Source organism: Mesorhizobium caraganae (assembly GCF_016836705.1).
Taxonomy (GTDB): domain Bacteria; phylum Pseudomonadota; class Alphaproteobacteria; order Rhizobiales; family Rhizobiaceae; genus Mesorhizobium; species Mesorhizobium caraganae.
Window position 1 is genome coordinate 56,197 of the sequence record NZ_JAFCGY010000004.1, and the last position, 57,348, is coordinate 113,544.

Annotated in this window: 51 protein-coding genes, 2 tRNA genes and 2 pseudogenes (2 of these 55 cut by a window edge); 35 read left to right on the top strand and 20 right to left on the bottom strand. The window is 62.9% G+C overall.

Going from position 1 to position 57,348, the window contains the following annotated elements; genetic code table 11:
* From JQK88_RS12245 to JQK88_RS12290, 10 genes are all read left to right on the top strand, one after another.
* On the top strand, positions 1–2,423 hold the 3' portion of the coding sequence (locus tag JQK88_RS12245) for a caspase family protein (protein WP_203278432.1). It extends 592 nt beyond the left edge of the window; 2,423 of the gene's 3,015 nt are visible here — the last part of the coding sequence; its start codon lies off the left edge, out of view; the stop codon is at positions 2,421–2,423.
* A gap of 204 nt (positions 2,424–2,627) precedes the next feature.
* A complete protein-coding gene (locus JQK88_RS12250; RefSeq protein ID WP_192257444.1) occupies positions 2,628–3,173 on the top strand; it encodes a histidine phosphatase family protein in 546 nt (181 codons plus the stop codon).
* Positions 3,174–3,389: 216 nt separating this feature from the next.
* Positions 3,390–3,463: transfer RNA gene (locus JQK88_RS12255), tRNA-OTHER, on the top strand.
* Between the two features lie 2 nt (positions 3,464–3,465).
* Positions 3,466–3,535, top strand: a tRNA-Asn gene (locus JQK88_RS12260).
* Between the two features lie 360 nt (positions 3,536–3,895).
* Complete coding sequence (locus JQK88_RS12265) at positions 3,896–5,041, top strand: slipin family protein (protein WP_203278433.1); 1,146 nt, start codon at positions 3,896–3,898, stop codon at positions 5,039–5,041.
* A gap of 172 nt (positions 5,042–5,213) precedes the next feature.
* The gene (locus JQK88_RS12270) at positions 5,214–5,495 is read left to right on the top strand and encodes an acyl carrier protein (protein WP_006335407.1); all 282 of its coding nucleotides are present in this window, start codon (positions 5,214–5,216) and stop codon (positions 5,493–5,495) included.
* Positions 5,496–5,551: 56 nt separating this feature from the next.
* Positions 5,552–6,742, top strand: a complete 1,191-nt coding sequence (locus tag JQK88_RS12275; protein ID WP_192257447.1) for a beta-ketoacyl-ACP synthase — start codon at positions 5,552–5,554, stop codon at positions 6,740–6,742.
* Positions 6,743–6,784: 42 nt separating this feature from the next.
* A complete protein-coding gene (locus JQK88_RS12280; protein ID WP_192257449.1) occupies positions 6,785–8,056 on the top strand; it encodes a beta-ketoacyl-ACP synthase in 1,272 nt (423 codons plus the stop codon).
* A 37-nt stretch (positions 8,057–8,093) separates the two neighbouring features.
* Complete coding sequence (locus tag JQK88_RS12285; RefSeq protein ID WP_203278434.1) at positions 8,094–9,122, top strand: zinc-binding dehydrogenase; 1,029 nt, start codon at positions 8,094–8,096, stop codon at positions 9,120–9,122.
* A gap of 5 nt (positions 9,123–9,127) precedes the next feature.
* Entirely contained in the window at positions 9,128–10,126 is a 999-nt protein-coding gene (locus tag JQK88_RS12290; protein WP_203278515.1) for a lipid A biosynthesis lauroyl acyltransferase, read from the top strand.
* Positions 10,127–10,225: 99 nt separating this feature from the next.
* Here the strand turns inward: JQK88_RS12290 and JQK88_RS12295 are convergent, their stop codons facing one another.
* Positions 10,226–10,657, bottom strand: a complete 432-nt coding sequence (locus tag JQK88_RS12295; RefSeq protein WP_192257454.1) for a L,D-transpeptidase — start codon at positions 10,655–10,657, stop codon at positions 10,226–10,228.
* Between the two features lie 223 nt (positions 10,658–10,880).
* Between JQK88_RS12295 and JQK88_RS12300 the strand changes: the two genes are divergently transcribed.
* From JQK88_RS12300 to JQK88_RS12320, 5 genes are all read left to right on the top strand, one after another.
* Positions 10,881–12,161: an acetylornithine deacetylase/succinyl-diaminopimelate desuccinylase family protein gene (locus tag JQK88_RS12300; protein ID WP_192257456.1), complete on the top strand. Its 1,281-nt coding sequence runs from the start codon at positions 10,881–10,883 to the stop codon at positions 12,159–12,161.
* 121 nt (positions 12,162–12,282) lie between these two features.
* Positions 12,283–13,761, top strand: a complete 1,479-nt coding sequence (locus JQK88_RS12305; RefSeq protein WP_192257458.1) for an ABC transporter substrate-binding protein — start codon at positions 12,283–12,285, stop codon at positions 13,759–13,761.
* Entirely contained in the window at positions 13,758–14,705 is a 948-nt protein-coding gene (locus JQK88_RS12310; RefSeq protein ID WP_192257460.1) for an ABC transporter permease, read from the top strand. Before JQK88_RS12305 ends, JQK88_RS12310 begins: the two co-directional genes overlap by 4 nt.
* Positions 14,702–15,571 carry an ABC transporter permease gene (locus tag JQK88_RS12315; RefSeq protein WP_203278435.1) on the top strand — a complete coding sequence of 290 codons (870 nt, stop codon included), beginning with the start codon at positions 14,702–14,704 and terminating at the stop codon, positions 15,569–15,571. Before JQK88_RS12310 ends, JQK88_RS12315 begins: the two co-directional genes overlap by 4 nt.
* Positions 15,568–17,190, top strand: a complete 1,623-nt coding sequence (locus JQK88_RS12320) for an ABC transporter ATP-binding protein (protein ID WP_192257464.1) — start codon at positions 15,568–15,570, stop codon at positions 17,188–17,190. The genes JQK88_RS12315 and JQK88_RS12320 overlap by 4 nt, the downstream gene beginning before the upstream one ends.
* Before the next feature lie 118 nt (positions 17,191–17,308).
* Here the strand turns inward: JQK88_RS12320 and JQK88_RS12325 are convergent, their stop codons facing one another.
* A complete protein-coding gene (locus tag JQK88_RS12325; protein WP_192257465.1) occupies positions 17,309–17,740 on the bottom strand; it encodes a TerB family tellurite resistance protein in 432 nt (143 codons plus the stop codon).
* Positions 17,741–17,937: 197 nt separating this feature from the next.
* Here JQK88_RS12325 and JQK88_RS12330 point away from each other — a divergent pair, with 197 nt between their 5' ends.
* The 4 genes from JQK88_RS12330 to JQK88_RS12345 all read left to right on the top strand — a co-directional run bounded on the left by JQK88_RS12330 (position 17,938) and on the right by JQK88_RS12345 (position 20,376).
* Positions 17,938–18,723, top strand: a complete 786-nt coding sequence (locus tag JQK88_RS12330; RefSeq protein ID WP_192257467.1) for a TSUP family transporter — start codon at positions 17,938–17,940, stop codon at positions 18,721–18,723.
* Between the two features lie 52 nt (positions 18,724–18,775).
* Entirely contained in the window at positions 18,776–18,946 is a 171-nt protein-coding gene (locus tag JQK88_RS12335) for a hypothetical protein (RefSeq protein ID WP_192257469.1), read from the top strand.
* Between the two features lie 113 nt (positions 18,947–19,059).
* Positions 19,060–19,884 (top strand): helix-turn-helix domain-containing protein, encoded by an 825-nt coding sequence (locus JQK88_RS12340; RefSeq protein WP_192257471.1) that lies wholly within the window; start codon positions 19,060–19,062, stop codon positions 19,882–19,884.
* A 72-nt stretch (positions 19,885–19,956) separates the two neighbouring features.
* The gene (locus JQK88_RS12345; RefSeq protein WP_192257473.1) at positions 19,957–20,376 is read left to right on the top strand and encodes a VOC family protein; all 420 of its coding nucleotides are present in this window, start codon (positions 19,957–19,959) and stop codon (positions 20,374–20,376) included.
* 212 nt (positions 20,377–20,588) lie between these two features.
* On the opposite strand, the gene JQK88_RS12355 is transcribed toward JQK88_RS12345, so the two are convergent.
* From JQK88_RS12355 to JQK88_RS12365, 3 genes are all read right to left on the bottom strand, one after another.
* Entirely contained in the window at positions 20,589–20,906 is a 318-nt protein-coding gene (locus tag JQK88_RS12355; RefSeq protein WP_203278437.1) for a lipocalin-like domain-containing protein, read from the bottom strand.
* Between the two features lie 138 nt (positions 20,907–21,044).
* Positions 21,045–22,520: a cobyric acid synthase gene (locus tag JQK88_RS12360; RefSeq protein WP_192257483.1), complete on the bottom strand. Its 1,476-nt coding sequence runs from the start codon at positions 22,518–22,520 to the stop codon at positions 21,045–21,047.
* A 3-nt stretch (positions 22,521–22,523) separates the two neighbouring features.
* Positions 22,524–23,156 carry a dimethylsulfonioproprionate lyase family protein gene (locus JQK88_RS12365; RefSeq protein ID WP_192257485.1) on the bottom strand — a complete coding sequence of 211 codons (633 nt, stop codon included), beginning with the start codon at positions 23,154–23,156 and terminating at the stop codon, positions 22,524–22,526.
* 127 nt (positions 23,157–23,283) lie between these two features.
* On the opposite strand from JQK88_RS12365, the gene JQK88_RS12370 reads away from it, so the two are divergent.
* Together JQK88_RS12370 and mmsB are read left to right on the top strand one after the other, a co-directional pair.
* Positions 23,284–24,450, top strand: a complete 1,167-nt coding sequence (locus tag JQK88_RS12370) for an isobutyryl-CoA dehydrogenase (RefSeq protein WP_203278438.1) — start codon at positions 23,284–23,286, stop codon at positions 24,448–24,450.
* Positions 24,447–25,358: a 3-hydroxyisobutyrate dehydrogenase gene (mmsB, locus tag JQK88_RS12375; protein WP_376740401.1), complete on the top strand. Its 912-nt coding sequence runs from the start codon at positions 24,447–24,449 to the stop codon at positions 25,356–25,358. The genes JQK88_RS12370 and mmsB overlap by 4 nt, the downstream gene beginning before the upstream one ends.
* Positions 25,359–25,729: 371 nt before the next feature.
* Here mmsB and JQK88_RS12380 read toward each other — a convergent pair whose 3' ends face one another.
* The 5 genes and pseudogenes from JQK88_RS12380 to JQK88_RS12400 all read right to left on the bottom strand — a co-directional run bounded on the left by JQK88_RS12380 (position 25,730) and on the right by JQK88_RS12400 (position 32,445).
* The gene (locus tag JQK88_RS12380; protein WP_192257489.1) at positions 25,730–26,095 is read right to left on the bottom strand and encodes a hypothetical protein; all 366 of its coding nucleotides are present in this window, start codon (positions 26,093–26,095) and stop codon (positions 25,730–25,732) included.
* Positions 26,096–26,220: 125 nt separating this feature from the next.
* Positions 26,221–27,600 (bottom strand): aspartate aminotransferase family protein, encoded by a 1,380-nt coding sequence (locus tag JQK88_RS12385; RefSeq protein ID WP_203278440.1) that lies wholly within the window; start codon positions 27,598–27,600, stop codon positions 26,221–26,223.
* 253 nt (positions 27,601–27,853) lie between these two features.
* Entirely contained in the window at positions 27,854–29,923 is a 2,070-nt protein-coding gene (locus JQK88_RS12390) for a prolyl oligopeptidase family serine peptidase (RefSeq protein WP_203278441.1), read from the bottom strand.
* A 96-nt stretch (positions 29,924–30,019) separates the two neighbouring features.
* Positions 30,020–31,176 (bottom strand): annotated as a pseudogene (locus JQK88_RS12395) (MFS transporter).
* A 95-nt stretch (positions 31,177–31,271) separates the two neighbouring features.
* Positions 31,272–32,445 (bottom strand): annotated as a pseudogene (locus JQK88_RS12400) (MFS transporter).
* Between the two features lie 244 nt (positions 32,446–32,689).
* Between JQK88_RS12400 and JQK88_RS12405 the strand changes: the two are divergent.
* From JQK88_RS12405 to JQK88_RS12420, 4 genes are all read left to right on the top strand, one after another.
* Positions 32,690–34,267 (top strand): trimethylamine methyltransferase family protein, encoded by a 1,578-nt coding sequence (locus JQK88_RS12405; protein ID WP_192257497.1) that lies wholly within the window; start codon positions 32,690–32,692, stop codon positions 34,265–34,267.
* A gap of 74 nt (positions 34,268–34,341) precedes the next feature.
* Positions 34,342–36,912 carry a GcvT family protein gene (locus tag JQK88_RS12410; protein ID WP_192257499.1) on the top strand — a complete coding sequence of 857 codons (2,571 nt, stop codon included), beginning with the start codon at positions 34,342–34,344 and terminating at the stop codon, positions 36,910–36,912.
* Positions 36,913–37,098: 186 nt separating this feature from the next.
* The gene (locus JQK88_RS12415) at positions 37,099–38,637 is read left to right on the top strand and encodes an ArnT family glycosyltransferase (RefSeq protein ID WP_210328338.1); all 1,539 of its coding nucleotides are present in this window, start codon (positions 37,099–37,101) and stop codon (positions 38,635–38,637) included.
* 56 nt (positions 38,638–38,693) lie between these two features.
* Entirely contained in the window at positions 38,694–40,001 is a 1,308-nt protein-coding gene (locus JQK88_RS12420) for a M24 family metallopeptidase (protein WP_203278516.1), read from the top strand.
* Here the strand turns inward: JQK88_RS12420 and JQK88_RS12425 are convergent.
* Together JQK88_RS12425 and JQK88_RS12430 are read right to left on the bottom strand one after the other, a co-directional pair.
* A complete protein-coding gene (locus tag JQK88_RS12425; protein WP_203278442.1) occupies positions 39,966–40,793 on the bottom strand; it encodes a phosphate/phosphite/phosphonate ABC transporter substrate-binding protein in 828 nt (275 codons plus the stop codon). The two genes, JQK88_RS12420 and JQK88_RS12425, sit on opposite strands and share 36 nt — an antisense overlap.
* A gap of 92 nt (positions 40,794–40,885) precedes the next feature.
* Positions 40,886–41,896: a fatty acid desaturase gene (locus JQK88_RS12430; protein WP_203278443.1), complete on the bottom strand. Its 1,011-nt coding sequence runs from the start codon at positions 41,894–41,896 to the stop codon at positions 40,886–40,888.
* A 229-nt stretch (positions 41,897–42,125) separates the two neighbouring features.
* Between JQK88_RS12430 and JQK88_RS12435 the strand changes: the two genes are divergently transcribed.
* Both JQK88_RS12435 and bmt read left to right on the top strand, forming a co-directional pair.
* Positions 42,126–42,983 (top strand): helix-turn-helix domain-containing protein, encoded by an 858-nt coding sequence (locus JQK88_RS12435; protein ID WP_203278444.1) that lies wholly within the window; start codon positions 42,126–42,128, stop codon positions 42,981–42,983.
* A gap of 116 nt (positions 42,984–43,099) precedes the next feature.
* Positions 43,100–44,122, top strand: a complete 1,023-nt coding sequence (bmt, locus tag JQK88_RS12440) for a betaine--homocysteine S-methyltransferase (protein WP_203278445.1) — start codon at positions 43,100–43,102, stop codon at positions 44,120–44,122.
* A gap of 13 nt (positions 44,123–44,135) precedes the next feature.
* Here the strand turns inward: bmt and JQK88_RS12445 are convergent, their stop codons facing one another.
* The 7 genes from JQK88_RS12445 to JQK88_RS12475 form a co-directional block, all read right to left on the bottom strand.
* On the bottom strand, positions 44,136–44,324 hold the full coding sequence (locus JQK88_RS12445) for a hypothetical protein (RefSeq protein WP_246749816.1): 189 nt from the start codon (positions 44,322–44,324) through the stop codon (positions 44,136–44,138).
* Positions 44,325–44,658: 334 nt separating this feature from the next.
* Positions 44,659–46,812: a vWA domain-containing protein gene (locus tag JQK88_RS12450; protein ID WP_203278446.1), complete on the bottom strand. Its 2,154-nt coding sequence runs from the start codon at positions 46,810–46,812 to the stop codon at positions 44,659–44,661.
* A gap of 2 nt (positions 46,813–46,814) precedes the next feature.
* Positions 46,815–47,375 (bottom strand): RNA polymerase sigma factor, encoded by a 561-nt coding sequence (locus tag JQK88_RS12455; RefSeq protein WP_192257510.1) that lies wholly within the window; start codon positions 47,373–47,375, stop codon positions 46,815–46,817.
* A 79-nt stretch (positions 47,376–47,454) separates the two neighbouring features.
* Entirely contained in the window at positions 47,455–48,633 is a 1,179-nt protein-coding gene (locus JQK88_RS12460; RefSeq protein WP_203278447.1) for a BaiN/RdsA family NAD(P)/FAD-dependent oxidoreductase, read from the bottom strand.
* A 58-nt stretch (positions 48,634–48,691) separates the two neighbouring features.
* Positions 48,692–49,423, bottom strand: a complete 732-nt coding sequence (locus tag JQK88_RS12465; protein ID WP_192257512.1) for a dienelactone hydrolase family protein — start codon at positions 49,421–49,423, stop codon at positions 48,692–48,694.
* A 114-nt stretch (positions 49,424–49,537) separates the two neighbouring features.
* Positions 49,538–50,221 (bottom strand): hypothetical protein, encoded by a 684-nt coding sequence (locus tag JQK88_RS12470; RefSeq protein ID WP_210388287.1) that lies wholly within the window; start codon positions 50,219–50,221, stop codon positions 49,538–49,540.
* An 89-nt stretch (positions 50,222–50,310) separates the two neighbouring features.
* Positions 50,311–51,885, bottom strand: a complete 1,575-nt coding sequence (locus JQK88_RS12475) for a trimethylamine methyltransferase family protein (RefSeq protein ID WP_203278449.1) — start codon at positions 51,883–51,885, stop codon at positions 50,311–50,313.
* Between the two features lie 260 nt (positions 51,886–52,145).
* Between JQK88_RS12475 and JQK88_RS12480 the strand changes: the two genes are divergently transcribed.
* Complete coding sequence (locus JQK88_RS12480) at positions 52,146–52,844, top strand: cobalamin B12-binding domain-containing protein (protein ID WP_013531175.1); 699 nt, start codon at positions 52,146–52,148, stop codon at positions 52,842–52,844.
* 92 nt (positions 52,845–52,936) lie between these two features.
* Here JQK88_RS12480 and JQK88_RS12485 read toward each other — a convergent pair whose 3' ends face one another.
* Positions 52,937–53,077: an entericidin A/B family lipoprotein gene (locus JQK88_RS12485; protein WP_112565267.1), complete on the bottom strand. Its 141-nt coding sequence runs from the start codon at positions 53,075–53,077 to the stop codon at positions 52,937–52,939.
* Between the two features lie 65 nt (positions 53,078–53,142).
* On the opposite strand from JQK88_RS12485, the gene JQK88_RS12490 reads away from it, so the two are divergent.
* From JQK88_RS12490 to JQK88_RS12520, 7 genes are all read left to right on the top strand, one after another.
* Entirely contained in the window at positions 53,143–53,772 is a 630-nt protein-coding gene (locus tag JQK88_RS12490; RefSeq protein WP_203278450.1) for a DUF1638 domain-containing protein, read from the top strand.
* A 116-nt stretch (positions 53,773–53,888) separates the two neighbouring features.
* Positions 53,889–54,464, top strand: coding sequence for a DUF4893 domain-containing protein (locus JQK88_RS12495; protein WP_203278451.1), 576 nt, complete (start codon positions 53,889–53,891; stop codon positions 54,462–54,464).
* Positions 54,465–54,576: 112 nt separating this feature from the next.
* Positions 54,577–55,359 carry a formyl transferase gene (locus tag JQK88_RS12500; RefSeq protein ID WP_203278452.1) on the top strand — a complete coding sequence of 261 codons (783 nt, stop codon included), beginning with the start codon at positions 54,577–54,579 and terminating at the stop codon, positions 55,357–55,359.
* A 56-nt stretch (positions 55,360–55,415) separates the two neighbouring features.
* Positions 55,416–55,682: a type II toxin-antitoxin system TacA family antitoxin gene (locus JQK88_RS12505; protein WP_203278453.1), complete on the top strand. Its 267-nt coding sequence runs from the start codon at positions 55,416–55,418 to the stop codon at positions 55,680–55,682.
* A complete protein-coding gene (locus JQK88_RS12510; protein ID WP_203278454.1) occupies positions 55,670–56,185 on the top strand; it encodes a GNAT family N-acetyltransferase in 516 nt (171 codons plus the stop codon). Before JQK88_RS12505 ends, JQK88_RS12510 begins: the two co-directional genes overlap by 13 nt.
* A 279-nt stretch (positions 56,186–56,464) precedes the next feature.
* Positions 56,465–56,767: a virulence factor gene (locus JQK88_RS12515; RefSeq protein ID WP_192257521.1), complete on the top strand. Its 303-nt coding sequence runs from the start codon at positions 56,465–56,467 to the stop codon at positions 56,765–56,767.
* A protein-coding gene (locus JQK88_RS12520) for a methylenetetrahydrofolate reductase C-terminal domain-containing protein (RefSeq protein WP_192257522.1) crosses the window boundary here: on the top strand, positions 56,760–57,348 show its 5' portion. It continues 23 nt past the right edge of the window; 589 of the gene's 612 nt are visible here — the first part of the coding sequence; its start codon is at positions 56,760–56,762; its stop codon lies beyond the right edge, outside the window. The genes JQK88_RS12515 and JQK88_RS12520 overlap by 8 nt, the downstream gene beginning before the upstream one ends.

Here is a 57,348-nt window from a genome sequence, read left to right on the forward strand (position 1 = left end):
CGCTCGGCAATGCAACGGCGGAGGATGCCAGCCTCGGCACGGTGGTCGGCTTTGCCGCGGAGCCGGGCCGCCCGGCGCTCGATGGCGCCGTAGGCCAAAACAGCCCCTATGCGGCGGCGCTTCTGCGTCACCTCACGGCGATGAAGGGTACCGAATTCGGCTCGGTCATGCGCATGGTGACCGAAGAGGTCTATCTCGATACCAAGGCGAAGCAGCGCCCCTGGGTCAGCGAGAGCCTGCGCCGTCTGCTCTATTTCGGCGTCGCGCCGCCGGAACCGACCGGCGATGATGGGCTGATCACTGGTGAGCGGCGGCAATTGCTGTTGACCATCTCCGACCTGCCCGACCCCAAGCGGGCGCAGGTGGAACTGGCCTCGCTGCAGGACGGCGTGCCGCTCGATGCGCTCTACGGCGTGCTCAGGGCGCTCGGCACGGAAAAGATCCCGGAAGACCCGAACGATCTTCAGAAGGTCCTGGACGGCCAGGCCGAGCGCCTGAAGAAGATGATGGCCGAGCGCGCGGCGCTGCGCACCGACGATCCCGAGATCAGCCGCCTGGTCGCGTCAGCCGACAAAGCCATCAACCAGGGTGCCATGGTGACGGCGCGCAAATTCCTCGATGACGCTGTCGGCCGGGTTGAGCAAAACAGCGGTGCGGTCGACGAGGCCGAGGATCTGGTCAGGCAAAAGCGCATCGCCGACGCCGCCATCTATGCCAAACGCGCCGACGCCGCCGCACTGGTCTTCGACTACAAATCCGCCGCCAACGACTATGCCAAGGCGTTCTCGCTGGTCGAGAAGTGGGACGACAAGCTGCGCTGGAACTACAAGAACCAGGAGGCCGAGGCGCTGAACGCTTATGGCTACGCCACGGGCGACCTCAATGCCCTGCAACAATCCATCGAGGCCTATCATGTCATTCTGAACTTCATCCCCAACGGTGAACAGAATCGCGATTGGGCAATCACTCGCAACAACATGGCAGTCGTGCTGCAAACCATCGGCGAACGCGAAACCGAGACCGCGCATCTGGAAGAAGCGGCGCAGATCTTTCGCGATTCGCTTGTCGTCTTCGAGCGCGAGAAAGATGATCGCAACTGGGCCGCTGCGCAGAACAACCTGGCCAATGTGCTGCTGAAGATAGGGGAACGCGAAAGCGACCCCAAGCGCCTGAACGATGCGGTGGCAGCAATGCGCGCCACGCTGGAGAAGCGCCCGCGCGACAAGCTGCCCTTGGACTGGGCATCTTCGCAGAACAATCTTGGCCTCGCCCTCTATGCACTCTCCGAACGCGAACCCGTCGGCGAGCATCTGAAGCAGGCCGAAGCCGCTTACCGGCTGGCGCTCGAGGAGTACACACGGCCCAAAACGCCGGTGGAATGGGCGATGGTCGAGAACAATCTCGGCAACACGCTGGTCACACTTGGAATCCAGCTCAACGACAAGGCCAAGATCAATGAGGCGGCCGACGCTTTCCGCGCCGCGCTGGAAGTGCGAACCCGGGAAACCTTTCCGGTGTCCTGGGCCACCAGTCGCCTCAATCTCGGAAATGCGCTGAGCGGTGTTGCCCGCTTCGACATGGGCACGGCTACGCTTGAAGAAGCAGCTTCCGCCTACGACGACGCGCTGACTGTGTTCACCCGCCAGCGCTTCCCGATGGACTGGGCCTCGGCGCAGAACAATCTCGGCTCGATCTACCAGACACTCGGCCAGCGCACGCGTGATGCGGCCAAGCTGGAACAGTCGGCGGCAGCCTTCCAGGCGGCACGGCAGGTCTATGTCAGGCGGAAGTTCCCGCAGGACTGGGCCATGAGTTACTACAATCTCGGCAACACGCTGCAGCTGCTGGGCGGCGTGACCGACAAGCCCGAACACTATAGCGATGCGGTCGACGCCTACGGCAATGCGTTGCGCGAGTACAAGCGCGAAACCAACCCGCGGCAATGGGCACTGGCCCAAGCCGGCCTGGGCTCGACGCTGCACTGGTTGAGCATGAGCAATGCCGATCCCAAGACCCTGCAGGATTCGATTGCGGCACGGCGGGCAGCGCTCGAAATACTCACCATCGAGGCAGCACCGGTTGACTGGGCCAATGCTCAAAATGGCATCGGTATGAGCCTGCTCAATCTCGGCAATCTCCAGCGGACCGACAAATATCTCAACGACGCCGAAGCGGCGTTCACGGCGACGCTGAAGGTGTTTACGCGCGAAAGTCAGCCGCTGCAGTGGGCCTTCGAGCAGAACAATCTTGGTGACGTCCACTGGAACCGCGCCAGCTATGGGGCGGGCAAGCCGGAATATCTCAAGGCGATCGAATTCTTCGAGAACGCCAAGCAGGGCTTTACTGAAGCCGGCTACACGATCCCCATCCCGCTCACCGACCAGAAGATCGATCTGGCGAAGAAGCAGATGGCGAAAAAATGAAATTGCGGACGCCAATGCATGTCGCCCAAAAGTGACCCCGGTTTTGGGACAACGACATGCATAAGAACAAAATCCAGAGCGCGTCGCGTGAATCCGTTTCGGGCGCGACGCGCTTGGGTCCGCCTTTCGCTTGTCTTTGTGCCGGCTTTCCGATCCCTATATGCGAATAACCGGGGCCGACATCGGGCTCTCGGAAGGTATCAGATGATTCGATTTGTGGCGCTATTTCTGCTTGTTCTCCCGGCCGCGGCCCATGCGACAGATGCCGGCTGGGCGCTTTTGCGTGACGGCGGCCATGTCGTGCTGCTTCGCCACGCGCTGGTCACCGGCACCACCGACCCGGCCAATTTCGACATCGACAACTGCGCAACGCAAGTCAATCTGTCGGCGCGCGGCAAGCAGCAGGCAAGCAAGATCGGCGCCTTGTTCGGCGCCCGCGCCGCGCCCATCGAGCGGGTGCTGTCCAGCCGCTACTGCCGCTGCCTCGATACCGCCCGTATCGCCTTCGAAGCCGAGCCGGAGCTTTTTGCACCGCTCGATCTGCTGAAGAGCGATCCGACCGAGAAGGCCGCGCAGCTCGCAGCGGTCATAAAGGAGATCCGTGCCTATTCCGGCTCCGACAATCTGGTCATGGTCACCCATCTCGAAAACATCGTCGCGCTGACCGGCGTCTCGCCGCGCGAAGGCGAAGCGGTGGTGGTCGAGCCGCAAGGTGACGGCCTGCGCGTGCTCGGTCGCGTCACTTTCTGACAAGGCCGCCATCCCTCGCACTGTTGCCGAAATACCACCGCCGAAAGAAGCCGCAAATTCGCCGCTACAATGCCGCTTGCGACAACCCGTCGCAGGGTCTATAGGCGCGCTCCCGGTCACGAAAACCGAAGCGAGCACAACGGTTGGAGCTTTCGTCTCCGCCCGTGCAGGCGGCTTTGTCGCCCTGTATACGGCGCCGTTTCGGGGATTGGGATCGCGGATGTAGCTCAGGGGGAGAGCGCCGGATTTGGGTCCGGAGGTCGCAGGTTCGAGTCCTGCTGTCTGCACCACGGATAGCTCAGTTTGGGTAGAGCATCAGACGGTTAATCTGATTGTCGAAGGTTCGAGTCCTTCTCCATTGGCCTGATAAGCCAACACCTTTGGGTGGTGTTATCCAAAAACGGTCCGGGGACCGGAATGCTGAAGACCTGACGAGCCGCCGAAGCCCATTAGGCCAAGGCCGGTTCGAACGGTCTGACGCCATCGGCTCGCGGCCAGGCCCGCGGTGACGATCAAGGCGCAGTGTCGCCGGCAAGGGAGGCTTCGGCTTGCCGAGCCCGCTTCGCTGCCTCGCGATCCGCTCCCGAAGGCCCGCCACGGATTGATGCCACCGGTCCCCGGATCATTCGTGCCGGGAACGACGAAGTGAAACGAGAAACGAAGGGAAGATCGACGCATGACGTGACGCCTCGCATGGGGCCATGCCCGACAGGAGTAAGACAATGACGACTATTCTCGACAAGGTTCTTGGACGCGAGCGCGTCCTCGTGAGGGAAAACGAACGTGCCCTCACCCTTTACAAGGGGGAGATCAAGGCTGTCCTGCTGCCGGGTGAGCATTCGCTCGCCAACCGGCGCGGCAACCTTGAGGTGTCGCGGCACGATCTGAAGAACCCGGAATTCGCTTCGGCGTACGAGAAGGCGTTGTTCGACAAGCTCCCGGATGTGGCCTCGCGTCATTTGACCGTGGTTCGCACCGGACGCACGGAGGTCGCCGTCATCGAGCGTGACGGCAATCTGCATGCTGCGCTGGCGCCGGACCGCAAGCTGGTGCTGTGGACGGATGCCGGCCCGTGGAAGGTGACGCTGGTCGACACCGCAGTCGATCTTGCCATCGATCCGGCGCTGATGCGCCGCCTCGGCCAAAGCAGGAAGACGGAATTGATGTCCGTCCATCCGGTCGTCGATGGCCAGGCCGGACTGCTGTTCGTCGACGGTGTGCTGGTGCGCACGTTGTCGGCGGGCGTGCATGCGTTCTGGAATGTCGGACGCATGGTGCAGGTGAAGGTCGTCGACCTCAAGCGCCAGTCGCTCGATGTCGCCGGGCAGGAAGTGCTGACCAAGGATCGGGTAACGATCCGGGTCAACATCGCCGCCGAATACCAGGTCGTCGACCCGGTCAAGGCGGTGAGCATGGTGAAGGACTTCTCCGAAGCCCTCTACCGCGCCCTGCAGTACGCCTTCCGCAAGACGCTTGGCGCGCTGACGCTCGACCAGATCCTCGAAAAGAAGGTGACGGTCGACGAGGAGGCGGCGGCCAAGGTCCGTGCCGACATGGCCGCGATCGGCGTCGAGGTCAGCGATATCTCGCTCAAGGATGTGATCCTGCCGGGCGAGATGCGCGAAATCCTCAACCAGGTGGTTTCGGCCGAAAAGCAGGCCGAGGCCAACGTCATCCGCCGCCGCGAAGAGACGAACGCCACGCGTTCGCTCCTCAACACAGCCAGGGTGATGGCCGAGAACCCGGTGATGCTGCGGTTGAAGGAGCTTGAGGCTCTGGAAACCATCGCCGGCAAGGTCGAGCGGCTGACCGTCCACAACGGAACGGGCGGACTGCTCAACGACATCGTCAAGCTCCGCGAGAGCTGACGTCACGTCAAATGGAAGGGCCGCCGGGTCAGCCGGCGGCCCTTCTTGCGCTTCTTGAGACCCCTCCCCATCTGCGCCCGGCGCATCAGGCCTTTTCCTGCCGGGAAAAACCGATTAGACAGCGCCCAAACCAGATGCGGACAGATTCCGCCCGCAACCGAAGGAAGAGCCCTTGTCCACCACGTTCGACAAAGTCGCCAAGATCATTGCCGACACCAGCGAGATCGATATCGACACCATCACCCCCGAGAGCCACACGATCGACGATCTCGGCATCGACAGCCTCGATTTCCTCGACATCGTCTTTGCCATCGACAAGGAATTCGGCATCAAGGTGCCGCTGGAAAAGTGGACCCAGGAAGTCAATGACGGCAAGGCCTCGACCGACGATTACTTCGTCATGAAGAACCTGTGCGCCAAGATCGACGCGCTGGTCGCCGCCAAGAACGCCTGATATCGGGCAAGCGCGCGGCCTTGACGGGCTGCGCCGCCTGACCCACAAAGCCGCTCATGAGCAGCCCCCGCGACGTCGTCATCACTGGCATTGGCCTTGTCTCCTCGCTTGGAGAAGGCCCTGACGCCCACTGGCAGAAGCTGGCGCAGCCTGGCCTGCAGCCAGTGCTCGAACCCGCGCGCTTTGCACCCTATACCGTGCATCCGCTGCCCGAGATCGACTGGAACCTGCAGATCGCCAAGCGCGGCGACCAGCGGCAGATGGAAACCTGGCAGCGGCTCGGCACCTATGCCGCCGGCCTGGCGCTGGACGATGCCGGCATCAAGGGCAATGACGAGCTCTGCACGACCATGGACATGGTTGTCGCCGCCGGCGGCGGCGAGCGCGACGAGGCGGTCGATGCCGCCATCCTCGCCGCTTCGGAAAGCCGCAACGACCGCGACGTGCTGCTCAACGAGAAGCTGACCACCGAATTGCGGCCGACGCTCTTCCTGGCGCAGCTTTCCAACCTGCTCGCCGGCAACATCTCCATCGTCCACAAGGTGACCGGATCGTCGAGGACCTTCATGGGCGAGGAAGGTGCCGGTGTCGCCGCCGTCGAGACGGCTGCCGCGCGTATCCGCTCGGGACAGTCGACGCATATTCTGGTCGGCGGCGCCTTCCAGACCGAACATTCCGACATGCTGCTCGGCTATGAACTGGCCGGCTATCTGCATCGCGGCCCGTGGAAGCCGGTCTGGCAAAGACAGGGTGCCGAGGGTGGCGGCCTGGTCTCCGGCTCCGGCGGCGCCTTCCTGGTGCTGGAACAGCGCGAACACGCGACAAGCCGTGGCCGCAAGATCTATGCCGAGCTCGGACCGGTCGTCTCCGGCCGCGCCCGGCGCTCGCGCGGCGAACTCGACGCCGAGATCGCGGCGTTGCTCAAACAGGCAGCACTCCCGAACGGTAAGCTGCTTGCCATGTCCGGCGCTTCCGGCGCGCATACGGCAACATCAGCCGAGAAGGCAGCACTCGATGCCAATCCGGCGATATCGGCGCGCGGTTTCGCGACGCTGACCGGGCATATGAAGGAAGCGCAGTTTCCGTTCGCTGTGGCGCTCGCCGCACTGGCTGTCGACCGCAAGGCCGCCTACCCCGTTTTCGACGCCGCGACCGAGAAGTCGTTCGAAGGCGTTCCGCAAACCGTGCTTGCAACGGCGATCGGCTATCACCAATTCGAGGGCATGGCGTTGGTCAACGCTGCTTGAAGCAGTGCTGCGCGATCATGCTGCAAAGTTAAGAGGTTCCGGATGGCCAATCTCAGAGATCACATGGGCAGGCCGATCGTCGCCGTCACCGGCATCGGCGTGGTGACCTCGCTCGGCGTCGGCAAGGCAGACAATTGGGCGGCGCTGACCTCCGGCAAATCGGGCATCCACCCGATCACTCGCTTTCCCGTCGACCACCTCAACACCCGCATCTCCGGCATGGTCGACTTCCTGGATTCGAGCTCTAAGGGCGCCAGCCTGCTGACTTACGAGTTGGCCGAAACCGCAGCAAATGAGGCCGTGGCCGAATCCGGCCTCGATTCCTCTGATTTCGGCGGGCCGCTCTTCCTTGCCTCGCCGCCGGTCGAGCTCGACTGGCATGATCGCTTCTCGCTCTACAATTCCGACAACAAGGACGCCGGCGCCGAGAGGCTGCTCAGGGTCGCGCGCGGCCTGAAGGAATTGGACATATTCGAAACAACACAGTTCGGCTCCATCGCCGACCGGCTGGCCGACCGGTTTGGCACGCGCGGCCTGCCGATCACGCTGTCGACCGCCTGCGCGTCGGGCGCCACGGCCATCCAGCTCGGCGTCGAGGCAATCCGCCGCGGCGAATGCGACCGGGCGCTGTCGATCGGTGCCGACGGCTCTGCAACCGCCGAGGCGCTGATCCGTTTCTCGCTGCTGTCGGCGCTGTCGACCCACAACGACATCCCGGAAAAGGCCTCAAAACCCTTCTCCAAGGATCGCGACGGGTTTGTGCTGGCCGAAGGCTCCGGTGCGCTGGTGCTGGAATCGCTTGAGGCTGCCCTCGCCCGTGGCGCCAGCGTCCTCGGCATCCTTCGTGGCTGTGGCGAAAAGGCCGACGATTTCCACCGCACCCGCTCCAAGCCCGATGGTTCGCCGGCGATTGCGGCGGTACGCGCCGCTTTGGCCGACGCCGGTTTGAGCGAGGACGAGATCGACTATGTCAACGCCCACGGCACCTCCACGCCGGAAAACGACAAGATGGAGCACCTGTCTTTGTCGACCGTATTCGGCGAACGGATCGGCTCAATGCCGATCTCGTCGAACAAGTCGATGATCGGTCACACGCTGTCGGCCGCCGGCGCGGTCGAAGCCGCGTTTTCGCTGATGACCATGCGTGAAAGCGTCATTCCGCCGACCATTAATTACGACAATCCCGACCCGGCGATCGTGCTCGACGTGGTGCCGAACAAGAAGCGCAATGCCGAAGTCGGCACGGTTTTGTCGAACTCCTTCGGCTTTGGCGGCCAGAACACCTGCCTTGTCATGGCGCGGGAACCGGTCTAAGCGAGCGCTTTCCGCTCAAACAGAACCGACAGGCCTTATGCGCGCACTGCAACTTATCGAGGACCGCCGTCTTGAAACGGTGGACCTGCCGCCCCCGCCGCCGCCCGCACTGGGCGAGGTTACGCTGCGCATCAAGGCGGTGGCGCTGAACCACATCGACGTCTGGGGCTGGCGCGGCATGGCCTTCGCCAAGCGCAAGCTGCCGCTGGTCGTCGGCGCCGAAGCCTCCGGCGAAGTCGAGGCCGTCGGTCCCGGCGTTTCCAGCCTGCTGCCCGGGCAATTGGTGTCGATCTATGGCGCCCGCACCTGCGGCCTCTGCCGTGCCTGTCGCGAAGGCCGCGACAATCTTTGCGAACATGTATCGGGCGTGCACGGCTTCCATCTCGACGGTTTTGCCCAGGAGAAGATCAACCTGCCGGCGCGCCTGCTGGTCCCTGCCCCGCCCGGCGTGACCGATGTCGGCGCCGCCGTCGCGCCCGTCACCTTCGGCACGGTCGAGCACATGCTTTTCGACAACGCGAAGCTGCAACCGGGCGAAACCATCCTGATCCATGCCGGCGGCTCCGGCATCGGCTCGGCGGCGATCCAGCTGGCCAAGCGCATGGGTTGCACCATCATCACCACGGTCGGCTCGAACGACAAGATCGACAAGGCCAAGGCGCTCGGCGCCGACCATGTTATCAACTACCGTGACGACCGTTTTGAGGGCGTTGTACGCAAGCTGACCAAGAAGAAGGGCGTCGATGTCGTCTTCGAACATGTCGGCGCCGACACCTTTGCCGCCTCGATGCTGTGCCTCAAACGCGGCGGCCGCCTGGTCACCTGCGGTTCGACCTCGGGCGTGTCGACGCAGATCAATCTGATGCAGCTCTTCCAGCAGCAGTTGAAGTTGCTGGGCTCCTTCGGCTGCCGCATGGAGAACATGGCCAACGCCATGCAGAAGATGGCGGCGGGACAGGTTGCGCCGGTCATCGACACCGAAGTCGGCTTCGACGGTATCGACGCCGCGCTGAAGCGCATGGAAGGCCGCGACGTGTTCGGCAAGATCATCCTGCGCCTTTCTTGAGCAAAATGGTCGGCAAGGTGTTCAAAAAAGCCCGCCGGGACTTCATGTTCCGCTATGGCCGAAGACTGCGCCAGATGGAGCACTGGCTGGTGGCGCGTGCGGCGATGACGATCATCTCGCTGCTGCGTCTGCTGCCGGCCGACAGCGCGCTCAATTTCGCCGACCGCGCCGCCCGCCGCATCGGCCCGCGGGTCGGACGCCACCGCGTCGCTGTCAACAATCTGCGTCTCGCCTACCCCGACAAGAGCGACGCCGAAATCGAGGCCATCGCCTCCGACATGTGGGGCAACATGGCCCGGCTTGCCGCCGAATACATCTTCCTCGATGCGCTGTTCGACTATGACCCGAACGCGACGACGCCCGGGCGCGTCGAAGTCGGTGGCGCCGATCACTTCAAGCACATCGCCACCGAGCAGAAGCCGCACATCCTGTTCACCGGCCATCTCGGCAATTTCGAGCTTTTGGCGGTGGCGGCCGCGACCTTCGGCATGCAGATCACGGCGCTGTTTCGCCCGCCCAACAACCCGTACCTCGCCGACTACATCCACTCGACCCGCCGTTCGAGCATGGGCGCTCTGTTGCCCTCCTCCACCGGCGCCTCCTTCGCGCTGGCGTCCATTCTCGAGAGTGGCGGCAATATCGGCGTTCTGGTCGACCAGAAATTCTCAAGCGGGCTGGAGACGACCTTCTTCGGCCGCCCGTGCCAGAGCAATCCGGTTCTGGGCATGCTTGCCCGTCACTATGATTGCGATGTCTATCCGGCGCGCTGCATCCGGTTGCCCGGCAACCGCTTCCGCCTCGAGATCGAGGACAAGCTGACCTTGCCGCGTAATGAAAGCGGCAGCGTCGATGTCCCCGCCACCACCCAACTGCTCGCCAACGTCGTCGAGCGCTGGGTTCGCGAGGACCCGGGACAGTGGATGTGGTTCCACAAGAGGTGGGAAATCTCAGGCCGGCGTCGCCGCCGGCGTGGACAGGCCAAAGCAATTCCAGGAAAAGTGTGAAACGGTTTTCCCGGGAAAAGCGCGTAGCGCTTTCCCTTGGGAATTGCGCCAAAAAAGAGTTCGACGCTGCCGGCCAGCGGCAGCGGCAATCTTAGGTCGTCAGTTCGTCACCACGATCCGGGTGTTGCCGAAGCCGACTTCCCGCACCATCGAATAGAAGGTCGCGGCATTTGCCGTGTGCAACCGCACGCAGCCATGCGAGGCCGGACGCCCAAGCTGCCTCACCGCATTGGTGCCATGGATGGCGTAGCCGCCATGGAAGAACACCGAATAAGGCATTGGCGACATGTGGTATTTCTTCGAATACCACATCCGCGCCGTCCGTTGCGGCCGATATGTGCCGGGCGGCGTGAAATAGCCGCGGCGCGCGGTCGACACGCTCCAGCGATAGAGCACCTGGCCGTACTGGCTGACGGTCATGGTCTGCGATGAGACGTCGATGCTGGCCACCAGCGAAGCAGCCTTGCTTTCGATGGATGTGCCGAGCAGGATTGCAGCAAAAGCTGCCGCCATGAGAACGATTTTAGTCATGAGATCAAACCCCTTTGATGCCCCTTGCCTGCTCTATGATCACGCGGTTTTTCACCTTTTTAACGGCAGGTGAGTGAAGTAACACACACTCCTTGATAAAATCGCCAATCTAAAGCAGCGAATTTGAACGATTTTCCCGCTATAGTTGCTGCTGCGATGCGTACTTTCCACGCCGATGGCGTGACGCTTGCAAAACCATCCCCTTGCCTGCTCAAATCCGGGAATGAACGAACGACTCCTTAAGGCGATCGACGACCGTTCAGATGAACTGGTCCAGCTTGCCGCCGACCTGATCCGCTTCCCGACCATCAACCCGCCGGGTGAAGCCTATCGCCCCTGCGCGGAATATATTGCTGCCCGGCTAAGCAAGCGCGGCTTCGAAACCGAATTTATCCGCGCCGAGGGCACGCCCGGCGATACCGACCGCTATCCGCGCGTCAATGTCGTCGCCCGCTTCGACGGCCGCTCGCCCGGCGCCTGCGTCCATTTCAACTCGCATATCGATGTCGTCGAAGCCGGCGAAGGCTGGAGTGTCGATCCCTTTGCCGGCGTGGTGAAGGACGGCAAGGTTTACGGGCGCGGCGCCTGCGACATGAAGGGGGGCCTTGCCGCGTCGATCATCGCGGCCGAGGCGTTCATGGAGGTTTTCCCCGATTTTCCCGGCGCCATCGAAATCTCGGGCACCGTCGACGAGGAGTCCGGCGGCTTCGGTGGCGTCGCCCACCTGGCCAAGCTCGGCTATTTCTCGAAACCGAAGGTCGACCACGTCATCATCCCGGAGCCGCTGAACAAGGATCGCATCTGCCTTGGCCATCGCGGTGTCTGGTGGGCAGAGATCGAGACCAAGGGCGAGATCGCGCATGGCTCGATGCCGTTCCTCGGCGACAATGCGGTGCGCCACATGGGCGCCGTGCTGCAGGCCTTCGAGGACGAACTGTTTCCGGCGCTCGACCGCAAGGTGACGCGCATGCCGGTCGTGCCCGAAGGCGCAAAGCGCTCGACCATGAACATAAACTCGATCCATGGCGGGCAGACCGAGGATTTCCGCCCCGGCCTGCCCTCGCCCAACGTGCCGGATGCTTGCCGGCTGACCATCGACCGCCGCTTCCTGCTCGAGGAAGACCTTGCCACGGTCAAAAGCGAAGTGACCGATATTCTCGACCGGCTGAAACGCGAGCGCAAAAAGTTCGACTACGAGATCCGCGACCTGATGGAGGTTCTGCCGCTGATGACCGAACGCGATGCGCCGGTGGTCAAGGCAGTGGCGCAAGGTATCATGGCGATCTTCGACCGCGAGCCGGATTATATTATTTCGCCAGGCACTTACGACCAGAAGCACATTGCCCGCATCGGCCACCTCTACGATTGCATCGCCTATGGTCCGGGCATTCTCGATCTCGCCCACCGGCCCGACGAATGGGTCGGTATCTCGGACATGGTGGAGTCCGCCAAAGTGATGGCGATCGGGCTCAATGTGCTGCTCAGAGGAACGGCTACCGGCTGATCCGTCGACATCAGCCGAAAAAACATTCCTCCCGGCGCCGCTGCAGAGCACGAAACGCAATTTACTCCACCTCGAAATCACGCTTCTATCCACCAGGGTTCGAGCATTTGGGAGTTGCACGATGAAATTGTGGAAAACCATTCTTGCCGCGGCAGTGTTGGCGCTGGCCGCCGGCAGCCAGGCATTTGCCGCGCGTACCGACCTGGTGATCGGCATTACCCTCGAACCGCCGCACCTCGATCCGACCGCCGGTGCCGCCGCGGCGATCGACGAAGTGCTCTACGCCAACGTCTTCGAGGGCCTGACCCGCATTGGTCCGAACGGCGAAGTGCTGCCCGATCTCGCCGAGAGCTGGGCCATTTCCGATGACGGCAAGGTCTACACCTTCAAACTGCACACCGGTGTGAAATTCCATGACGGCACCGATTTCGACGCCAGCGACGTGAAATTCTCGCTCGACCGCGCCCGCGCCGACAATTCGGTCAACGCGCAAAAGGCGCTGTTCGCCGCCATCGACACGGTCGACGTCGTCGATCCGGCGACGGTCAAGGTCACGCTGAAGAACCCGCAAGGGTCGTTCCTCTACAATATGGGCTGGGGCGACGCGGTGATCGTGGCGCCGGAAAGCGCCGACACCAACAAGGAAAAGCCCATCGGCACCGGCCCGTTCAAATTCCAGAGCTGGGCCAAGGGCTCGTCGATCACGCTGGTCAAATCGGACACCTACTGGGGCGCTCCGGTATCTCTCGACAAGGCCGAGTTCCGCATCGTTCCCGATGCCGCGGCCGCCGTGCCGGCGCTGCTTTCCGGCGACATCCAGGCCTTCCCCTTCTTCGACCCCGACAGCGTCGCCCAGGTCAAGGACGACCCGCGTTTCAAGGTGGTGATCGGCTCGACCGAGGGCGAAACCATTCTGGCGATCAACAACAAGAAGCAGCCTTTCGACAAGCTCGAGGTGCGGCAGGCGATTGCCTTCGCGCTCGACCGCAAGGCGATCATCGACGGCGCCTCGGCCGGCCTCGGCGTGCCGATCGGCTCGCACATGTCACCCGCCAGCAAGGCCTATGTCGACCTCACCGGGCTGTATCCGCACAATGTCGACAAGGCCAAGGAGCTGCTGAAGCAGGCCGGGTTTGAGAACGGCTTCAAGGCGACGCTGAAACTGCCTCCGCCCTCCTATGCCCGCCTCGGCGGCGAGATCATCGCCTCGCAGCTGCGCGATGTCGGCATCGATCTGGAGATCATTCCGGTCGAATGGGCGCAGTGGCTGGATCAGGTGTTCACCAAGAAGGATTACGACCTCACCATCGTCTCCCACACCGAGCCCAACGACATCGATATCTATTCGCGCAAGGACTATTACTTCAACTACGACAACCCGGCCTTCGACAAGATCATCGCCGAGCTGAACCTCACCTCCGACGACGCCAAGCGCAACACGCTGCTCGGCGAAGCGCAGAAGATCCTGGCCGACGATGCCGTGGTCGGCTTCCTCTACGAACTGCCGAAGGTCGGCGTCTGGGACGCCAAGCTGCAAGGCTTGTGGGAGAACGCGCCGATCCAGGCGAATGACCTGACCAAGGTGAAGTGGACGGATTGACCGCCTACCTCCTCAAACGCCTCGCCATCGCCATCGCGACCTTGATCCTGGCCTCGATGGTGGTATTCGCCGTGCTCGAAATCCTGCCCGGCGATCCGGCACGGTTGATGCTGGGCCTCAACGCCAGCGCCGAACAGGTCGAACTGCTGCGCAACCAGATGGGCCTCAACGCGCCACTGGTCTTGCGCTACCTCCACTGGGTGGGCGGCCTGCTCAGCCTCGATTTCGGCCGCTCCTACACCTATTCGGTGCCGGTCATCGACCTTGTGCGCGAACGCATGGCGGTTTCCCTGCCGCTGGCGCTGATCGCGCTGGCGCTGTCGACCATCATCGCCATTCCGGTCGGGCTTTATTCCGCCAGCCGCCGCGGCCGGGCCGGTGACACCATCGCCATGGGCGCCGCCCAGCTCGGCGTTGCCGTGCCGAACTTCTGGTTCGCGCTGATGCTGATCTATCTCTTTGCCGTCTGGCTGCGGCTGGTGCCGGCCGGCGGCTTTCCCGGCTGGGGTGCCGGTGTCTGGCCGGCGCTGAAATCGCTGCTGCTGCCGGCCGTAGCACTCGCTCTGCCGCAGGCGGCGATCCTAGCCCGCGTCGCCCGCTCGGCGCTGATCGAGGTGCTGAACGAGGACTATATTCGCACCGCTCGCGCCAAGGGACTGCCCTACCGCGCTGTGTTGTGGCGGCACGCGCTGCGCAATGCGATGATCCCTGTGCTGACCATTTTGGGCCTGCAATTCGCCTTCCTGCTCGCCGGCACCATCATCATCGAAAACGTCTTTTATCTCCCCGGCCTCGGCCGGCTGGTGTTCCAGGCAATCACCCAGCGCGACCTGGTCGTCGTCGAAAGCATCGTCATGCTGCTGGTCGTCGCCGTCATTGCGGTCAACCTCGTCGTCGACGTGTCCTATGCCATCGTCGACCCCCGCCTTCGAGGCCGGCAATGACGCTGCACATCGACATCCCAGAGGAGACGTTTGGCAGCATCCTGGCCAAGGCATTCCGCAACCGCTCCTTCCTCATCGGCTTCGCCATCACTGTGCTGGTGGTGGCAATGGCGCTCGTCTCTTACGTCTGGACGCCTTACGACGTGACCAAGCTGGTGATCTCGGACAAGACGCTCGCGCCCTCTTCGGCGCACTGGTTCGGCACCGATCATTTCGGACGCGATATCCTGTCGATGATCATGGTCGGCGCCCGCAATTCGATCGCCGTGGCACTGGTCGCGGTCGGCATCGGCATGGGCGTCGGCGTGCCGCTCGGCACCTTTGCCGCGGCGCGCGGCGGATTTGTCGACGAGGCGCTGATGCGGCTGAACGATCTCGTCTTCGCCTTCCCGGCGCTGCTGTCGGCGATCATGATCACCGCCATCTTCGGGCCGGGCGCGATCAACGCCATCATCGCCATCGGCATCTTCAACATTCCGGTGTTCGCCCGCGTCGCCCGCGCCGGCGCGCTGGCGATCTGGCCGCGCGAATTCATCCTCGCCGCGCGTGCCGCCGGCAAGAGCAAGACCCAGATCAGCATCCAACACGTGCTGCCCAACATCGCCACGCTGCTTCTGGTGCAAGGCACCATCCAGTTCGCGCTCGGCATCCTCGCCGAAGCCGGGCTGTCTTATGTCGGCCTCGGCGCCCAGCCGCCAATGCCGAGCTGGGGCCGCATGCTGTTCGACGCGCAGACGCGCATGGTGGTGGCGCCATGGATGGCGATTTTCCCGGGCATGGCCATCGTCATCACCGTGCTCGGCCTCAACCTGCTCGGCGACGGCATTGCCGACATCCTCGACCCGAAATCGCGGCGGCAGCGATGAGCTTGCTGGAGATCGAAAACCTGTCGCTGGCGATCGGCGGCACGCCGATCCTGAAAGAGGTGGAGCTCTCAGTCGCGCCCGGTGAGGTGATGGGGCTGGTCGGAGAATCCGGCTCCGGCAAATCGATGACGGCACTGACCATCATGCAGCTTCTGCCGCACGCCGCGCGCGCCAGCGGCCGCGTCTCTTTCGACGGCATCGACATCCTTGCGGCCACCGAGGACCAGATGTGCGCGCTGCGCGGCGACGACATCGGCATGGTCTTCCAGGAGCCGATGACGGCGCTCAATCCGGTAAAAACCATCGGCGAGCAAATCGCCGAAGGCATACGCTGGCACACCAAGGCAAGCCGAGCCGAAGCTGAGGACCGGGCGCGCAAAATGCTCGACCGCGTCGGCCTGCCCGAAGCGAAATTCCCGCTGTCTCGCTATCCGCACGAACTGTCGGGCGGCCAGCGCCAGCGCGTCGTCATCGCCATTGCCTGCGCGCTGAAACCCAAGCTGCTCATCGCCGACGAGCCGACGACGGCGCTCGACGTGGTGCTGCAGGCGCAGATCCTCGACCTGCTGCGCGGCCTTGTCAGCGAAAACCGCATGGGTCTGCTGTTGATCTCGCACGACCTTGCTGTCGTGACCGAGATGGCCGACCGCATCACCATCCTGCGCCACGGCGAAGTGATGGAGGCCGGCGACACTGCACGCACGCTGTCGGAACAGCTTAACCCCTACACGCGCCAGCTGGCACTGGCCTCGATGCATGTGCCGGCGCGCGCCAAGGCGCATGCTACCGGCCAAGGCAAGCCGCTGCTTGAGGTCGAAGGCGTGACGCGGGATTATTCCGGCCGGCGCACCTCCCTGTTCCAACGCCCGACGCCAATCCGCGCTGTCGACGACGTCTCCCTGTCGTTGGCGCCCGGTCAATCGGTGGCGCTGGTCGGACGCTCCGGCTGCGGCAAGTCCACGCTGGCCCGCATGATCCTGGCGCTCGACAAATCCACCTCGGGAACGATCCGCTTCCGCGGCGAAACCATCACCGGCAGGAGCGAGGCGGAGCTGAAGCCAGCGCGGCGCGACATGCAGGTGGTGTTCCAGGACCCTTACGGTTCCTTCGACCCGCGCCAGAAGGTCGAGAAACTGGTGGCCGAGCCGCTGCATGTGCTGGAGAAAAAGCCGACGCCTGCCGAGCGGCGCGAGATGGTGGCGCATACACTGCACGAAGTCGGCCTCGGCGTCAGCGACATGGACAAATATCCGCATGAATTTTCCGGCGGCCAGCGCCAGCGCCTGTCGATCGCCCGCGCCATCATCACACGCCCGAAATTGGTGGTGGCCGACGAGCCGGTCTCGGCACTCGACGTCTCGATCCGCGCCCAGATCCTCGATCTGTTCGCCGAGCTCAATCAGAGGCTCGGCATCGCCTATCTCTTCATCACCCACGATCTGACCGTCGCCCGCGCCATCACCGACGAGGTGCTGGTGATGCATGACGGCAGGATCGTCGAGCGCGGCAAGACCAGTGATGTGCTCGACCATCCCCAGTCGGAGGCGGCAAAGGCGCTGGTGGCAGCCGCCCCGGATTTGCATCGGGCGATTGCGCGGCGCATGCAGGAACAGGGGTGAGCGGCCGGTTCGCGCAGCGAATTCATCGTGCCAGTGGCACGATGAAAGGTCGCGAACGCTGGGACGCTGCGAAGCAGCGGGGACCCGGCTAGCCGCCGTCGAGCCCAGCTCTGCCGGCTTACTCTTCCGGCTTCACCACATCGACCGGGCTGATGTCCAGCAGGTCGAGCGTACGGCGCAGCAGCCGCACCTCGCTCTCGGCCAATTTTGAATCGGCCTTGGCGATCTCCGCCATATGGCGTGCCAGCAGCTTGCGCCGCTCGACATCGAGATCGCGAAACAGCGCGATGGCCTGCGAGCCGTTGGTCTCGTAGCCGAACTCGTTGAGATATTCGACGACCGCGTCGATGCTGGTTTCCGGGATGCCGAAGGCCTCCTTGCAGATGCGCCGGAAGGCGACCATCTCGCTCTCCGACACCGAGCCGTCGGCGAGGATCATGCGAAACAGCATCAGCAGTTCCGCCGACAGCACCGGGTCGTCGGCAACCTTGCGTACGCCGGGGTCGCCATCGAAGATCGAGCGTATCTGATCGAGCAATGCCATCGCCAACAGCGTCCCTTTTCCCAATCCGCCCAGCGCATGTGACCCAAAAGTGCGCAGCGGCTTTGGGATAATGACATGCACCACGGGAAATCCAAGCGCAACGTGCCTGGATAGACGTAGCGCGGAATCGGCCTTGCGCAAACCAGATCGCCGTGGTCGAAGGCACGGCGCTACGTTCCCGCCGGAATACTTACAAAATCCCGATGTTCGACCTCGCCACCCAGACCGTAATCATGCTCGCCTTCGCTGCCTTTGCAGCCGGCTTTGTCGATTCGATAGCCGGCGGCGGCGGCCTGATCACCATACCGGCTCTGCTGCTTGCCGGTTTCCCGCCGGCCGCAGCACTTGGAACCAACAAGCTGCAGGGCATTTTCGGCACGGCGTCGGCGACCATCCACTACGCCATGAATGGCCATGTCGATCTGCGCCGTCAGTTGCCGTCCGCGCTTCTGGCCCTTGCCGGCAGTGCCGTCGGCGCCTTGCTGGCGGCCTTCGTGCCCGGCGATCTCTTGCGGGCGCTGCTGCCGCTGCTGTTGATCGCCATTGCGCTCTACTTCGCGGTGAAACCCAACATGAACGATGTCGACCGCGCCGAGCGCCTGTCGCCCTTCCTGTTCGGGCTGATCGTGGCACCCGCTGTCGGCTTCTATGACGGCCTGTTCGGGCCGGGAGCCGGCTCCTTCTACATGCTGGCCTTCGTCAGCCTCGCCGGCTTCGGCGTGCTCAAGGCGACGGCGCACACCAAGCTGCTCAATTTCGCCTCCAACATCGGCGGCTTCATCGTCTTTGCCGTCGCCGGTGTCGTCTATTGGAAGATCGGCCTGATGATGGGCGTCGCCCAGTTCCTCGGCGCGCGCCTCGGCGCCAGCCTCGCCATCCGCATCGGCGCAAGGCTGATCAAGCCGCTGCTGGTGATCATCTGCCTGGCGCTGGCGATCAAGCTGCTGGCCGATCCGGCAAACCCGTTACGCCAGCTAATTGGTGTATGAGCCCACGCCCTGATAGAATGTGGTCGTACGAATCATGTTGGAGGGACCACACATGAATCTTAGTGCACCCACTCAGCTTATTTTCATTATTTCCCTTGTCATCGCCATCATCGGCCTTCTCGCCGCGCTTGGCGTTCTTGCGTTTATTCCCTTGGCATCGGTCTGGATTATGCTCATCGCCTACATCGTGCTTGCCGCCGGCTGCATGATGCGCGGCGCCTGAGCACTCAAATCTCAGGTAACCGAAGCGCCCGGCCAAAAGCCGGGCGCTTTTGATTCCGTCCCCTTTTGATTCGGATCGGGGGTCTGCTAGATTTGATCGGCAAAGGATGGCCTATGCCGATCGAGATGCAGCGCCGCAAGGAACAGGACCTCTCCATCGCCGGGCGGTTCGAGATGCGCCGGCGGGCTCCGCCGCCCGCGCTCGACGGCATTGTGTCGGACGTTTGCGGCTATCGCGAAACCGCGCCCGGCCATTTCCGCAACATCGAATACGCCTCGCTGACCGTGCCGCTGGTGATCAGCTTCGCCGAGCCGTTCGCCATCGGCCTTGGCAAGGATCCCGGCGACAATGACCGTTTCGCCAGTTTCGCCGCCGGCCTGTTTGCCGGCCCGGTGATGATCGAATCCTTTGGCGGTGCCTGCTGCGTACAGATCAACTTCACCCCACTCGGCGCCCGCCGCTTCTTCGGCTTGCCAATGAGCGAACTGGCTGACAGCATGGTCGTGCTCGACGATGTGCTTGGCGCCGAGGGCATGGCGCTGCGCGAACGGCTTGGCAATGCACCGGATTGGGCGACGCGTTTCGACCTTGCCGAGGCCTTCGTCGCCACCCGTCTCGGGCATGCCGCCGATACGTCGCCTGAAATTACCTGGGCGTACGACCGCATCGTTATCTCGGGCGGCCGGACCCGCATTTCCTCGATCGCCGAAAAACTGGGCTGGAGCCGCAAACATCTCGCCGGCAAATTCTGCGATGCGACCGGCATCGGGCCGAAGACGCTGTCGCGCATCGTGCGTTTCAACCGGGCACTCGGCCTGTCTCGGCAGGACCAAAGCGACTGGGCCGATATCGCCGCCGATTGCGGCTATGCCGACCAGGCGCATCTGGTGCGCGAGTTCCGCCAGCTCGCTGGAGAAACCCCAACGGCGCTGAGGTAACATTTCTTCAAGACGGCGGGAATGCCTTCGAACAGAGTGGGTTATCGACCAACTTGAATGAAGGAGGTTTTCATGCCCGTCACCACTGAAGCGCCCCGGCTCTACCCGGCGCTGCGCTACAAGAATGCAGGAAAAATGATCGACTGGCTGGGCGAGGCCTTCGGCTTCGAAGTCCGCGCCCGCTATGGCGAGGGCGACATCGTGCACCATGCCGAACTCACTTTCGGTTCCTCGATGATCATGCTGGGCACGGCGCGCAGCGACGACTACGGCAAGATGGTCGGCGAGCCCGGCTCCGGCGGCGGCAAGTCGATCTACGTCGCCGTCGACGATGCCGATGCCGCCCATGCCAGGGCCAAAAAGGCCGGCGCCACGATCATCCAGGAATTGACCGACCGCGACTATGGCAGCCGCGAATTCATCTGCCGCGATCCGGAAGGCAATGTCTGGTCGTTCGGGACGTATTGGCCGAAGGTGGGCGAGAAGGCTTGAGTTAAGCTGGCTGGTGTCTTCAGTTGGAGCGTTTGCGCAGCGGCCGAGCCAGCGCCGGGCAGATCTACCCGGCGTGGTGCTTCTCACGCACATACGTCACCTCGTGGACAATCTCGCGACCGTCGAACGGGTTTTGGGCGGGCGGCGAGGTGTAAGTCAGCGTATGTTCGTCGACATTGCAGAACCGCACCTGCTCAGTGCCGCTCCATGCCTCATTCCAACTCATGTCGACGTGATGGACGACCCGGTCCGGACTCAACCGTGTAGCTGCCCGAATAGGCGAACATCGAGTCGAACAACGCAATCTTCTCCTCGGCGGATGGCGGCAATCGATCGGGCCGGCTGCGATTGTTCCGAAGTATAAAGAAAATGACGCGCTCCGGTGTGTAGATGACGATGCCGTGAGGATCCTGTCCCAGTGCTTCTCGCAGCTCCCCCGTCGCAACATCCCTCGTCATCCACGACGTCATCCTCCAGCTTCCAAGAAGGAGATCGCGGCTAATGGGCTTGGCCGTCATCTCTTGGGCCATGTGTACCTCCATCATTCTCCTGGCAGGGACATTTTATACCACTAGCGTGGCTCCGTCTTACCGTCTCGCAAAACCCGTCCATCGACCAGGGCGTTTGCGGCGCGGCAGCGGACCGGCATCCCTGTTTCCGGGCGCCGCTTAGCGCGCGAGCGAAAAAATCGCATCACAGTCGAGGTGGGCCTCCAGCTCGGCTGCGATGTCATCCAGGGCCTTTTCCACTTCGGCCCGGTAGTCGATACCGCCGCCTTTGATGCCGAGGCTTTCCAGGAATTTTGTCCGGAAAGCGTCGGCGGAAAACAGCCCGTGCAGGTAGGTGCCAAAGACCTTGCCGTCGGCGGAGATGGCGCCGTCATCGGCGCCGTTGATGACGGCGGACGGCCGCGCCATGTCCGGCCCCGTGGTGCGGCCGAGATGGATTTCGTAGCCCTCGAGCGGCAGGCCGAACGGCACCGAGCGCGCGCTGACATTGCGCACCGTCTTTTCCGGTTCCATCACCGTCTCGATGTCGAGCAGGCCGAGCCCCTCGGCCTCGGTGGCGCTGCCTTCGATGCCATCGGGATCGCGCACCATGCGGCCCAGCATCTGAAAACCGCCGCAGATGCCGACGACATGGCCGCCGCGTTTGCGATGCGCCAGGAGATCGCGATCCCAGCCATTCTCGCGGAACTTTATGAGGTCGCCGATCGTGGATTTCGAACCGGGAATGATCACCAGCCCGGCATCCTCCGGCAGCTTCTTTCCCGGCGGCACGAATACCACCTCGACCTGCGGCTCGGCCTTGAGTGGATCGAGATCGTCGAAATTGGCGATGCGGCCAAGCATCGGCACGGCGACTTTCAACGCCCTTCTCTCGCCGGAAGCCAGTCGTTCGAGCACGACCGAATCCTCCGACGGCAGCCGCGCTGCCGCCTTCAGCCACGGCACGACGCCAAAGCAGCGCCAGCCGGTGAATTTTTCGATCGCCCTGATGCCGTCATCGAACAGCGAGACATCGCCGCGAAACTTGTTGATGAGGTAGCCGACGATCATGCGCCGGTCTTCCTCCGGCAGGATCAGATGCGTGCCGGCGACCGAAGCGATGACGCCGCCGCGGTCGATGTCGCCGACCAGGATCACCGGCACGTCGGCGCGCGTGGCAAAGCCCATATTGGCTATGTCGCGGTTTCTCAGATTGATCTCGGCCGGCGAGCCCGCCCCTTCGACGATGATGAGGTCAGCGCCCTCACCGACCTTTGCCCAGGATTCCAGCACGGTGTCCATCAGCCCCGCTTTCATCGTCTGGTAGTCCCTCGCTCGCGCCTCGCCGAACACCTTGCCCTGCACGATCACCTGCGAACCGATGTCGCTCTGGGGTTTGAGCAGCACCGGATTCATATGCACGGTCGGCTGAACACCACAGGCCAGCGCTTGCAGCCATTGCCCCCGGCCAATCTCGCCGCCGCCGGCGCGGTTGTCGCCGGGAATGTCCGCGACGGCGGCATTGTTCGACATGTTCTGTGGCTTGAACGGCCTGACCTTCAGCCCACGGTTTTTCGCGGCGCGGCAGAGACCCGCCACCAGCACGGTCTTGCCGACATCCGAGCCGGTGCCTTGCAGCATGATTGCCTTGGCCATGGTTCAGCCCCTGCCCTGCGCGCCGGGAATGGTCGACTTCTGCGCCAGCGGCCCGCCGCGCCAGATGTAGAGCGCCAACAGCGGCTCGTCGCCGGTGCGCATGGCATGGCTGACATTGGAGGCGTGATGGATTACCTCACCCGCCTGGCGGACATGAAAGGCGCCCTCGCCCATCCGCCATTCAGTGCCGCCGGTCAGCGGAATGTAGATCTCCTCGGCAATATGATGGTGGTCGGGATAGGTGATATCAGGTCCGAGGATCAGCAATCCGGCCGCGACCTCCGTGTTGACGAAATGGCCGCGCAGCCCAAAAACCTCCAGCCAGCCATACTTCTGCAGGAACGCCGCGCCGAAATCCGCTGCATTGTAGGTCTGCCCCCAATACAGATCGTTGCGGCGCTGCGCCAATCGCCGCACCAGCGGTTGCGCATCCGGCGGCGCCAGTTCGGCGATGCGGTTGAGCTGATCAACGCAAGGCAGCGGATGCGCTTCGAGCGGACGAGCCGGCATTGTCCAGTCGATCCGGCCTACAGCGTCACGCACCAGTGCATTGTCCACGCCCCGGAGATAGCCGTGGAAACGGTCGAGCAGCTCGCTGAGATATGTCGGCACGCAATGCTCCGTTGATCCATTCATGCACAGCCGCTGCGCAGCAGGCCGGGTTGCGCGGCGGCATCATTGGTCTAGATTGGGCGGCGCGCAAAGCCAAAAACAACAGGCCAGCAAGCCAACCCCCAGCAAGGGGAAACACAGGGAGCACGCCATGGACGCCGCAGTCGATGCGAGCACCAGCCAGTTCGAACTCAACGAGGAGCAGCGCGCCATCCAGGAGATGGCGCAGGCCTTCGCCGCCGATCGCGTCGCGCCTAATGCACTCGAATGGGACCGGGCAAAACACTTTCCCGCCGATGTGATCCGCGAGACCGGCCCGCTTGGCCTCGGCGGCATCTATGTCAGGGACGATGTCGGCGGTTCGGCGCTCGGCCGGCTCGACGCCGTGCTGATCTTCGAGGCGCTGTCGCACGCCGATCCGGCGTTTTCCTCCTTCATCTCCATCCACAACATGGCGGCCTCGATGATCGACCGCTTCGGCAGCGACGAGCAGCGCCAGCGCTTCCTGCCGAAGCTGACCTCGATGGAATGGCTGGCAAGTTATTGCTTGACCGAGCCCGGCTCGGGTTCCGACGCGGCGGCGCTAAAAACGCGCGCGGTGAAGAGCGGCGACGACTATGTGCTGAACGGCGCCAAGCAGTTCATTTCCGGCGCCGGCGACAGCGACCTCTATGTCGTGATGGCGCGCACCGGCGCCGACGGTCCCAAGGGTATTTCCACCTTCGTCGTGCCCAAGGACGCGTCCGGCCTTTCCTTCGGCGCCAATGAGCACAAGATGGGCTGGCACATGCAGTCGACCCGCCAGGTCATTTTTGAAGACTGCAAGGTGCCGGCGGCAAACCTGCTGTCGGGCGAAGGCGCCGGTTTCGGCATCGCCATGGCCGGGCTCGACGGCGGCCGCCTCAACATTGCCGCCTGCTCGCTCGGCGGCGCGCAGTCGGCGCTCGACAAGGCGCTGTCCTATACCGCCGAGCGCAAGGCCTTCGGCTCGAAGATCAACCAGTTCCAGGCGTTGCAGTTCAGGCTGGCCGACATGGAGACCGAGCTGCAGGCGGCCCGCATTTTCCTCTACGCCGCCGCAGCGAAACTCGACCGCAAGGCGCCGGATGCCGGCAAATGGTCGGCCATGGCCAAGCGCTTCGTCACCGACATCGGCTTCAATGTCGCCAATGAGGCGCTGCAGCTGCATGGCGGCTACGGCTATCTGCACGATTACGGCATCGAGAAGCTGGTGCGCGACCTGCGCGTCCACCAGATCCTCGAAGGCACCAACGAGATCATGCGCGTGATTATCGCGCGGGCACTGATTGGCCGCTGACGGCAACAATTCAGGAGAACTTGATGACCACCATTGCCTTCATCGGCCTAGGGAACATGGGCAATCCGATGGCCGCCAACCTGGTCAAAGCGGGGCATTCGGTGAATGGTTTTGACCTTATGCCGGAAAACCTCACGGTCGCCCGTGAACATGGTGTGACGGTAATGGCCAATGCTGTTGCCGCGGTGAAAGACGCCGATGTCGTCATCACCATGTTGCCGGCCGGCAAGCACGTGCTCTCGGTTTACGAGGACATCGCGCCCAAGGCCAAACCAGGCGCGCTGTTCATCGATTCCTCGACCATCGACGTCGAATCGGCCCGCAAGGCCCATGCCGTTGCAAAGAAGCATGGGCTGCATTCGATCGATGCCCCCGTCTCCGGCGGCACAGGCGGCGCTGCAGCCGGCACCCTCACCTTTATGGCCGGGGGCGCCAAGGACGCCTTTGCCAAGGCCGAGCCGATCCTGAAGCCGATGGCCGGCCGCATTGTCCATTGCGGCGATGACGGCGCCGGCCAGGCGGCAAAAATCTGCAACAACATGATGCTCGGCATTTCGATGATCGGCGTTGCCGAGGCCTTCGTGCTGGCCGAAAAACTGGGCCTCTCGCATCAGGCGCTGTTCGACGTCGCCTCGACCTCGTCTGGCCAGTGCTGGTCGCTGACCACCTACTGCCCGGTGCCCGGCCCAGTGCCGGCATCGCCGGCCAACAGGGATTACAAGCCGGGCTTTGCCGCGGCACTCATGCTGAAGGACCTGAAACTGTCGCAGGAGGCTGCCCAAAGTGCGGGCGCGGTGACGCCGATGGGGGCCGAAGCAGCCCAGCTTTATGCGCTGTTCAACGCGCAGGGAAATGGCGGCGCCGATTTTTCCGGGATCATAAATTTCCTTCGCGGCAATTCTCTATAAGTTTCGAATTTTGCAGCGTTTTTATCGATTTTTCTCGTATGGAAAAAATTGCAAATTTAGATTTGCTTAAGCTCTCGATAACCCGACGGTAACGATGTGCCTATACAACGGATGGCGAGGCGGACATATCGCATCCGCCCGGCGCTCCGGATCAGGTCTCGCGTACCGGAGCCCGTAAGTTTCGCAAGTGTTTTGTTGGCGAAACGCCATGCGTATCTGGCAAAGCCGCGTTCCCGATGGGGCGCGGTTTTTGCGTTTCTAGGAACTATTACTGCGTGGTCCGATTATATTTCCAGCGCAGGCGCGGCAAAACCGGAAACCGGCTTTGACCCCGACGCCAAAGTCGGAAAGAGGTGAGGCCGAAGCCTTAATCAGTCCTTTGACGACAGCCGGCGGAAATTCGCTTTCACCGCGCGGCTGGCAGGCTTCAGCGCCGCACTGATCGACCGTTCCACGGCTATGCCGTTGAACAGCGATGGCGTGCGGCCGGAAAAAACCTCCGGCCAGAAGCGCGCCGCCGATTGGAATAGCGCCATTTGCGCGGCAAACGCACCTTCGGCAACAGCCGTGGCTTTCTCATTGATGGCGCGTGCAGTCTCGGAGCCAAGGCCTCTGCCGTTTTGGGCATCGGCCGCCATCAGAGGCAGGCGCATGGCCATCACCAATGGCGCCAGCATCAGGTCGGCTCCTATGGCGCCCGCTCCTCGCGTGCGCAGTGTCTTCGTGATCTTTTTCATGAACCCCTCAACTGCAGCCGATCCTGCCGGCTGAGAACACTACGCGCGACGGCGGCTATCGTTCCCTGAAGTCCCGAAGTTGCCAGGGGCGCTCTGATCGCAGCGCGCCCCTGCGATCGATTCGCCTATTTCTTGCGCAAATCCGCCAGCGTCAGATCGAGCGCCCTGGCGATGCGTTCGCAAGCCATGTCGATCGTCTCGCGCGTCCAGATCAGCGGCGGCGACAGGATCATCGTGTCGCCGGTGGCGCGCAGCATCATGCCTTGCGCGATGGCGTGGTCACGGACCGTAACGGCGGCACTGCCCGCCGGCAGGAAGCGTTCCTTGGTCGCTCTGTTCTTGACGATCTCGATAGCCCCCATCAGCCCGATCGAACGCACCTCGCCGACCAGCTCGTGGCCGCCGATGCGCTCCTGAAGCGCCTGGGCGAAGTAAGGTCCGGTGTCGTTCTTGACGCGGTCGACCAGACCTTCCCGCTCCATGATCTCGATGTTCTTCAGCGCCACCGCGCAGGCCACCGGGTGACCCGAATAGGTATAGCCGTGATAGAACTCGCCGCCCTTTTCGACCAGTGTCGCTGCGATGCGGTCGCCGACCAGCAGTGCCGAAAGCGGCTGGTAGCCCGATGTCAGCGCCTTGGCGGTGGTGATGGTGTCGGGCTCGATGCCGAAGGTCTGCGCGGCGAACCATTCGCCGGTGCGGCCATAGCCGGTGATGACCTCGTCCAGCATCAGCAGCACATCGTATTTGCGGCAGATGCGCTGCACTTCCGGCCAGTAGCTCATTGGTGGGATTTTTACCCCACCTGCTCCCATCACCGGTTCGCCAATGAACGCGGCAACCTTGTCGGCTCCGGCTTCGAGGATGGCGTCCTCGACCGCCTTGGCGGCGCGCAGGCCGAAATCATGGTCGCTTTCGCCAGGCAGCGCCAGCTCATAGGCATAGGGCATCATCACATGGACGATGTTGGGAACGGCCCCACCGAGCTGCTTGTGCATCAAATCCATGCCGCCGAGCGACGTCCCGGCGATTGTCGAGCCGTGATAGCCCATCTTGCGCGAGATGATGCGGTTCTTCTCCGGCTTGCCTTCCAGCGCCCAGTAGTGGCGCACCAGCCGGAGCGCCGTGTCGTTGGCCTCTGAGCCCGACGAGCCGTAGAACACTTGGGCGACGCCCTTGGGCGCCAGTTCGGCCAGCTTCCTCGACAACAGCACCGGCGTCGGCGTCGAGCATTTGAAGAAGGAATTGTAGTAGGGCAATTCCTTCATCTGCGCATAGGCCGCGTCGGCCAGCTCGTCACGGCCATAGCCGACATTGACGCACCACAGCCCGGCCATGCCGTCGAGAATCTCGGTTCCATCTGCATCGTAGATGAACGGACCGTTGGCGTGGGTGATGATGCGCGAGCCGGCCTCTCGCAATTCCTTGTGGTCGGTGAAGGGATGCAGATGATGCGCGGCGTCGATCTGCTGAAGCTGCTTCAGCGAATAATTCTGATAGGTCATGTCTGGGTCTTTCCTCTGAAATCATTCCGGCGACGCCGGGGCGAATTCGTCAGAGGACGGCAGGTGGTGAATAGCCAATGCGGGCGCAAAGCCGCAAAAGCTCGGCGCGCAGCGTGCGCGGTGACGGCGTCACCGCGACCCGAAATACGCGAGCCCCAAAGGCGCTAACCAAGATCCTGACGAGAGCCATGGCCGGCACCTTAGAGCAAAGGCTGGTCGAGGTGAACCACCCTTTGCTTGGCCCACGAAGGGTCTAGGCTTTGGCGGACAACGCCCGTTGCAGGAAGACATATTTCATCGCCGTTTGTGCAGCCTGTGGCCGGCGGTCGCCGCGCCCGCCATGTCCGCCCTCGGTCTCCTCGAAGAACAAAGTCCTGTCGTGCCCTGCTTCCTGCAATCGCGCCGCCATCTTGCGGGCATGGCCGGGATGGACGCGGTCGTCAGCGGTCGATGTCGTCAGCAGCACCGGCGGATAGGCAGCGTCGGCTGACACATGCTGGTAGGGCGAGTAGGCGCCCAGCCACCTGGCCTCTTCCGGTTTCGACGGATCGCCATATTCGCCCATCCACGAGGCGCCCGGCGGCAGTTCAGTGTAGCGCAGCATGTCGAGCAACGGCACTTCGATGATGACGGCGCCGAACAGCTCGGGGTGCTGCGTCAGGGAAACGCCGGTCAGCAGGCCACCATTCGAACCGCCCTGGATGCCGAGCGAGCCGGCTGTGGCGATGCCGCGTTTGACGACATCTTCGGCCACCGCGGCGAAATCGTCGAAGGCAGTCTGGCGATTGCCCTTCAGCGCCGCCTGGTGCCAGGCCGGTCCGAACTCGCCGCCGCCGCGGATGCAGGCCTGCACATAGGCATTGCCCTTTTCCAGCCACAGCCTGCCGCGCACGCCGGCATAGCCGGGTAGCAGCGGCACCTCGAAGCCGCCATAGCCGTAAAGCAGCGTCGGCACCGGACCCTTCTGGTCGCGCCGCCTGACGACGAAATACGGGATCATGGTACCGTCCTTCGAGCGCGCCTCGAACTGTTCGGAAATCAGCGGCGCGGCATCGAAACGCGCCGGCTGCGACTTCACGGTCGTCAGCGTCTCGCCATCGTCGTCCGACCAGATGATCGAGCTCGGCGTCAGGAAATCGGTGAAGGAGAACGAAACGCTGGAGCCGAAATGCTCGGCGTGTGCGATGCCGACATTGCCGTTTTCGGGCAGCGCGACCGGTTTGATCGACCCGCCTTCCCCCTTGCGCTCGGCGACGATGACCTTGCCGCGCACATTGTCCATCAGGTTGATGAACAGCCGGTCCTGCGTGCGGGCAATGCCGGCGATCGACACGCGGTGCGCCGGCGCAAGCATGGTTTCGACAGGAGCTAGGTCGCCGGTGTCGATCCAGCGCTCGAAATCCAGGGAATAGAGGCCGTCCGGCAAGCATTCAGTGCCGTCCGGCGCCGTCCAAGGGCTGCGCACGCTGAATACAAACCGACCCTTGAACAGGGCCGTATCGGTGACATCGTCCGGCAGTGGTATGCGCCGGTTTTCGCCCGATGGCAGGCGCAGGAAACTGTGCGAGGAGAAGAAGGCGATCGCGCGGGCCAGAAACAGATACTGCCTGTCGCCGTCATATTCGACCCCGACGCCGGCCGCGAGATCCTGCTTCTCAGCCTCGAAGATCGGCGTCGCGTCTTCCAGGCGGGTGCCGCGCTTCCACAGCTTGACGACGCGCGGATAGCCGGACTGGGTTTTGTCCTCTTCCTCGAATGCGGCCGAGACAAGGACGGTATCCTTGTCCAGCCAGGAAAAACCGGATTTGGAGGCGGGAGCCCGGAAGCCGCCCTCGACGAAGGATTTGGCTTCAATGTCGAATTCGCGCATCTCGCTGGCATCGCCGCCATCCGGCGACATCGCCACCAGGCAAAGGTTGAAGTCGGGGTAGAGCCGGCTGGCGCCGCTGAACACCCACTTCACCCCCTCTTTGGCCGACAGCACGTCGAAGTCGATGATCGTCTCCCAATCCGGCTTTTCGGTCTTGTAGGAGGCGACCGTCGTACGGCGCCAGAGGCCGAGCACATTGGTCTTGTCCTGCCAGAAATTATAGACGTGGCCGTTGAGCGCGGCACCGACCGCAATGTTGTCTTCGGCCGTCATCAGGTCGAGCGCTGTCTCGAACGCCGCCTGGTAGGACGGATCGCCCTGCAGTTCGCCGACCGTGACCTCGTTCTGGCGATGCACCCAGTCGAGCGATTGCTTGCTGGTCCGATCTTCCAGCCAGAGGAAATTATCCTCGGCGGCGGTCTCGGTCTGGCGTTTTGTCGTCGATTGGGTCACGCATGTCTCCAAGCTATTGGCGGGCGGCCCTGCCTACATCGCGTCCCAGGCGGTTTTATTCAAGATGGTGACGTCAGGGCATCACGCAGCTTTGCCTCACACCATGCGCCGGCGCAGGATCGTCGCCACCGACAGTGCCAGGCAGATCGCGCCGAGCGTGATCGGCAGGCCAGAGGCGCCGATCACATCCATGACGCCGCCTGTCAACGGCGGGACGAGGATGCCGCCGACGTCCCACATCAGCGAGAAGGCGGCATTGCCGGCAACCAGCGCCGAACCCGTAAAGCGCTCGCCGAGCTCGATGATCGACATCGTGTAAATGCCGTAGGAGACCGCGCCCAGATAAAGACGCAGGGCCAGATCAGCGGCGTCTCGATGAGCAACGGCAACAGTACGCAGCCCAGCGCCGTCGCAAGGACGCAGATGAACCGCACCAGCCTGGCCGTCAGCCGCTCGGCCAGGAGACCGAGCGGCACCTGCATGGCGATGTTGCCGGCAATCATCGCTGACAGCAGGGCCGACATGCGGGCTTCGGCGATGCCATAGTGAGTGCCATAGACCGGAAGCAGCGCCAACACGCCCTGTTCGAAACCCGCCGCCAAGACCACCGCCGACAACAACAACCATGCCAGCGGCATGAAGCCCATGACCGAAACCTGGTGCCCGGCCTCGTCGACCTTTGGCAGGCGCGGCAGCACCAGCGCAAGGCAGGCACCGCAAAAGATGAAGGCGAAAATGCCGACCAGGAATGGCGGCCAGCCGACGGTGCCGACAGCGAGCAGGCAGAGCGGCCCGGCGGCAAAACCGGCCGAGATGACGGTGGAATAGACGCCCATGACGCGGCCGCGGCGTGATGCCGGTGCGAGTGCGATCACCCAGATCTCGCTCAAGACATAGAGCGGATTGGTCACCACGCCGATCAGGAAGCGCAGCGGAAACCACAGATAGACATTCTGCGTCCAGCCGATCAGCGCCAGCACGACCGCCGAAAGGGCGGCGCAGGTAAGCGCCGTGCGCCCTGCCCCGAACCGGCGCGCCAGCGCCGGGATCAGCGGCGAGGAAACGATGAAGCCGATCGGCGTCATCGCCGCCGAGAGGCCGATGATGGCCGGCGAAATGCCCTGACGCTGCAGGATGAAGCTTAGCAGCGGATAGGACAGCCCCTGCGCGATGGCGAACACAGAGACGGTCGCGATCACGCCGGTGATCGCCGCCCACTGCATCTTCTCGTTTTCAGCTTCCGCTACGTTCATCATCGACACCTAAACAAAGGCTTCAGGACTAGCTTCTCTGTCTGGTCGGGGTAAGCCCTGCCCGGCGAAAAACGGTTTGCTCCAGCCAAACCCTGTCAGGGGCTTTTGCGCTTGACCGAGCGGTAGAGCGCGAAGGCCACCAGCATCGCGTCGAGGCTGGCGATCACAACGGGCAGACCCAGCGGACCGATGGCCTGCATCAAGGCGCCGGCGCCGGGCGGGCCGACAATGCCGCCGGCGCCCCACATCAAGGCGAAGGCGGCGTTGCCGGCGACCAGCACAGTTCCCTTGAAGCGGCTGCCAAGTTCGACCAGCGCCATGGTGTAGACGCCGTAACCGACCGCGCCCATCACCACCAGCACCGGCCAGACCAGCGGCGTGGTGATCAGCATCGGCAGCGACAGCGCGCACGCTGCTGTCGCCAGTGCGCAAAAGACGATCATCGCCCGGCCGCCGAAACGTTCGGCCATCAGCCCGAGCGGGATCTGCAGAAGGATATTGCCGGCCGACAGCGCCGTCACCAGCGCCGCGAGCTTTGCTTAGGGAAGCGCATAGCCGGCGCCGAAGACCGGGATCAGCGCATAGCTGCTCTGCTGCACCGCCGCTGAAACCAGCACCGCCAGAAGCAATGCCGGCGCCAGCCTGGCAAAGCCGAAAAGGCCGCTGGCGGGCTGACCGTCATCCTCGAAACCGGTCAGCTTCGACGACACGGCGCGCAGGATCAGCGCACAGAACGCAAAGCCCGCTATCGCGGCAATGAAGGGCGGCCATCCCGAGGCGCCGACAGTGATCAGGATCAACGGCCCGGCGGCATAGCCAGCGCCCATCAGCGCGTTGAACACACCCATGACCCGGCCGCGGCGCGACGGCGGCGCCAGCGACAGCGCCCACACTTCGCCGAGCACATAGAGCGGGTTGATGACCACGCCGACGAGAAAGCGGATGACGAACCACGCTACCCAATCCTGCCGATAGCCGATGCCCAGAAAGCACAACGCTCCGATCAGCGAACAGCCGACGGCGAGATTACGGGCGCCGAACAACCGCACGGCCGCCGGCACGAAGGACGCCGACAGGATGAGGCCGACCGGCATCATCGCCGCCGAAAGGCCGATCAGCGCCGGCGACATGCCTTGCCGCTGCATCAAGAGCGTAAACAGGGTAGCTCAAGCCTTGCGCGGCCCCGAACATGGCAAGCGCCGCGGTGACACCGGCAAGCGCTGCCCATTGCGTCCCCGCTTCGTCATCGCTCGAACCGGTCGCGGCCATGCTGCTTTCCATGTGAACTGCCGGACCATTCAGCGGCAAACCATGAGCTAGCGGTTCGAATTCGCGAAAGGAAGGGCCGCCGCCGAAATCCCCTTGCGCCAAGGGCCAGTGGACGCGTCCTATCTGTCGCAAACTGCCGTTCCGGCATGTCGCTTCCCTCGTCCTAGTGGTCGCCGCCTCCGCAATGGCCGGACAGCCGGCGGTCCATTATGCCGCCCGCTACCCGCATCGTACGAGGACCATCATGACCGCCGCCCTGCATCCAGCCGAACCGCCTTTGGCAACCGATCGCGCCCGTCGTGGTGGCCGTGCGGGCAAGCGCGCCGGCGGCTCGGCGGCCTTCGAACAGCCGGCTTTCCGACAGTTGAGAAACCCGCTGACGCCGACCAAGCTGGTCTCCGACGATGAGCTGGAATCGATCCACCTCGCCTCGCTGCGCGTCTTGAGGGAAATCGGCGTCGACGTGCTGCATGACGAAGCCCGTCGCATCATGAAGGAACATGGCGCCGACGTGACCGCGGGCAGCGAGCGCGTGCGCTTCGACAGTGACATGATCCTCGATCTCATCTCGAACTGCCCGTCGGAATTCACGCTGCATGCCCGCAACCCGGCGCACGATGTCCGCTTCGGCGGCAACAATGTGATCCTGTCGATGATGGCCTCGGCGCCGAACTGCTCCGACCTCGATCGCGGCCGCCGCCCGGGCAACCAGCAGGACTACCGCAACTTCCTGCGCCTGGCGCAGATGCACAACATCCTGAACTGCACCGGCGGCTATCCGGTCGAGCCGACCGACATCCACCCGTCGGTGCGCCACCTCGAATGCATCCGCGACCTCGCCACGCTAACCGACAAGGTGTTTCACATCTATTCGCTCGGCAAAGAACGCAACGTCGACGGCATCGAGATCGCCAGGATCGCGCGCGGCATCAGCCACGAGCAGATGCTGGAAGAGCCGTCCGTCTTCACCATCATCAACACCAATTCGCCGCTCAAGCTCGACGTGCCGATGATGGAAGGCATCATCCAGATGTCGAGCAAGGGCCAGGTCGTCGTCGTCACGCCCTTCACCCTGTCGGGCGCGATGGCGCCGGTCACCATCGCCGGCGCGCTTGTGCAGCAGAATGCCGAGGCACTGTCCGGCATCGCCTTCGCCCAGATGGTGCGCAAGGGCGCGCCGGTCGGCTATGGCGGCTTCACCTCCAATGTCGACATGAAGTCCGGTTCACCGGCCTTCGGCACACCCGAATACATGAAGGCACAGCTGGTCGGCGGCCAGCTTGCCCGCCGCTACAAGATCCCCTACCGCACCTCCAACACCTGCGCCGCCAACACCGTCGACGCGCAGGCCGCCTATGAAAGCGTGTTTTCGCTGTGGGGCGCCATCCAGGGCGGCGGCAATCTGATGATGCACGGCGCCGGCTGGCTCGAAGGCGGCCTGCGCTGCTCCTACGAAAAAACCATTCTCGATATCGACCTGTTGCAGATGGTGGCGGAGTTCCTGACCCCGCTCGACCTCTCCGAAGAGGCGCTCGGCTTCGACGCCATCCAGTCTGTCGGCCCCGGCGGCCATTTCTTCGGCACCCAGCACACGCAGGACCGCTACAAGAACGCCTTCTACTCGCCCATCCTCTCCGACTGGCGCAATTTCGAAACCTGGGCCGAAGCCGGCTCTCCGACCGCATTGGAAAAGGCCAACAAGGTGTGGAAGGAACGGCTGGCGTCCTACGAGGAACCCTATATGGACCCGGCGATCCGCGAAGAGCTCAACGACTTCGTCGAAAAGCGCCGCTCCGAAGGCGGCGCGCCGACCGATTTCTGATCGATGCCGCTCAGCGTCTGTCTCGCCGCTGACCCAACACCTGATTCAATTTACGCAAAAACGGATCTACCTGTATGAAATCTCACGTCAAAGCAGTTGTCATTGGCGGCGGCGTCGTCGGCTGCTCGGTTCTCTACCATTTGGCCAAGGCCGGCTGGACCGACATCATGCTGATCGAGCGTTCGGAGCTGACCTCCGGTTCGTCCTGGCATGCGGCGGGCGGTTTCCACACGCTGAACGGCGACCCAAACGTCGCCAAGCTCCAGGCTTACACAGTCCAGCTCTACAAGGAGATCGAGGAAATCTCCGGCCAGTCCTGCTCGCTGCATCTGACCGGCGGCGTGATGATGGCCGATACGCCGGAGCGCATGGATTTTCTGCGCCTGGCCCATGCCAAGGGCCGCTATCTCGGCATGGACACCGAGCTGATCACACCCTCCGAAGCCAAGGCGATGTTCCCGCTGATGGACGAGACGAATTTCGTCGGCGCCATGTGGGATCCGGTCGAAGGCCATCTCGACCCCTCCGGCACCACCATCGCCTATTCCAAGGCAGCCAAGAAACTCGGCGCCGAGATCGTGCTGCGCAACCGCGTCGTCGACCTGACCCAGCAGCCTGATGGCACCTGGAACGTCGTCACCGAACAGGGCACGGTGCATGCCGAGCATGTCGTCAATTGCGGCGGCCTGTGGGCGCGCGAAATCGGCCGTATGGTCGGCGTCGAACTGCCGGTGCTGGCGATGGAGCATATGTACCTGCTCACCGAGCCGATGCCGGAGGTCGAGGAGTTCAACAAGTCGACCGGCCGCGAGATGATCGGCGTGCTCGACTTCAAGGGCGAGATCTACACCCGCCAGGAGCGCAACGGCATCCTGCTCGGCACCTATGAAAAGGCCTGCAAGCCGTGGTCGCCGGTCAACACGCCGTGGGACTTCGGCCATGAATTGCTGCCGCCGGATCTCGACCGCATCGCGCCGTCTCTGGAGATCGGCTTCAAGCATTTCCCCGGCATCGAGAAGGCCGGCATCAAGCAGATCATCAACGGCCCCTTCACCTTCGCGCTCGACGGCAATCCGCTGGTCGGCCCGGTGCAGGGCCTGACCAATTTCTGGTGCGCCTGCGCCGTCATGGCCGGCTTCAGCCAGGGCGGCGGCGTCGGCCTCGCACTGTCCAACTGGATGGTGTATGGCGATCCCGGCTTCGACGTCTGGGGCATGGATGTCGCCCGCTTCGGCGAGTGGGCCGGCCTGCGCTACACCAACGCCAAGGTGCGCGAAAACTATTCGCGCCGCTTCTCCATCCGCTTCCCCAACGAGGAACTGCCAGCCGCGCGCCCCGCGCAGACGACGCCGCTCTATGACACCATGCTGGCCAACAACGCCGTCATGGGCGACAGCTGGGGCCTCGAAACCCCGTTGTGGTTTGCTCCAAAAGGCAAGGAGCCTAAGGACATCGTCTCCTTCCACCGCTCCAACGATTTCGGCCCTATCGGCGAGGAAGTCCGTGCCACGCGTGAGAAGGTCGGCATCACCGAGATCGCCAACTTCGCCAAATACGAAGTGTCGGGACCTGCGGCTGAGGATTTCCTCAACCGGCTGATGACCAACCGCATGCCGAAGATCGGCCGCATCGTGCTGACGCCGATGATCAACGAATTCGGCAAGCTGATCGGCGACTTCACCATCGCCAAGGCCGGCGAGGACCGCTTCATGATCTGGGGCTCGTCCGCGGCGCAGAAATACCATATGCGCTGGTTCGAAAAGCACCTGCCTAAGGATGGGTCGGTGCGCATCCACCGCTTCGACCAGACGCTGGTCGGTCTCTCCATCGCCGGGCCGAAATCGCGCGACCTGCTGCAGAAGTTGGTCGATGTCGACATCTCGACCAAGGCCTTCCGCTTCATGGACTTCCGCGAAATGGCGGTCGGCGGCGCGCCCTGCATGGTCAACCGCATCACCTACACCGGCGATCTCGGCTACGAGATCTGGATGGCGCCGGCCTATCAGCGTCTGGTCTACAAGGCCATCAAGGACGCTGGCGAGGAGTTCGGCCTGGTCGATTTCGGCATGCGCGCGCTGCTGTCGATGCGCCTGGAAAAGAACTTCCCGACATGGTTCCGCGAGCTGCGGCCGATCTACGGGCCGTTCGAAGGCTCGATGGACCGCTTCATCAAGCTGGAGAAGAACGACTTCATCGGTCGCGAGGCCGCCGCCAAGGAACAGGCGGAAGGGCCGAAGCTGCGCCGCGTCTCGTTTATCGTCGATGCGACCGATGCGGATGTGATGGGTGACGAGCCGATCTGGGCCAAGGTCAGCAAGGACTATGGCACGGTTGAAAAGCCGCATGGTTACGGCGCGCCGCGCTTCGACACAGCGGGCAAGGAAGTCCGCGGCTCGAAAGCGGCGGAAGGGGCTTCGGCCGTGCGCGGCATCGTCGATGGCGACTGGCGGGTGGTCGGCTGGGTCACCTCGGGCGGCTATGCGCATTCCGTGCAGAAATCGATGGCGCAAGGCTATGTGCCGGCTGCGCTTGCCGAGGACGAAAGTGCTGGCCTGTTCGAGATCGAGATCCTCGGCCATCGGCGTTCCGCCCGCATCAATGTCGAGGCGCCCTTCGATCCGAGCGGCGAGAAGATGCGGACCTAAAGCAATTCCAGGAAAAGTGTGAAGCGGTTTTCCGTCCGGAATTGCGTAGAAACATAAAGATATAGAGCGGTGGGGCGGTTCCGTGTAACGCCGAACCGCTCTATATCGGCGACAGCGTGCGTGAGATCGTGTAAGGGGCCATCGGCGGTGGCCGCAGGCTTTTCCCTCGATGAGAAGACGATCCCCTTGCAGTATCTAGAGAAATGGACGGACTGGCTGTGCGAAGGCAAGGTCGGTCCCTTCAACGCCGCGCTGGTCTGTCTCGCGGTCTATTGCCTTGTCCAGATCGTGGTGATGGCGCTGTTGTCCCACATCGTGGGAACCGGCGTCGGCGTCGACGATTCCGAACAGCTGATGTACATGCATTACCTCTGGGCCGGCTATGGCGGCTCGCAGCCGCCGCTCTATACGTGGCTTGCCCGCCTCGTCGCCGGCGTGGTCGGGACGAATATACTCGCGCTCAAGATCGTGAAGTATCTTTTGATCGGCGTGGCGCTGGCGTCGGCTTTCATCGCTGTCCGCCGTCTCGGCTATTCCAGCCGGGCTGGCGCCGCCGCCATGTTCGGCCTGTTGTTGTTTCCGCAGATGGTGTGGGAGATGCAGCATGCCCTCACCCACTCGATTGCCGCCTTCTGTTTTTCAGTGGTGCTGTTTCTAGCGCTCGTCGAACTGGTGCAACGCCGATCGCTCTTAGCTTATGTGCTTTTCGGTGTGGCTATCGCTGCCGCGATCCTGTCGAAATACAACAATGTGATTTTTCTCGCCGCGCTGATCCTGTCGACGCTTTCGCTGCGCGAAACACGCGGCGTGATCCTCAACCGCCAGTTTTTGATCAGCATGGCGGTGGCTGTGGTGCTTTGCCTGCCGACGCTCTACTGGAGCCTGACGCATACCGACCAACTGCTGTCGCATAGCGGCGGTTTCTTCGGCGCGGCCAGGGAAAGCGGGGTGATACAGACCGCATTCGACGGAATAAGCGGGCTGGGCAGGGCGATCCTGTTTTTCGCCCTGCTGCCGGTCGGTATATTCGCAGTGGCTTTCCTCATCGCATGGAAGAGGCCCGCGCCGACCCCGCAACCGGCCCCCTGGCCCGAAAGACTGGTGTGGCGCACCATCGCCTTTGCCCTCGCCATCACCATCGTGCTCGTCCTGGCGAGCGGCGCGACGGAATTTCGCGATCGCTGGATGCTCCCCATCCTTGTCTTGCTGCCTGTCGCACTCGCCCTTCGTATGGACGCCAGGGGCGACAAGGGCAGGAAAGTGCAGGACGTCATCGTCTTTGTCGGCGCGACGCTCGCCATCCTGGTGCTGCCGGTGACTTGGTACGCGCACCTCAATGGCGGCGACAGCCGCGGCAGCATCGTGCGTGTCGACTACAATACGCTCTACAGCCAGTTGACGGCAAACGGACCGATCCGCACCACCGTATCGAGCTGGCACTGGTTGGGAAATCTGCGCCTGGTCGACCCCGATCTCGTCGTCCTCGATGGAGAATTGCCAAACTTCGGCCAATTGCTGAAAGAGCCGGCGGTGTTCGTCACGGCAGACGACAGGGTGGGGGTCGAAGGTATCCTCAAATTGCTGGATCAGGCCGGCTACGCAGCGGATGGACCGCCGCAGCAGCTGGCCGTGCCCATGCTGTTCGGCAGCGACCCGCCCACCCGCACTGTCACCGTCACGCGCCTGAAGAAGGTGGCGACCGCGGCAGGCGCAGCACCACAATAACATCAGCAGGGAGGCCTCGGGTGGAGAAGCAGGGGTTCGGTCGTCACCGCAAGATCATGCCGTTCGAGCCGGGCTCGGTCGAGGCCTTGCGCGACGCCTCGCGCCAGAAGGCGGCTTCGCTGAACCAGCACGTGCTGGGCCATGGCGCGCTGGCTGAGTCCGAATGGCAAGCGGCAGGCATCGCAGCACCCGACCTGCCAGCGATGCGTAAATACCGGCTCGAGCGCATCCGCGCTGAGCTGAAGCGCCGCGGCTATGCCGGCGCCCTGCTCTACGACCCCGTCAACATCCGCTACGCCACCGATTCGACCAACATGCAGCTATGGGTCGCGCACAACCCGACCCGCCACTGCTTCGTCGCCACCGAGGGACCGGTGGTGCTGTTCGACTATTTCTCCTGCGAGCATCTCTCCGACCATTCCGGCGTCGTCGACGAGGTGCGGCCGGCAGTGTCGTGGATGTATCTCTATGGCGGCGAGCTGACCGAGCAGAAAGTCCGCCGCTGGGCGGCCGGCATCGCCGATCTGGTCAGGCAACATGGCGGCGGCAACAGCCGCATCGCCGTCGACCACATCAATCCCGAAGGCGTCGAGGAACTCGCCCGCCTCGGCATTGCCATCGGCAATGGCGAAGCGGTGATGGAAAATGCGCGGCTGATCAAGTCGCCCGACGAGATCCTCGCCATGCGCCGCGCCATCGTCGCCTGCGAGGCGGCGATGGGCGAGATGGAAGCGGCGCTGAAGCCGGGCATTTCCGAAAACGAACTCTGGGCCGAGTTGCATCGGGGCAACATTGCGCGCGGCGGCGAATGGATCGAAACCCGGCTGCTGACGTCGGGGCCGCGCACCAATCCATGGTTCCAGGAATGCTCGTCACGCGTTATCGAAGCAGGCGATCTCGTCGCCTTCGACACCGACCTGATCGGCCCCTACGGCTTCTGCGCCGATCTCTCACGCACCTTCCTTTGCGGCGACGAAAGGCCGTCGAACGAGCAGCGTGACCTCTTCCGCATCGCGGCCGATCAGATCGCCCACAACACGCAACTGATGCAGCCCGGCATCTCCTTCCGTGACCTGGTCGAACGCTCCGTGGTGCCTCCGGGAGATTGCTTCCAGACCCGATACGGCGTGCTCTATCACGGCGTTGGTCTGGCCGACGAATATCCGACCCTGCCGCATGCCAGCGACTGGACGCCGGGCACGCCTGACGGCGTGCTGGAGCCGGGCATGGTGCTGTGCGTGGAAAGCTATATCGGCAGGCTTGGCGGCCATGAGGGTGTCAAGATCGAGGAGCAGATCCTGATCACCGCTGCCGGCAACGAGCAGCTTTCAACCTATCCGTTGGATGCGAGGCTGCTCGGCTAGACCGGCCAGGGCTTCGCGCAGCGCCCTGACTGTTTTTTCCGGCGTCGTCATGGCGGTGATGTAGGGCAGGCCTTTGCGCCGCGCCGTCCAGCCGACAACAGCGACCTTGCGTGCCGCTGACTCGAAACGCTGCGCCAGCGCCCAGCTCTCACAGTCGATCGCGGCGATATCCGCCTTGCCCTCGGCAACCGCGACGATCGAACCGCGATGGCCGCCACTCTCGCTGCGCGACGAGAAGATATCGAGGCTTTCGCCGGCCGCTTGCAGGTCTCGCGTCAGCCCAATGACGCCCGACATCGAATCGAGACTGTTGAAGGTGAAGCGCTTGCCACGCATGAGATCGAGCGGCAGCAAGGCTTTGCCGGCCGCAGGCGACCGAACCTGTGGCCCCTCGCCTGTCCGCATCACCAGCGCGCTCGAATAGAGTTCGCCCTGACCGCCCTCGTAAGCGTCGTAGCTCGGCTGCCCGATCACCTGCACCTGCCTGGACAGGCCCAGCTCCATCGGCCCCCAGCAGGTCTGCGCGAACAGCAGCGCCGGATGCAGCCAGAGCTGGTGATAGTCGAGTTCGTTCGGCGGCAGCGTTACCGGATCGGGCGCGATAAGTCTGCCCTCGGCGTCGTGGATGCCGCCCGGCACCTGCGGCAGGTCACCATTGCGGCGCACGATAGCCTGCGGCGCATCGATGCCCTTTTGCCTGAACGCCTCGCGCAATCCTGCCCATTGCGCGTCGACCTCGTCGCGCACCTCTGGCCAGTCATACATCGGCAAAGCCGCAACCAAGTCACTCATGCCGACACCCAATCATCATGTCTCAGGAAAGGATCGCAAAAACGCGGCGTCCAACCAGAATTGGCCGACACGGGTCCTGGGATGCCCCGAAATTATTCCTTTGGCGGCTCGGCGGGAACCGGCGCGCTGCCGAGCCCGCTAATGCTGCGCGCCCTGACGCGCGGCTTGAACGCCCTGCCCGGCTCGGCCTGGCGGCGCAGCACCGGGTGCACGATCGGCTCCTTGGCCTTGAAGGCGTAGGCTTTGATCAGCGCAAAATAATTCGGGTAGGCATAGCCATTGTTCATCCGCAGCCACTCGTCGCGGCGGTCGCGAAACAGCTTCGGCAGCTTGTACCAGGCCACCGTCGGGGTCTTGTGATGGACGAAGTGCAGATTGTTGTTGAGGAACAAGAACGACAGCGGCGAGCGCTCGATGATCACCGTGCGGCCCTCCGGGTGCTCGGACCACTGATGCTCGGCGAAGGTGCGGACAGCAATCAGCGACTGGCCGAGCCAGACCGGCACCAGAATGTAGAGCCATACGGGAATGCCGAAGCCGAACTGCACGACCGGCAGCACGATGGCGAGACCGATCGCATGCAGCAGCCATGCCTTGCCGATCACCTTGTCGCCGGCAATCATGTGCTTGGCGTCGTCGATGAAGAAACCGATGCAGGACAACCAGGGGCCGAGAAAGAAACGGCCGACCATGGTGTTGTTGATCTTGAGCAGGAATTTCATCGTCGGCGGCAGATCGTCATGCATCCACAGCGCCTGGTAATAGCTCTCGGGATCGTCGAGCGGATCGGTCAGTCGCTCGTCGGCGTGGTGGCGCAAATGAAGCGTCTTGAAGCGACGGAACGGCCAGACCAGGCCGATCGGCAGGAAGACGAAGGCTTCATTGATCAGCGCGCTGCGCGTCGGATGGCCATGCAGCACTTCGTGCATGATTGACGACTGCAGGGCCAGGATGAAGCCGAGGAGAATGAGAGCCAGGATCGGATAAGAGGGCCAGAACAGCAGACCGACAGCAACCCATGTTCCGTAACAGAAGAAAGCGAGGACCACGGTCGGCCATTCGATGGCCGCTGCGTTGCGTCGCTTGATGCTCTTGTCTGCCATGCTATCGACCACTGTCCTTCAGTCGCCGGAACCCCAATTGGCTCCTGACAGCATAGTGTCAGGAGAAGCGATTCCACTCAACGAGACAAAGTGTACAAAATGTTGCGATTGCGCATTTTTGACCGCACATGTTACACATTGTAAACAACCTTAGGGATTTATTTACGCCTGGAGCCCTGATTCGACGGCTCTGGCGCAAATTTTTCCTCAAAGAGCGCGGAGACGAACAGTGGACAAACGGGACCTGTCAGCCATCTTTCGGGAGCGTCTGAAGCTGCTCCTGACACGATCCGACCTCAACCAGTCGGCCTTCGCGTCAGCAGTCGGCATCGATCGGTCGGCGCTGTCGCAACTGATGTCCGGCGCTTCGACGCGGCTGCCGCGCGCCGAAACGCTGCTCAACATCGCCGCCGAATTCAAAGTGTCTCTGGATTGGCTGCTTGGGCTGAGCCAGGACGAAGGCGTCACCGGCGAAATCCGCGAAAGCCTGGAGATCGAGGAGGCGCCCGACGGTTTCGACCGCACGCTCTTGGCCAAATGGTTTGCGGAAGCCGCGGGCACCAAGATCCGCTATGTGCCGGCCGGCATTCCCGATCTCCTGCGCACACGCCAGCTGGTCGATTACGAAGCCAACATCACCAACCGCAGCCGTCTGGCGCAGGCCAGCGAGACCCAGTACCGCATCGAGTACAACAGGCGCCCGGAGACCGACATGGAGGTCTGCATGCCGCGCCACACGCTGGAGATTTTTGCCCGCGGCCTCGGCGTCTGGGATCGTTTTCCCGAGGCAGACCGGCGGCAGCAGCTCGCCCATATGGCGACGCTGCTTGACGATCTCTACCCGACCTTCCGCCTGTTTCTCTATGACGGCCGCATGCGCTACTCGATCCCGCTGACCATCTTCGGCCCCTACCGCGCCGCCATCTATGTCGGCGACATGTATGTGGTGCTGAATGCCACCCAGCCAGTGCAGGCGCTGACTCGGCATTTCGACAATCTGATCCGCGCCGCCGACGTCAACCCGCACGAAGCAGCCGCCTTCGCGCGCAATCTGGCCGGCGCGTCATTTCCATCAGGTTCTGCCTGATCGCCAGCAACCCCGGAAGGTGCGTTTGCGCCGCGACCGCGGGCCGCAAACACATTGACTAGACATAAAGACTTCTTTATATCCTTATTCCATTCGAAGATTTGAAAGCCGATCCGATGACCGCGACCAATCCCATCCACGCATTGCTGGCTGAAAAGAGCGTGCTGCTCGCCGACGGCGCCACCGGCACCAATCTGTTCGCGATGGGTCTGGAAGCCGGTGAGGCGCCCGAACTGCTCAACGAGACGGCGCCTGACACCATCACCAGCCTGCACCAGAATTTCGTCGATGCCGGCGCCGACATCATCCTCACCAATTCCTTCGGCGGCACCCGCCACCGGCTGAAGCTGCACCATGCGCAGGACCGCGTCCATGCGTTGAACAAGCGCGCCGCCGAGATCGCTCGCGCTGTTGCCGACAAGGCCGGCAGGAAAGTCATCGTCGCCGGCTCGGTCGGCCCAACCGGCGAGTTGCTGGTGCCGCTCGGCGCCATGACCTATGACGAGGCGGTCGAGGCCTTCGCCGAACAGATCGAGGGTCTGAAGGAAGGCGGCGCCGAAGTCGCCTGGATCGAGACCATGTCGGCGCCGGACGAAATCCGCGCCGCGGCCGAAGCCGCCATCCGCGTCGGCCTGCCCTACACCTATACTGGCTCCTTCGACACTGCCGGCCGCACCATGATGGGACTGTTGCCCAAGGACATCCACGGCGTCGTCGACGGGCTGTCGCAAAACCCGCTCGGCGTTGGCGCCAATTGCGGTGTCGGCGCCTCCGACATCCTGGCGTCGCTGCTCGACATGACCGAGGCCAAGCCGGAGGCGACGATCATCGTCAAGGGCAATTGCGGCATCCCGGAATTCCGTGGCACCGAGATCCACTATTCCGGCACGCCGGAACTGATGGCAGACTATGTCAGGCTGGCGGTCGATGCCGGCGCCAAGATCGTCGGCGGCTGCTGCGGCACCTCATTCCAGCACCTTGCCGCCATGCGCAAGGCGCTCGACGCGCACACCAAATCCGAACGCCCAACCGTCGAGACGATCGTCGGGCGCATCGGCCCGATGCGCAACAAGGTGGCGACGGAAAACACCGCCGAGACCAGCGAAGCCCGCCGCGAACGTCGCCGCAGCCGAGCCTGATATCGATCTGGAATTATTCGCTGTTTTCAGCGTAGCGCGACAGCGCCGTCTTGGAATCCGTGCCGGTGCTGCCGGCGCCGCCGCCCATGGTCATCAGCGTACCCGATGCGCCGGGATCGGTGATCTGCTCAAGCATGACGCGGAAGCGGTCGTTGTTCAGCGCCGACATCGCCGTGGTCCTGGCCGCGGCCACGTCATTCATGATGCGCCGAGATTCCGCCGAATGCGGCTGCGAAGCGGTCGACTGAACGTCCCTTGCCGCCGGCATCGAAGTCGCACTGTCTCTGATCTGCAATTCGGCCCCCAAAGCCCTGTATTAGCTCTTCGTAACAAGAGGAAATTGCGATCCCGTTCCGGAATTGCCGCACAATTTAACGATCCGGCACCTTTGTTCGAGGAGCACCTCACCTGAATATCGGCAGATCCGAAAAAAGGCCGGCGAGGAAAATATCCCTCGCCGGCCTGCCTCACCCGCCCGTAGCCGGTTCCTCCGTATCAGAACGACCCCCGTCTGAAAGGAACCGGCTGTATTGCCACTACCGGTTACCGCCCAGCGCCGAGGCAAGGCGCACAAGCGAAAGGAACTCGGACCTGTACCCAAACGGGTCGGCTCCTCGGGCGGCGGTGGCAATCTCCATGATCTTGTCGTAACCGAACTTCGCGGTCGCATCCTCGTCGCGCAGCTTCTGGCCGAAGGCGGCGACAGCGACGGAGAAACGCTGGTCGGTGCTGGCCTGGTCGAAGGACTGGACCTCGTTGGCCGACGTCACCGGCGTGGTGATCAGCTTCGAGACGTCTTCGTTCGGCAGCTTGTAGCGGATCTTGACGAAGGCATACTCGTCGGCATTGGCGACGCCGCCATTGTTGATCGTTGCCTGGCCGTAGCGCAGCGGATCCATCTGCTCGCCGCCACTCCCCTTCGGCGTGATCTCGTAGATGGCGGTGACCGAATGGCCGGAGCCGATATCGCCGGCATCGACGCGATCATTGTTGAAATCCTCGCGGTTCAACGCGCGGGTCTCGTAGCCGATCAGCCGGTATTCCGAGACCTTGTTCGGGTTGAACTCGACCTGGATCTTGACGTCCTTGGCGATGGTGAACAGCGTCGAGGAGGCATCCTCGACCAGAACCTTCTCGGCCTCGGCCAGCGTGTCGATATAGGCGGCGGTGCCGTTGCCGTTCTGGGCGATGGTCTGCATCATCTGGTCGTTCAGATTGCCGCGTCCGAAGCCGAACACCGACAGGAAGACGCCCGTCTTGCGCTCCTGCTCGATCAATCGCTTCAGATCCTCATCATCAGTCTGGCCGACATTGAAGTCGCCGTCTGTGGCCAACATCACACGGTTGATCCCGTCCTTGACGAAGGACTGCTGGGCAAGCTTGTAGGCTTCCTTGATGCCCGCCTCCCCGGCCGTCGAGCCGCCGGGCGTCAGATTATCGATGGCATTGAGGATCTTGTCCTTCTCGGTGACCTTGGTCGGCATCAGCACCGTGCCGGCGTCACCGGCATAGGTGACGATCGAGATAGTGTCGTCAGCCTTCAGCTTGCTGACCAGCAGCCGGAACGCCGACTTGAGCAGCGGCAGCTTGTCCGGCTCGTCCATCGAACCCGACACGTCGATCAGGAACACCAGATTGGCCTTGGGCTGCTCGACCGGCTTGACGTCGAAACCCTTGATGGCGACGTGCATCAGCTTGGTGTGCCCGTTCCACGGCGTCGGCATGACGCTGACGGTTGAGTTGAATGGCGTCGAGGCCGAATCCGGACCCTTCCAGTCATAGGGGAAGTAATTGACCATCTCCTCGACACGCACCGTATCGGCCTGCGGCAGGTAGCCCTGCTTCAGCGAGCTGCGCACGAAGGAATAGGAAGCCGTGTCGACGTCGATCGAGAAGGTCGAGACCGGATCCTGAAGGGCTGCATGCACCGGATTGGTCTTGAAATCCTCGACGCGGTCGCGGTTTGGCTCCTGCGGCGCAATCTGGTCGGCCGACATCGTCGAAGGCTGCTGCGGCGCCATCAGTTTGGATTCGGCCGTCCCCTGGACACGGCTGGCCCGTGCGCCATCTGCCGCTGGCGCAGCTCGTGAAAATCCCATGGTAACTCTGCCACCCGATGGTGCGGCCTCGGTGCTTGGCGCAGGCTCAGGCGCCTGCTGGTAAGTCTGCAAAGTGCCGTTCTCGCGTTGGTTCACCGTCGCCGGAGCCTCGGTCTTCGGGGGCGCGGTCGGCGTAACAAGCGCATCGGTGACGTCGCGGCTCCGCACTTCTGCGTCGGCATCGGCCTTCTTCAGGTCGCCTTCGGGCGCCTGCTTGTCTTTTCCCGGTGCGTTGATCGCCGGCCCACTGGTTGCCGGTTTGTCGGCCAACGATTCGGTGATCTTCTCGTCGCCGCCGAACGGCAACGGCTGTTCCCTCAGCATGTGGAAGGTGGCGTATCCGGCGATCGGCAGGGCGACGAGCCCGGCAATGGCCGGCGTGGCAATGAGTTTCTTTTGCATGATCTCGCTCCAGAGCTTTTGTGCTCGCTCTGTGAGACGAAGCCCGCCAACCGATCCTTGGGTGACGGCAGAAATATTTTCCTGATCATAGGCGCGCATGGCGGCTTCGAAGGCGCGTGCCTTCGCGCTCTCGCCCGGCGCCGGTACTGCTGCATCGCGCAGCCTGTTGAGTTCGTTGTCGTCGACCATGGTCACACTTCCCCGGCTGAACGCATCAACGTCTTCAGCCGTTTCTTCGCTTCATGGATGTGCCAGGAAACCGTCGTCTCCGAGATTGCCATCGCCTCGGCGGCGGCCGCATGGCTCAAACCTTCGCCATAGACCAGAAGCACTGCATCGCGCTGCTTGTCCGGCAATTGCCGCACCGCTGCCCAGAGCGCCTCAGTCGGATCTTCGGTTTCGGCCGACGCCTCTCCCGATATCATGCTGTAGGCGCCGTAGGCCTCGGTCTTGACGTTTTCGCGCGTGGTGTTGCGCATCATGTCGCGCGCCGCATTCATCGTCACGGAATAAAGCCATGTCGTGAACGCGCCACCGCCGCGATAGTCGCGAATGGCCTTGCCGAGCCGGACGCAAACTTCCTGGGCGATGTCTTCGGCATCGGCCTTTTTTCCGCACCAGCGATAGGCGGCGCGATAGACGAAGTCGTAGTGCCGCTCCAGCAATTTGCCGAAGGCACCCCTGTCTCCGCCCTTCGCCCGCCCGATCAACTCGGCGTCGGAGGCTTCGCTTTCATCCAGCATCATCGCCATCATTTGCCTATTGGACGAAGGCTAATGGCCAATCCTTGGGGTTATGGAAAGATTTTTTTCAGGCAGGCGCTTTTTGAAACTAGACGGCTTGTCCTGCCACCCAACCGGACGACCACGCCCACTGGAAATTGTAGCCGCCAAGCCAGCCCGTGACATCGACGACTTCGCCGATGAAAAACAGTCCCGGCACGGATTTCGCCTGCATCGTCTTCTGGTCAAGCCCGTTGGTGTCGACGCCGCCAAGCGTCACTTCGGCGGTGCGATAGCCCTCCGAGCCGGCCGGCTTGATGCGCCAGTCGTTGACGGCGGCTTCGACGGTTTTCATCTGCAGGTCCGTCAAATCAGCGAGATTGCCGTCAATCCCGATGCGCTCGGCCATCGCTTGTGCCAGGCGCTTAGGCAGATGGTTTGCCAGCACCGTCTGCACCGCTTGCCTGCCATTGACGCGCCGGGCGGCGCGAAGCAGCTCGGCCACATCCATTCCAGGCAGCATGGCGATGCGGATCTCGTCGCCCTCGCGCCAATAGGACGATATCTGCAGGATGGACGGCCCGCTCAGGCCGCGATGCGTGAACAGCATCGCCTCCGAGAACCGTGTCTTGCCACAGCCGACTTCAGCATCGACGGCATTGCCGGCCAGGGGCGCCAGCCGCTCGAGCGTTCTTGCGTCGAAGGTGAGCGGCACCAGCGCCGGCCGCGTCTCCACCAGGGCCAGGCCGAATTGCGTCGCAAGCTCGTAGCCAAACCCCGTCGCGCCCATCTTGGGGATCGACTTGCCGCCACAAGCCACGACCAGCGATTGGCAGGCGACGGTGCCGCTGGAGAGGCTCAGGGTAAACCCTTCCGCGGTCCGGCTGACATCCCTCACCTCGGTCGACACCGCTAGTTCCGCACCCCGGTCCTGAATTTCGGAAACCAGCATGTCGATGATCTGGCGCGCAGAGCCATCGCAAAACAGCTGCCCCAGCGTCTTCTCGTGATAGGCGATGCCATGGCGTTCCACGAGTGCGATGAAGTCGCGCTGCGTGTAGCGGCTGAGCGCCGAGATGCAGAAATGCGGATTGCCCGAGAGAAAATTCTTCGGGCTGGTATGGATGTTGGTGAAATTGCAGCGCCCACCGCCTGAGATGCGGATCTTCTCGCCGGGCTTTGCCGCGTGATCGAGCACCAGAACCGAGCGGCCGCGCTTGCCTGCCTCGATGGCGCACATCATCCCGGCCGCACCGGCGCCAATCACCACGACATCATAGGATTGCATCAGGCTGTTCGTTCCCGCTCGACCTGCGGTGTTCTAGCAGGCCACCAACGGTAAGAAGTCAAGCCAGCGTTTCGGCAAAGAACGCCAGCAGCCGCTTCCAGTGGCGTTCGGCGCCGGCTTCATCATAGGAGCCGTGGTCCGGTATGCACCAGCCATGGCCGGAGCCGACATAATTCTCGATGACGTGGTCGACCTCGGCAACCCTGAGCGCTTCCGCCAGCCGCGCCGACTGCTCCGGCGGAAAGCTGCGGTCGACGCCGGCGGTGCCGACATAGACACGCGCCTTGATCGAGTCCGCCTTGCGGTGCGGGCTGTCGGGAGCCTCGCTCGCCAGATTGCCGCCATGGAAGCTCGCCGCAGCAGCGATCCGATCGGGATAGGTGGCCGCCGCATTCAGCGCCCGGCCGCCGCCCATGCAATAACCAACGACGCCAACCGGCCCGGTGATGCCTTCAGAAGCCAGCGCGTCGAGAAAGGCGCCGCTGTCGCGGATGGTCATGTCCTGCGTCGTGCCGGTGACCAGCGCCATCAGCGCCACCTTCGTCTCCTCGACGGCAAAGGCGGTCTTGGCGTCGAACGGGCCATAGGGCGCATTGCGATAGAACAGGTCCGGTACCAGCACGGCATAGCCGTGTCCCGCCAGCCGCTCGGCCATCACGTCGAGCACCGGACGCGGCCCGAACGCGTCCATATAGAGGATCACGCCGGCCTTCGCTGGGCCAGCCGGGCGAAACAGCCCTGCTTTGGCCAAGCCGTCCGCGGTCTTGATCTCGATGTCCTGCTTGGCCATGGCCTACTCCGTCTGATTGTCGCGCGATACATATCCGTGACGGACGGCTGGGCAAGTCAATCGAAGGCGCGCCGCGTTCACAAATCCGTATCGCCCGGCCGCCGGAACGGAAACTCAGCGCGCGAATGCCGCCATGTGAAAGGCCTGTACGTCAAGGGGATAGCGATAGGCCGTGCCATAGGGACAGGCGTTGCGATCGAGGCAACCGCCGGTCCGGCAAGGCGAGCCGTTCGCTCCGCGAACATGCGCGAGGCAGGATTGATAGGCAAAGCCATCCTTCGAATAGGCGTCGACCGGACAGGATTTCATGCAGGGTTTCTCGACACATGTGTCGCAAAGGTGAATCGATGCCTGAGACGCCTCGACCCCAATCTCGTCCTCGAAAAGCAAAGCGCCGCGATAGGCGTGCCAAAGCCCGTACGTCGGATGCATGAGAATGCCGAGCGGCGACGGTTTCAGCCCCTCCGCCTGCATCGCCCATTGCTGGAACGGCAGATACGGCCTGTCTGATGGCGAAACCGCCCGTGCTCCGAATGTTTCCGCCACCGCACCGATCACCTGGCGTGACCAGGTGTCGAGCGGATTGGCAATGGCTTGTGGTTGCCGTTCGCGCCAACGCAGGAAATGCGGCCACGGCTCGGCACCCGCCTGCCCGACCAAAATGGCTGATTGGGCGGAAGCACCTGACAGGCCAGAGGGTGCCTCCTCGCCTTCGGCGAATGTGACGCAGCCGCGCAGGATGAGGCCGTTGGCGGAAAGCGCGGCCGCTATCTCGTCAGCGATGCCGCGCACAATCATCCCTTCTGGTCCGGGTCAGAGAAAGCGCTCCGCCAGACTTCCTTGTGGATGATGTTGGCGACTTTAGCCCCGCCTGACTCGGGCTCCTTTCAAGTGAAGGCGTCGGCCATCGACGCCTTCTTCGTTGCGATGTAGTCCTTCAACCCGTCGTCGATACCCGGATCGAGATAAGGCGCCTCGTAGCTTTCCAGCCAGCGGCGGGCGAGCTCGTTGGCGCGTTGCGGCGCGGTCTTTTCGCCCTCGGCCAGCCACTGCTCGTAGGAATTATTGTCGGCGATGCTGGAACGGTAGAAGGCGGTCTGGAAATTCGCCTGCGTGTGGTCGCAGCCGAGATAGTGGCTGCCCGGACCGACCTGGCGGATGGCGTCCATCGCCTGGCCATTTTCCGACAGGTCGACGCCCTCGGCGAATTTCTGCTGCATGCCGAGCTGGTCGATGTCCATCATGAATTTTTCGTAGCAGGACGCCAGTCCGCCTTCGAGCCAGCCGGCCGAATGCAGCACGAAATTGGTGCCGGCCAGGATGGTCGAGTTCAGCGTGTTGGCGCTTTCATAGGCGGCTTGTGCGTCCGGAACCTTGGACGCGCAAAGCGAGCCGCCGGTGCGGAACGGCAGGCCGAGCCGGCGCGCTAGCTGTGCGGCGCCATAGGAGACCAGCGACGGCTCCGGCGTGCCGAAGGTTGGCGCACCCGACTGCATCGAGATCGACGAGGCGAAGGTGCCGAACAGCACCGGCGCACCGGGCCGGATCAGCTGCGTGAACGACGCGCCGGCGAGCACCTCTGCCAGAACCTGCGTCAACGTGCCGGCGACGGTCACCGGGCTCATCGCGCCGGCAAGGATGAAGGGCGTGACGATGCAGGCCTGGTTGTGGCGGGAATAGACTTTCAGCGCGCCCAGCATGGTCTCGTCGAACACCATCGGCGAGTTGGCGTTGATCAGGCTGGTCAGCACCGTGTTGTTTTCGACGAAATCGTCGCCGAACACGATCTTGGCCATGGCGACCGTGTCTTCGGCCCGCTCCGGCGCCGTCACCGACCCCATGAAAGGCTTGTCGGAATACTTTATGTGCGAATAGACCATGTCGAGATGGCGCTTGTTGACCGGCACGTCGACCGGCTCGCACACCGTGCCGCCGGAATGATGGATCGACGGCGCCATGTAGGCGAGCTTCACGAAATTCTGGAAATCCTCGATCGTTGCGTAGCGCCTGACACCGTCGAGATCGCGCACGAAGGGCGGGCCGTAGACAGGCGCGAAGACGGTGGCGTTGCCGCCGATCTGCACCGAACGCTCGGAATTGCGCGCATGCTGGGTGTAGATGGGCGGCGCGGTCTTGAGCAGCGAACGGCACAGGCCCTTGGGAAAATGCACGCGCTCGCCCTTGACGTCGGCGCCGGCGTCTTTCCACAGCTGCAGCGCCTCGGCGTCGTCGCGAAAGATGATGCCGATCTCTTCCAGCACCGTATCGGTGTTGTTTTCGATAATCGCCAGGCCTTCCTCGTTGAGGACCTCATAGATGTTGATCTTGCGCTTGATGTAGGTGAGCTGCGTGCCCGGTCCGCCGCCCGAGCGCGCCGCGCGCCTTGCCGCCGCGCCGCCGCTGGCCGCACGCCCGCGTCGCGCATTGGACGCTTCCTGGTCGACTGACGCGTTCTCACTCATGATCGTTTTCCCTAAAAACCGTTTGCGGCCGCATATCGCAGCTTCTCGCCCGGATCGTAGCCATGCACCCTATTCGAAACGGCCCGTCAGCGCCAACGCCTGTCGCAAAATCGACAAGAATTCCAATAGATTTGCGGTCGCTTTCCTTTTGCGGGAAGTCGCAAATCAGCTATGGATACCTGCCCCCGCCGGGTTAGGTATTGACGCGATAAATTTGAGCCGCCGCGATCTCATCCCGCGCGGCAAGGAGCCTGAGAAAAATGTCCGACGACGAGATCATCCTCTCCGAGCTTTCCGACGACGAGTTGGTGCAGCAGATGCACGACGATCTCTATGACGGGCTGAAGGAAGAGATCGAGGAAGGCACCAACATCCTGCTCGAGCGCGGTTGGGCGCCCTACAAGGTGCTGACCGAAGCGCTGGTCGAAGGCATGCGCATCGTCGGCGAGGATTTTCGCGACGGCATCCTGTTCGTTCCCGAAGTGCTGCTGTCTGCCAACGCCATGAAGGCCGGCATGTTCATCCTACGCCCGCTGCTCGCCGCCACCGGCGCACCCAAGCAGGGCAAGATGGTCATCGGCACCGTCAAGGGCGACATCCACGACATCGGCAAGAACCTCGTCGGCATGATGATGGAAGGCGCTGGCTTCGACGTCATCGACCTCGGCATCAACAATGCGGTCGAGAAATACCTCGACGCCATCGAGCAGCACCAGCCCGACATCATCGGCATGTCGGCGCTTTTGACCACGACCATGCCCTATATGAAGGTCGTCATCGACACGATGAAGGAAAAGGGCATTCGCGACGACTACGTCGTGCTGGTCGGCGGGGCGCCACTCAACGAGGAATTCGGCAAGGCCGTCGGCGCCGACGCCTATTGCCGCGACGCGGCAGTGGCGGTCGAGACGGCCAAGGACTTCATGAAGCGCAAGCACAACGTGCGCGCTTCAGCCTGATTTTCTTCAGCAAGGCGTCTGGCCAGAATCAAAGCCGCGCCTTGCAGCGCGGCTTTTTTGTTACCAGATGTTGGTGACAGAGGGTCCGCGTGTCAGGGTTTGGTGACGGTGTCATCGATGGCTTTCGCGGTCGATTTGAGATCCCGGCCGACGCCGCGGACGGTGTTGGCGCAGGCCGTAAGCGCCAGGGCGCAGGCAAGGATTGCAATCGGCGCAACGCGTAACAGTTTCATGGACGGTTTATCCCTCTCTCGATAGATTCGCCCCACAGCAACAAAGGCCGCTTCGACCGGGTTCCATGGCAAGGATGCAAAAAACGAAACCGAATCAAGACGACAGGCTGCTGGTCATCGCCTGCGGAATGATTGCGCGCGAAGTTTTGGCCGTCAAGGAGCAGCTCAAGCTCGACCATCTCGACCTGACCTGCCTGCCGGCGGAGTTCCATTTCTTCCCCGACCGCATCGCCCCGGCGATGGACAAGGCAATCGAAAAGGCCAAGGCCGAAGGCTATGAGCATATCTTCGTCGGCTATGCCGATTGCGGCACCGGCGGCCTGCTCGACCGGGTGCTGGAGAAGCACGGTATCGAGCGCATGGCCGGCCCGCACTGTTTTGCCTTCTATCAGGGCATGGATGCCTACGCGAAGGTCGCCGACGACGACATGATGTCGTTCTACATGACCGATTTCCTATGCCGCCAGTTCGACGCCTTCTTCATGAAGCCGCTCGGCCTCGACAAGCATCCGGAGCTGATCAAGGACTATTTCGGCAATTACCAGAAGCTGATCTACATCGCCCAGACCGACGATCCCGAACTCGACAAGGTTGCCGAGAAGGCTGCGAAACTGCTCGGCCTCGTCTATGAGCGCCGCGCGACCGGCTATGGCGACCTTACAGGCGAACTCGCGCGGGTGGCCGCACACGTCTGAAGCAATTCTCGAGCAGAAACGCTTTCAAGCACGGATGACAGGCCGCTGCGAACGGATAAGTTGTGCGCCTCAAGCAAACAGGCTGATTCAGCCATTTGAAACATGGAAAGCCCCCGATGACCCCTCGCCTGCTGATCGCCGCCCTTGGCTTCCTTTGCTTTGCCCTGCCCGCTTATGCCGACGGCGAGGTGCAGAAGTTGATCACGCCAGCCGACAAGGCGCGGCTCGACAAATATGGCGAGACCCGGAAAGCTGCCCTTGAAGAGGCGAAGGCCGGCGACCCGGCCGAGGTTAGCGAGCTCAACGCCTTGCTGGCAAAGCCCCTGGTCGCCTTTTCCGACAAGGATCTGACCGGCAACTGGCAATGCCGCACCATCAAGGTCGGCGGCATCGGCCCGCTGGTCATCTATGGCTGGTTCAAATGCAAGGTGAGCGACGACGGCTCCGGCTGGCGGCTGGAAAAGATCAGCGGCTCGCAGCGCACCACGGGCCGTTTCTTCGATCATGGCGAAAAGCGCGCCATCTATCTCGGTTCCGGTTATGTCAATGACAACAAACCAAAGCGCTATGGCAGCGGTCCGGAAAGCGACCAGGTCGGCTACGCCTTCCGCAACAGCGCCAATGCATGGCGCATCGAATTCCCGGCGCCTTATTACGAATCGCATCTCGACATCATGGAATTGAAGCGCTGATCCCGCTGGCCTCTCACCGGCCGGGCGGTCATCAAGATTTAACCCCGCCTGGCACAGAATTGAGCCAGGCAGCGCACGGGAAGACGGTTGCGCGCCGGCAAGAAGGCGCGCCATGGCTTCAGCTGACAAGAACAGTGCTGCGATCGTTGTCGTCACGGAAGGCGGCCCGCACATCTGGGCCATCGTCAACGCCATCGCCGACCGTCTAGGCCCTATCAGCGTCATCCTGGAAAACCCTGAATCCAAAAAGCAATTGCTTCTCGGCCGTGCCCGCCGCCAAGGCTGGCTTCAGGCAGTCGGCCAGCTCGGCACGATGGTGCTGACCAGGCTGGGCAAGCGCTTCTTCGCCGGCCATGCAGCGTGGCTAATTTCCGAGCAGAAACTTGAGACCGAGCCGAAGCCGGGACAAAAGATCATCCATGTCTCCTCGGCCAACGCAGCCGATTGCCTACAGGCGATCGCCGACATCCGGCCGGGTGTGGTGTTGCTTGCCGGCTGCCGGCTCTTGTCCCGGCAGACGCTGGCGCAAATGCCGTGCCCGGTGCTCAACTATCACGCTGGCATCGCGCCGAAATACCGCGGCATGAATGGCGGCTACTGGGCCCTGGCCTCCGACGATACGGCAAATTTCGGCACCACGGTGCATCTGGTCGATGCCGGCGTAGACACAGGCGGCATACTGAAACAGGCGCGCGGCAAGCCCAAGCCCGGCGACACCATTTCGAGCTATGCGTTGCGCCAGGCAGCATTCTCGCGCGATATCTGCATCGAGGCGGTCCGCGATGCGCTGGCCGGCAAGCTGGCGACCATCAAGCCGGACCTGCCGTCGAAACAATGGTACCACCCGACGATCTGGTTCTATCTCTGGACCGGTGTGCGCCGAGGCGTGTGGTAGGCGCTGTCAATCTGACGCTTTGTATGCTATTGTCATACAGAAAGTGAGTTTTACCGATGTCGAACATGGCCCCCCTCAGCGTCCGCGTCACCTCTGAGGAACGTGACATTCTTGAAGCCGCTGCCAGTCAGGCAAACACCAATCTCAGTGACTTCATCCGGCGCAAGGCGGTCGAAGCCGCCGAAATGGAAGTGCTGGACGGACGTGTCGTGACGATCCCGGCAGCCGATTGGGAAAAGTTCGAGGCGTGGGCAAAGTCTTCCCCGAAAACTCTTGCCGGGCTACGGAAGCTCGCTACCTCACGACCTGTATGGCAGGAATGACGCCTCCTCGGCCTCTTGCGGCCGATGACGACAGAGACGCCTTCGATTGCGGTCGCGAGTCGCTCAACAACTGGCTTCGCCGTCATGCCTGGAGCAATCAACAGGATGGGACCTCGCGTACCAACGTCATCTGGGATCTCACGACCGGAGTTATCGCCGCCTATGTCACCTTGAGCACGGGTCAAATCGAGCGAGCCCATCTGCCAAAATCCGCACAACGCAACCGCCCCGATCCCATTCCAATCATTTTGCTCGGCCAGCTTGCCGTGGATCGGCGCTATCAAGGTCATGGCTGCGGACGCTCGCTGCTTCTCTTCGCCCTGAGGACCGCGGTGCGATTTTCAAGGGAAATAGGCTGCTTCGGTGTCCTGACACATCCGCTCGATGATGCCATAAGAGGGTTCTATCGCACCTTCGACTTTGAAGATCTCCCATTCGACCCAAAACGCAGCATGATTGTTCGGGTCGCGGATTTGAAACAAAATGGCTTCGAAGACGAATGATGACGCTGTTGGAAAAAGCGGCGATGTTTCACCCTACCAGACGGTTTGTAGGCACCCTCTTACCGTCGCCTCAGGCCATCCCAGCCCGCAACAAAGTCAAAGATTCTCGCCTTTCTTTTTGCGACGTCCAATAGCGTCGCTTTTGAATGCGCGCGCGTCGTCCCATAACAAGCAGCCCCACCGCGCATCCGGCAATGCTCGCTCCTGCTGAATAGAGTGGCCGAGCGTCCTTCCTGCGTCCAAGCGGACGCACTGCGCTCGGCAGGGAGTGAGAATTTCATGGCCGATCTGATCGTCGTCTACTGGCGCGACATCCCAGCCCAGGTCATCGTCAAGAAAGGCCGGCAGAACGCCAAGCGCGAACTGCCGCTGCGCTTCACCGAGGCGATCGACATGTGCGCCATGCGCACCGGCGCCGGCGGCACCGACGATTATCTCGCCGAATGGCGCAAGGCCGATCCGGTTCCGGTCGGCGACGATCTCGAGGCCGAGGTCGAGAAGGCTTTCAGCGACATCGACGCGAAATACGACCGCGAGCGGCTGGTCGCTCTGGTCAAGGCGGGCGGGAAAGAAAATGTCTGAAACCACTCCTGCCAAAGAAGGCCCGACGGTTACCCAGGCCACCCTGGTCAAGAAGGCAGCGCCGAAATCCGACTACAAGCCGGCCGATGTGTCGCCGCAGCGGCGCGTGCAGCGCTCGTTTGCAGTCAGGCTGTGGTCGGTCCGGCATTCGCGCCTGCTCGAATGGTTCTATTCTCGGTTCGCCGACATGTTCCTGCTTCTCCATCCTTTGTGGAAAGGCCTTGGCTACGGGCGGGTCGAGGCCCCGATCAAGTTTGTCGAAAAACGCGTCAAAGGCTTCATGTTCGACTGCCGCATGTGCGGCCAGTGCGTGTTGTCCTCGACCGGCATGTCGTGCCCGATGAACTGCCCGAAGCAGTTGCGCAACGGCCCCTGCGGCGGCGTGCGCGCCAATGGCAATTGCGAGGTCGAGCCCGACATGCCTTGCGTCTGGGTCAAGGCCTGGGAAGGCTCCAAGAACATGGTGCATGGCGACAAGATCCTCGACGTGCAAAAGCCCGTCGACCAGTCGCTACGGGAAACCTCAGCCTGGCTGCGGGTGACCGCGCAGTCGGCGGCAGCCCGCGAAGCTGCGGCCAATG

Coding starts and splice junctions, on each gene's coding strand:
- JQK88_RS12445 (WP_246749816.1), bottom strand. CDS start 44,324: ATGAATGACGTGGCCGCGGCCAGGACCACGGCGATGTCGGCGCTGAAC.
- JQK88_RS12500 (WP_203278452.1), top strand. CDS start 54,577: ATGGCTTCAGCTGACAAGAACAGTGCTGCGATCGTTGTCGTCACGGAA.
- JQK88_RS12250 (WP_192257444.1), top strand. CDS start 2,628: ATGATTCGATTTGTGGCGCTATTTCTGCTTGTTCTCCCGGCCGCGGCC.
- JQK88_RS12355 (WP_203278437.1), bottom strand. CDS start 20,906: ATGGCCCAAGAGATGACGGCCAAGCCCATTAGCCGCGATCTCCTTCTT.
- JQK88_RS12490 (WP_203278450.1), top strand. CDS start 53,143: ATGGCAAGGATGCAAAAAACGAAACCGAATCAAGACGACAGGCTGCTG.
- JQK88_RS12315 (WP_203278435.1), top strand. CDS start 14,702: ATGACGCTGCACATCGACATCCCAGAGGAGACGTTTGGCAGCATCCTG.
- JQK88_RS12410 (WP_192257499.1), top strand. CDS start 34,342: ATGAAATCTCACGTCAAAGCAGTTGTCATTGGCGGCGGCGTCGTCGGC.
- JQK88_RS12405 (WP_192257497.1), top strand. CDS start 32,690: ATGACCGCCGCCCTGCATCCAGCCGAACCGCCTTTGGCAACCGATCGC.
- JQK88_RS12280 (WP_192257449.1), top strand. CDS start 6,785: ATGGCCAATCTCAGAGATCACATGGGCAGGCCGATCGTCGCCGTCACC.
- JQK88_RS12290 (WP_203278515.1), top strand. CDS start 9,128: ATGGTCGGCAAGGTGTTCAAAAAAGCCCGCCGGGACTTCATGTTCCGC.
- JQK88_RS12300 (WP_192257456.1), top strand. CDS start 10,881: ATGAACGAACGACTCCTTAAGGCGATCGACGACCGTTCAGATGAACTG.
- JQK88_RS12370 (WP_203278438.1), top strand. CDS start 23,284: ATGGACGCCGCAGTCGATGCGAGCACCAGCCAGTTCGAACTCAACGAG.
- JQK88_RS12470 (WP_210388287.1), bottom strand. CDS start 50,221: ATGATTGTGCGCGGCATCGCTGACGAGATAGCGGCCGCGCTTTCCGCC.
- JQK88_RS12515 (WP_192257521.1), top strand. CDS start 56,465: ATGGCCGATCTGATCGTCGTCTACTGGCGCGACATCCCAGCCCAGGTC.
- JQK88_RS12285 (WP_203278434.1), top strand. CDS start 8,094: ATGCGCGCACTGCAACTTATCGAGGACCGCCGTCTTGAAACGGTGGAC.
- JQK88_RS12345 (WP_192257473.1), top strand. CDS start 19,957: ATGCCCGTCACCACTGAAGCGCCCCGGCTCTACCCGGCGCTGCGCTAC.
- JQK88_RS12495 (WP_203278451.1), top strand. CDS start 53,889: ATGACCCCTCGCCTGCTGATCGCCGCCCTTGGCTTCCTTTGCTTTGCC.
- JQK88_RS12380 (WP_192257489.1), bottom strand. CDS start 26,095: ATGAAAAAGATCACGAAGACACTGCGCACGCGAGGAGCGGGCGCCATA.
- JQK88_RS12265 (WP_203278433.1), top strand. CDS start 3,896: ATGACGACTATTCTCGACAAGGTTCTTGGACGCGAGCGCGTCCTCGTG.
- JQK88_RS12480 (WP_013531175.1), top strand. CDS start 52,146: ATGTCCGACGACGAGATCATCCTCTCCGAGCTTTCCGACGACGAGTTG.
- JQK88_RS12330 (WP_192257467.1), top strand. CDS start 17,938: ATGTTCGACCTCGCCACCCAGACCGTAATCATGCTCGCCTTCGCTGCC.
- JQK88_RS12305 (WP_192257458.1), top strand. CDS start 12,283: ATGAAATTGTGGAAAACCATTCTTGCCGCGGCAGTGTTGGCGCTGGCC.
- JQK88_RS12505 (WP_203278453.1), top strand. CDS start 55,416: ATGTCGAACATGGCCCCCCTCAGCGTCCGCGTCACCTCTGAGGAACGT.
- JQK88_RS12460 (WP_203278447.1), bottom strand. CDS start 48,633: ATGCAATCCTATGATGTCGTGGTGATTGGCGCCGGTGCGGCCGGGATG.
- JQK88_RS12465 (WP_192257512.1), bottom strand. CDS start 49,423: ATGGCCAAGCAGGACATCGAGATCAAGACCGCGGACGGCTTGGCCAAA.
- JQK88_RS12450 (WP_203278446.1), bottom strand. CDS start 46,812: ATGGTCGACGACAACGAACTCAACAGGCTGCGCGATGCAGCAGTACCG.
- JQK88_RS12485 (WP_112565267.1), bottom strand. CDS start 53,077: ATGAAACTGTTACGCGTTGCGCCGATTGCAATCCTTGCCTGCGCCCTG.
- JQK88_RS12420 (WP_203278516.1), top strand. CDS start 38,694: ATGCCGTTCGAGCCGGGCTCGGTCGAGGCCTTGCGCGACGCCTCGCGC.
- JQK88_RS12275 (WP_192257447.1), top strand. CDS start 5,552: ATGAGCAGCCCCCGCGACGTCGTCATCACTGGCATTGGCCTTGTCTCC.
- bmt (WP_203278445.1), top strand. CDS start 43,100: ATGACCGCGACCAATCCCATCCACGCATTGCTGGCTGAAAAGAGCGTG.
- JQK88_RS12425 (WP_203278442.1), bottom strand. CDS start 40,793: ATGAGTGACTTGGTTGCGGCTTTGCCGATGTATGACTGGCCAGAGGTG.
- JQK88_RS12475 (WP_203278449.1), bottom strand. CDS start 51,885: ATGAGTGAGAACGCGTCAGTCGACCAGGAAGCGTCCAATGCGCGACGC.
- JQK88_RS12360 (WP_192257483.1), bottom strand. CDS start 22,520: ATGGCCAAGGCAATCATGCTGCAAGGCACCGGCTCGGATGTCGGCAAG.
- JQK88_RS12365 (WP_192257485.1), bottom strand. CDS start 23,156: ATGAATGGATCAACGGAGCATTGCGTGCCGACATATCTCAGCGAGCTG.
- JQK88_RS12385 (WP_203278440.1), bottom strand. CDS start 27,600: ATGACCTATCAGAATTATTCGCTGAAGCAGCTTCAGCAGATCGACGCC.
- JQK88_RS12430 (WP_203278443.1), bottom strand. CDS start 41,896: ATGGCAGACAAGAGCATCAAGCGACGCAACGCAGCGGCCATCGAATGG.
- JQK88_RS12320 (WP_192257464.1), top strand. CDS start 15,568: ATGAGCTTGCTGGAGATCGAAAACCTGTCGCTGGCGATCGGCGGCACG.
- JQK88_RS12455 (WP_192257510.1), bottom strand. CDS start 47,375: ATGGCGATGATGCTGGATGAAAGCGAAGCCTCCGACGCCGAGTTGATC.
- JQK88_RS12295 (WP_192257454.1), bottom strand. CDS start 10,657: ATGACTAAAATCGTTCTCATGGCGGCAGCTTTTGCTGCAATCCTGCTC.
- JQK88_RS12510 (WP_203278454.1), top strand. CDS start 55,670: ATGGCAGGAATGACGCCTCCTCGGCCTCTTGCGGCCGATGACGACAGA.
- JQK88_RS12340 (WP_192257471.1), top strand. CDS start 19,060: ATGCCGATCGAGATGCAGCGCCGCAAGGAACAGGACCTCTCCATCGCC.
- JQK88_RS12335 (WP_192257469.1), top strand. CDS start 18,776: ATGAATCTTAGTGCACCCACTCAGCTTATTTTCATTATTTCCCTTGTC.